Genomic DNA, 56541 nt, shown 5'->3' with positions numbered 1-56541 from the left:
GAGGAGACGGTGGAACTGCTGCTCGCCGATTTCACCGCGGGCAAACTCGGTGCGCCGGAAGGCGACCGCGCCGCGCTGAAGACCCTGCTGTCCCAGCGTCAGGCCGACCTGGTGGACCGAGCGGGCTGGAAGGCGATCGACCAGGCCGAGAAGGCGGCGGGCAAGACCGCGGGCCGGCCCAGGGTCAAATTCACCACCCGGGAAGACCTGCTCAAAGCTGCCCGCGGCTGAGAGCCAGGATGCCGGTCGGATCACTCGAGATCCGACCGGCTCTCCGCGCGTCGCGTCTCGATCAGTCAACTGATCGCGTAGTGCGTCGGTAACCGATCAAGTAGGCCAGAACGGACCGGGACCGAACGCAGAATGTGACTTCCGTATCCCCCGACTGGTACGGCACTTACGCAACATCTGGTTTCGCAAGAACATGGGTAACTCGCCGGGTACGCCCAGAACTCGAGTGGCACCCCACGTGGGACCTGTACGTAGATCTCGCGGCACTCGACTTGTACGGCCTGAATACGCGGAGAGGCGGATCAGCCCGGCAGTGGCATGATGCGGACCACGGTGGTGGTGGTCCCGCCGACCACGAACCATAATCGCAGCACCGGCTGCCCGGTCCGGTCGCCCGGCTCGTACCGGCTGCGCACGGTCACGTGCTGGCGGGCCAGCACCGGAGCGACGTACTCGATCACCGCGCGGTGCGGCCCAGCGAGCAGCTTGGGATATTCGACCAGGAACTGCTCCACCGCCTGCCAGTAGCAGGCGTTGTTGACGTGGTTGTACTGATCGATGTCGGTCGCGCGCACCGGGAATGGCATGTCCGTGTCCGACTCCGGCGGCGTGGCGTCGGTCAGGTACGGCCGCCACCGCAGGCGGTGTTCGGTGGCGGTGCGGGCCAGGTAGGCCAGGCCTTCGTCGCTGATCCGCGAGGGCATGCCGGTGGACTCGCTGATATTGATCCAGAAGCCCTCGGTCTCGATCAGACCACCGTTGCCGCTGGTGATCCGTACGCGCATATTGGTCCACCGAGTGGACATCGCCGAGCACCACCGCAGCAACCGCACCTCGTCCGGCCACAGAATCGGGCGGATGACGTCGATGACCGTCCGGCGGACGATCCAGTTCGGGTCGCTTCGATGGAAGAACGTCTTATGCAGGTTTTCCCAGGCGATATCTTGCAGGTAGCGGGCGATGGCATCGAACCGCAACCGGTCGTAGGGATCCACATCGCCAGCCCGGACGGGCCACGCCGAAGCAAAGCCCATGCCCTCCTGGGGAAGCGGGGCGAGTGGCTGATCGAGTGACACTTGTGCTCCTCGCGCTGCACGGTGTGCCGCGTTTCTTCATGCGGTGCTGTTGTGACGACTTTACGGGGCGTACGTCACACCCTCGCGTCGAGCCGTCTGTACCTCCTTCATAGTCCGCCAGGGGGCACCCGGGCCAGGATCTATGGCAATGGCCCCGCTATCGACCCGATCAATAACCCTGGTACGCGCCTCCCGAGTTCACGGCAGCCACACCGGGCACATTGGCGAGTGACCCGTAGCGGTCGATCGAGTACCGCACTCCGGCGATGATGTTGTCCACCGGGTTCCAGATGTCGTCGTGGCCGGGCGCCTTGTAGGCGTTGAACGTGCTGTCGATGGTCTGCATCAGCCCCTTGGACGGATGCCCGGCGACCCAGTTGCTGTCCCACCGGTTCTCGGCGTACGGGTTACCAGCGGACTCGTGCTGGATGATCAGGGCGATTGCCCGCTCATCGATGTCCTTGGGGTCGTAGCCCATCGCGATGAGCTTCTGCTTGGCCTCCGCGATCCATCGCGCGATATCGCCGCTCGGCAGCGGCCCGGTCGGCGCGGACGGGCCCGGGCCGGTGTGGTGCGGCGTGCCCGACGTGCCGTGCGGCGACCCCGAGTTGCCGTGCTGGCCGGACATCAGCTGATTCGGACGGTTCGACGACTGGTCGGCGACCGGTGGACCCGAAGTACTCGCCGGTGCGGTCGCGGCGGGCGCGGGCACGTTCACGCTGGGTTCGCCCAGCCCGGCGAACGCCGCTTCCAGCTTGCCGACCGCGCCCTCCACCTGTGTTCTCGCCTGCTCGGCCACGTCGTGTGCGGTTTTCAACGCGTTGGTCAGCTCCCAGGTGCGGGAGGCCGCCTGGAGCGCCTCCTGGAAGACCAACCCCTCCACATCGGCCTTGTCGGCGTGCGCGCGGAGGTAGGCGATCCGCCCCTTGGCGTCCACGGCGCCGTTGGCCGCGACCTCGAAGGGCGGCGTCTGGTTGAGCGCGTCGTCGCGCAGACGCAGCACCTTGGCTTTCGCCTCGGTAAGGTTCTGCACCTGGGCGGTGAGGGCGGATTTCAACTCCAGCAGTGCGGCGCTCACCGCGGAGGCGCGGGTCTTCTCGGTATGCATCCTGGTGTTCGCGGCGTCGCCCGCGGAGCCGGACCACTTCTGCGCGTCGGCGAGCGCCCTGGTGTCGTCGATGCCCTTGCCGACCGCGGTGTCCAGGCCTTGGGACATGGTTCCGGCGAGCTCACCCGCCGCCGACAGCTGCTCCGGCTGCCAGTTCACTACGTCGGGGATGGTGAGCGTCATGGCAGTCGCAGTCCGATCGCCCGGAGTTTCGCCGCGAAGTCGTCCTCGGCCAGTTCGTACTTGCCCGCCGCGTCGTGCAGGTTGTCGGCGACCGTGGTGAGGCGTGCGCCGATGCGTTCGAGGCAGCGATGCGCGGCGTCGCTCGCGCGCTGAGCCACCGGACCGAAATCGGTGCCGGGCAGCGCCGCCACGGCGGCGGCGAAACCCTCGCCTCTGCCCAGATCGGTGACGGCCGTGGCCTCGGTGCGCAAAGTCTGGGCGAACGACCGCAGCGCCGCCGGATCGACGTGCATCGTCGTCGCAGGTTGCGACTGGTTTCGCTCGACCATGAATCCCCCTTCCCTCCCGACCGACAGGTCGCGGTCAGCATAACAAAATCGGCTGTTCACGACAGGCGCCCGCGGCAGCGGATTCCACAGCCGCCGCAGCCTCGATCCGGTCCGCCGCAAGGCTTCCGGCGGACGTGGTCCGGCCGCGCCCGTTATGTTGTCGGTGTGGCGTCGGCGCGGACCATGCCGTCGCGAGGACAGAGAGGTCGGCTCATGCGCGCAGCTCAGGTGAGCAAGCTGGAAGGACCGGAAGCGGTCGAGATCGTGGACATCCCGGAGCCCGCGTCCTACCCGGGCGGCGTCGTGATCGACGTGCACGCGGCGGGTGTCGCCTTCCCCGATGTGCTGATGACGCGCGGCCTCTACCAGATGAAGCCGGAATTGCCCTTCGTCGTCGGCGGCGAGGTCTCGGGCATCGTCCGGGAGGCCCCGCAGGACGCGCACGTGCGGGCGGGTGACCGGGTGGTGGCGCTGACCCTGCTCGGCAACGCCATGGCCGAGACCGCCGTCGTGCCCGCGGCGATGGTGTTCCGGCTGCCCGACAACGTCTCGCTGGAGGCGGGCGCCGGCATCCTGTTCAACGACCTGACCGTGCACTTCTGCCTGCGCAACCGGGGCAGGCTGGCCGCGGGTGAGACCGTGCTGGTGCACGGCGCGGCGGGCGGCATCGGCACCTCGACGCTCCGGATGGCCGCGGCGCTCGGCGCGGGCCGGGTGATCGCCGTGGTGAGCACGGAAGCCAAGGCCGAGGTGGCCCGCGCGAACGGCGCCACCGACGTGGTGCTGACCGACGGCTGGCTCGCCGCGGTAAAGGAGCTGACCGGCGGTCGCGGCGTCGACATCGTGCTCGACCCGGTCGGCGGCGAGCGCTTCACCGACAGCATTCGCTCACTCGCCTCGGCGGGACGGTTGCTGGTGGTGGGATTCACCGCCGGTGAGATCCCCACCGTCAAGGTCAACCGGCTGCTGCTGAAGAACGTCGAGGTGGTCGGCGCGGCGTGGGGGGAATGGGTGATGTCGCATCCGGGCTATCTGCAGGAGCAGTGGGCCGAGGTGGAACCGCTGCTGGCATCCGGGAAGATCGCGCCGCCGGAGACGGCGCTCTACCCGCTGGACCAGGCGGCCGAGGCGATCGCCTCGCTGGACAACCGCACCGCCACCGGCAAGGTCGTGGTCACGCTGCGCTGACCCGCACGCCGACCGACCCGCCATGAAGCTGTCCAACCGGGTACTGAACCGGACCCTGCTGGCCCGCCAGCATCTGCTGGAGCGCTCGCGGTTGACCGTGCACGAGATGTGCGACCATCTCGTCGGTCTCCAGGCCCAGGATTCGCCGCCGCCGTTCGTCGCATTGTGGAGTCGCGTCGCGGATTTCGATCCGACGACGGTGTCGGCCGCGCTGGAGGACCGCTCGCTGGTCCGGATCACCCTGATGCGCGGCACGATTCACCTGGTCACTCCCGCCGACGCGCTGCGGATCGCGCCGCACGTCCAGCCGGAGCTCGAAAAGGTGCCGTTCCGTAAGGGTTTCAACTACGGCGCGATGGTGGGTCTGGATCCGGAGGAGGTGCGCGGGCACGGTGAGGCGGCGCTCGGCGACGAACCGATGTCCGCGGCGGACCTGCGCGCCCGCGCCGCCGAGCGGTACCCCGATCGCGACGCGGGCGCGGTGCTGCAGACCTGGCTGTATCAGCTGCCGGTCCTGCAGACTCCGCCCCGCGGGAAATGGAAGGACAGCAGCAGGCCGATCTGGTCGCGGGTCGAACCGTGGCTGGGCGCTCCGCTCGACCCGACGTACCCGCTGGCCGAGCTGCTCTTCCGCTACCTGCGCGCCTTCGGCCCGGCCAGCACGATGGACATGCAGACCTGGTCGAAGTTGCCCGGCATGAAGCACGCGGTCGCCCAACTCGGCGACCGGGTGCGCACCTACACCGACGAGCGCGGCCGCACGCTCTACGACGTCGCCGACGGCGAACTTGCCGATCCGGATCTTCCCGCTCCGGTCCGGTTGCTCGGTTGGTACGACAACGCCCTGCTCTCGCACCAGGACCGGACCAGGATCGTGCCCGACGGCGCGGCCCCTCCGCTACGCGCCTTCGCCGCGCAGGTGTCGCCGATCCTGGTCGACGGGTTTCTCGCGGGGTTGTACAAGGTCTTCGCGAACGCGAAGACGGCCCGGCTCCGGATCAGCCCGATCAGGGCATGGACCAACACCGAGCGCGCGGCCGTGGAAGCCGAGGCACATGCTCTGCTCGCCTTTCTGGAGGCGGGCAAACAGCAGAACGTGGAAATTCTCGACCCGCACGCCGATCTGCGTCCCTGATCGCGTGGCCACAGTGCCTGCGCGGATCGCGAGCGGACGCGGTCACGGCTCGCGCGGCGGACGGTAGGCGGGCGCCTTGGTGGTCCCGGTCGGACTCAGCGTGCGCAGCAGCGGTAGCGCACGGCGCGCCACCACGGTGGACAGCACGATGACGCTGTGCGAACGCACCACCGACGACGTCCGGTCGATGCTCAGCAGTACGGCCTGCAACCCGGCGTGCGAGTCGGCCCCGATCCGGCACAGCACGTCGCCCGAGCCGGTGGTGGCATATGCCTCCAGCACGCCGGGGATGGCGTCGAGTTCGGCGGCCACCGTGTCCAGCGCGCCCTGGGCGATCTCCAGGGTGACGAATGCCTGCACGTCGAATCCCGCCGCGGTGACGTCGATGTGCGGGTCGTAGGAGGCGATCACGCCGGATTCCTCCATGCGGGCGATCCGGGATTGCACGGTCGCGCGGGCGACCTTGGTGCGGCGGGAGAGTTCGAGGATGCCCGCCTTCTGGTACTCGTGCATCGCGGTGAGGATGGCGAGATCGAGTTCGTCGAGTTTCGCCGGTGTGCGCGGCATGACGGCCTCCGTTTCGAGCAGGTCTCCGCCTCTCCGGGTCTTCCGGTCCTGCTTCTGCTATTCAAATTGTCCAGCATCCAGGGCTGTTTCCTAGCCGAATTCGCCACACTGTCCATCGAGAATTCGCGCTGTTGCCTACTGGGCGGGCCCGGCGATTTCCTTGGAACATGACCATCGAGCACCTGCCGAATGCCCGGTCCGGCGCCGTCCCCAGCGACGGCGAGTTGCGCACCCTCGTGGGGCTGGTCGACCACGACGACAGCGGCGATCCCTTCCCGGTCATTGGATGGGACGCCCTGGTCTGGGTGGTGGGCAACGCCACCCAGACCGCGCATTTCCTGGAATCCGCCTTCGGTATGCGGTTGGAGGCGTACTCCGGTCCCGAGACCGGCAACCGTGACCACAAGGCATTCGTCTTGCGCAGCGGCGCGGCCCGTTTCGTGATCACCGGTGCGGTGGACCCGGACAGTCCGCTGGTCGCCCATCACGATCGGCACGGCGACGGCGTGGTCGACATCGCGCTGGAGGTGCCCGACGTGGACCGCTGCGTGGCGTGGGCCCGCGCAAACGGGGCCACCATCCTGGTCGAACCGCACGACGACTCCGACGACTTCGGCACCGTTCGCTCGGCCGCGCTGGCGACCTACGGCGACACCAGGCACACGCTGGTCGACCGCTCCGGCTACCACGGGCCCTACCTGCCCGGTTATGTTCCCCGGCGCTCGCACTACCAGCGGCGCGACGGCGCGCCCACCCGGCTGTTCCAGGCGATCGACCACGTCGTCGGCAACGTGGAACTCGGGCAGATGGACGAGTGGGTCGAGTTCTACCGGCGCGTCATGGGTTTCACGAACATGGCCGAGTTCGTCGGCGACGACATCGCCACCGAGTACTCGGCGCTGATGAGCAAGGTCGTCGCCAACGGAAATCACCGGGTGAAGTTCCCGCTCAACGAACCCGCCCCGAGCAAGAAGCGCTCCCAGATCGATGAGTACCTGGAGTTCTATCGCGGTCCTGGCGTGCAGCACATCGCCCTGGCCACCAGCGACATCCTCGGCTGTGTCGACGCGCTCCGCCGTGAAGGCGTCGAGTTCCTGGAGACACCCGCCGCCTACTACGAGGACCCCGAACTGCGCGCTCGCATCGGCCGTGTCCGCGTCCCGGTCGAGGAACTCCAGCGCCGCGGCATTCTCGTCGACCGGGACGAAGACGGCTATTTGTTGCAGATCTTCACCAGACCGCTCACCGACCGGCCCACCGTCTTCTTCGAACTCATCGAACGCCACGGCTCGCTCGGCTTCGGCAAGGGAAATTTCAAGGCGCTGTTCCAGGCGATTGAGCGGGAGCAGGAAGCCCGAGGCAACCTCTAGGGCCAGCAAACGACCGATGCGGTCGAGCAACCGGCGTATGCATTCGACGATCGTGGCTGCGTTCGGCACCAGCGGCGCGGAGCCACGATGTGTTTACGCCGAAATCAGGCGGGCTGCGCTCATGAGGAGCGCAGTCGTACCGAGGGCTCCCTGCCCGCCGATGGGATCAGGGCTCCCCGGGGACCAGGAGTGCCCACCTCCCATCCGGATATTGCTTGCAATAGAAGCGATCACCGCTGGAATCGGTGTACCCCTTCGCCCGTCCCTCCCTCACGCAGGTTGCCGCGTCGCCGTAGATGCCCTTGATTCCGCCGACCGCAGCCGCCGTTCCGGTCGACCCGGCGACGACCGCGCCTGTCGTCAGTAGCGCGAGCATCGAGTACACGATGAATTTCACGTGAGAACCCCCGTCAATCGGTGTTTGCGCCAGATCTCGCTGGTGCGTGACCCGTTTCTCCGGACCTGCCGGGCGGATTTCATTCGAAGAGAAGACGCCTTTGGCGGTGATAGTGGACGGCACGGTGACCGGCCTGTCCTCATAGAATCCCCCGGCATGATCAGCAGTGGCGAAAGACGTTCTGATTGGACGTATTTCGACAATCGTGAGCCTACCCGGGCCCGGTGGTCGGCGGCAAGAGTGCCCCGCCGGGTCCGTCGGCGCCATGCCTTTGTGACTCCCCCTCGGTAGAGTCTCAGGCATGCGGATCAAGTCGGCGATCGTCACCGCGGTAGCCTTGGTCCTCGCGCTGGCGGGGTGCGGTTCGGACGTGCCGTCCGAGGACTCCGGGCCATCGCGTCCGGTGCCGAAGGTGGTGGGGTTGGGTCCGTTCGTCGGAGAGTGTGGGCATGTGACCGACGACGAGGTGCGCACCATCGGTGGGCTCGGCCAGATCTCGGGCGTGTTCCGAAATGCGGTCGGCTGCAACTGGCAGTCGGCCGGGATCGGTTCGTCCAGCATCACTTTTGCTTCCTACCGGGGCAGTCCGATCGAGCGGGAACGGGCGTGGGTAACCGTCGAAGGCCGCGCACCCGATCCGATCGAAGTGGCCGGTCGGGATGGGTTCGCCGCATTGGATCCAAGCGGACTCGTCTGCGATCTGGCGATACAGCTCGGCGACGACTTCTTCGAGTGGTCGACGTCATTCGGACGCTACTCCGCGGCCTCCGGTAACCCCTGCGACCGGAGCCGTGCTCTGGCCGAGCTGACATTGCAGCGGTTGCAGTAAGGGGCAGGGCATGAATGTCGGACGACGTCTAGGTAGTCGCCTTGCGGCCTTGGCCGTTGCCATCACCGTCGCGTTGACCGTGGGCGGCTGTAGCCAAGTGGTTTCTGGGTCCGCGCATCCCGTGGGCGGAAGCCAGCCTGTCAACACCAGGCTGGACAAGCTACTGCGGGAATGCCAAATCCTGTCCCGGGAGCAGATCGGCAAAGCGGTTGGTGAGGACGTCACGGTCAGCGAGTCGTTCTTCGGCGCGGTGTGCATGTGGGATCTGGTCGGCGCGCCCGGCGGCAACGGCATGGCCACGCTCAACTGGTACGAGAACGGCACGCTGAGCAACGAGAAGCAGACCAACAACAAGCTCGGCTACGTCACCACCAACATCACCGTCCAGAGCGCCCTGGCGCTGCAGATCCGGCGACCGAACGATCCCGACTCCTGCGGTGTGACGGCGAGCGCGCCGGACAACGGCGTGATCGGCTGGTGGATCAACTACCGGCCCGGCTCCGCCCACCCCGATCCCTGCGAGGCCGCCAAGAAGCTGATGGAGATGACCTTGAATCTGGCCAGGTAGAGCGCTGCCACAGTGACCCCGCTTTGACCCTGTGTCCCGGCCACGGGTATCGTGGATCGCTGTGCCCGGAAGCATGCGGGCAAGTTCGTGCGTGACCGTAGGCCAGCGAGAGCGGCTGACGACTCCAGCGTGCCCGGAATCCGGGCTCCGCGCCGCGCGCGACACGCCCGACCTCGGGACGCGAGAAACGTGGCCGGACGTGCGAGTGAAAGCTCGATGACAGCGGAGTGAACGACGGGCCCGAGACGGCAACGCGCCGCCGACGGCCCCGGGAACGCCGCGAACGACAACAGACATGAAGTCCAGACACCGCGTTAACTAATAAGGAAAGCCGGTCTATGCCAACCATCAACCAGCTGGTCCGCAAGGGTCGCCGCGACAAGGTCGCCAAGACGAAGACCGCGGCCCTGAAGGGGAGCCCGCAGCGTCGTGGCGTGTGCACCCGCGTGTACACCACGACCCCGAAGAAGCCGAACTCCGCGCTGCGCAAGGTCGCGCGTGTTCGCCTGACCAGCGCGGTCGAGGTCACGGCCTACATCCCGGGCGAGGGCCACAACCTGCAGGAGCACTCCATGGTGCTCGTCCGCGGCGGTCGTGTGAAGGACCTCCCCGGTGTTCGCTACAAGATCATCCGCGGCTCGCTCGACACCCAGGGTGTGAAGAACCGCAAGCAGGCCCGCAGCCGCTACGGCGCCAAGAAGGAGAAGAGCTGATATGCCACGCAAGGGCCCCGCACCCAAGCGTCCGCTGATCAACGACCCGGTCTACGGTTCGCCGCTGGTTACGCAGCTGGTCAACAAGATCCTGCTGGACGGCAAGAAGTCCACCGCGGAGCGCATCGTCTACGGCGCGCTGGAGCAGGCGCGCGAGAAGACCGGCACCGACCCGGTCGTCACCCTCAAGCGCGCGCTGGACAACGTGAAGCCGTCGCTCGAGGTGAAGCCCCGCCGCGTCGGTGGCGCCACCTACCAGGTTCCGGTCGAGGTCCGTCCGGGCCGCGCCAACACCCTGGCCCTGCGCTGGCTGGTCAACTTCTCCCGCGCGCGCCGGGAGAAGACCATGGTCGAGCGCCTGGCCAACGAACTGCTCGACGCCAGCAACGGCCTCGGCGCCTCGGTCAAGCGCCGCGAGGACACCCACAAGATGGCCGAGTCCAACCGGGCCTTCGCGCACTACCGCTGGTGACGTCTGCCCGGCCCGTCGTCTGGGTCGGGAGGCACAGCCGGAACGCGGCACCGACCGGCCGCTTCCGGCGTTGACATAGTGGCGACCACAGGGTCGTCCCCGATAATCCCAACTAGCTACGAGCGGGGAAGATTTCCGTGGCACAGGACGTGCTCACCGACCTGAACAAGGTCCGCAACATCGGCATCATGGCCCACATCGATGCGGGCAAGACGACCACAACTGAACGCATCCTCTTCTACACCGGCATCACCTACAAGATCGGTGAGGTCCACGACGGCGCCGCCACGATGGACTGGATGGAGCAGGAGCAGGAGCGTGGTATCACCATCACCTCCGCGGCGACCACATGCTTCTGGAAAGAAAACCAGATCAACATCATCGACACCCCCGGGCACGTCGACTTCACCGTGGAGGTGGAGCGGTCGCTGCGCGTGCTCGACGGCGCCGTCGCGGTGTTCGACGGCAAGGAAGGCGTCGAGCCGCAGTCCGAGCAGGTGTGGCGTCAGGCCGACAAGTACGACGTGCCGCGGATCTGTTTCGTCAACAAGATGGACAAGCTCGGTGCGGACTTCTACTTCACCGTGCAGACCATCAAGGACCGCCTCGGCGCCAAGCCGCTGGTCATCCAGCTGCCGATCGGCGCGGAGGACACCTTCGAGGGCATCGTCGACCTGGTCGAGAACAACGCCAAGGTCTGGCGGGGCGAGACCAAGCTCGGTGAGCAGTACGAGGTCGTCGAGATCCCCGAGGATCTGAAGGAGCGGGCCGAGCAGTACCGCCAGGAACTGCTGGAGACCGTCGCCGAGTCCGACGAGGCGCTGCTGGAGAAGTTCTTCGGCGGCGAAGAGCTCACCATCGACGAGATCAAGGGCGCCATCCGCAAGCTGACGGTGACCTCCGAGCTCTACCCGGTGCTGTGCGGCTCGGCGTTCAAGAACAAGGGCGTGCAGCCCATGCTGGACGCGGTCATCGACTACCTGCCCTCGCCGCTGGACGTGGAGGCCACCACCGGCCACGTGCCCGGCAAGGAAGAGGAGCTGCTGACCCGCAAGCCGAGCGCCGACGAGCCGTTCGCCGCCCTGGCGTTCAAGATCGCCGTGCACCCGTTCTTCGGCAAGCTGACCTACGTCCGCGTGTACTCCGGCAAGGTCGACTCCGGCGCCCAGGTCATCAACTCCACCAAGGGCAAGAAGGAGCGTCTGGGCAAGCTGTTCCAGATGCACTCCAACAAGGAGAACCCGGTCGGCGCCGCCTCGGCGGGTCACATCTACGCGGTGATCGGCCTCAAGGACACCACCACCGGTGACACCCTGTGCGATCCGCAGAACCAGATCGTGCTGGAGTCGATGACCTTCCCGGACCCGGTCATCGAGGTCTCCATCGAGCCGAAGACCAAGTCCGACCAGGAGAAGCTGGGCACCGCGATCCAGCGTCTCTCCGAAGAGGACCCGACCTTCTCGGTCAAGCTGGACGCCGAGACCGGCCAGACCGTCATCGGCGGTATGGGCGAGCTGCACCTCGACATCCTGGTCGACCGCATGAAGCGCGAGTTCAAGGTCGAGGCGAACGTCGGCAAGCCGCAGGTGGCCTACCGCGAGACCATCACCAAGCCGGTCGAGAAGCTCGAGTACACCCACAAGAAGCAGACGGGTGGCTCGGGTCAGTTCGCGAAGGTCATCATCGCGCTCGAACCGTTCGTGGGCGAGGACGGCGCACACTACGAGTTCGAGAACAAGGTCACCGGTGGTCGCGTGCCGAAGGAGTACATCCCTTCGGTCGACGCGGGCGCGCAGGACGCCATGCAGTACGGTGTGCTCGCCGGTTACCCGCTGGTCAACCTGAAGGTCACGCTGCTGGACGGCGCCTACCACGACGTCGACTCGTCGGAAATGGCGTTCAAGATCGCCGGCGCGCAGGCTCTGAAGGAAGCGGCCCGCAAGGCCGGTCCGGTGATCCTCGAGCCGATGATGGCGGTCGAGGTCACCACGCCCGAGGACTACATGGGCGACGTGATCGGCGACCTGAACTCCCGCCGTGGTCAGATCCAGGCCATGGAGGAACGCAGTGGTGCCCGTGTCGTCAAGGCGCTGGTTCCGCTCTCGGAGATGTTCGGTTACATCGGTGACCTGCGGTCGAAGACCCAGGGCCGGGCGAACTACTCCATGGTGTTCGACTCGTACGCGGAGGTTCCGGCCAACGTGTCGAAGGAGATCATCGCCAAGGCGACCGGCGAGTAATGGCTCCCGGGCGTTTGTAAACCCTTTCCCCGTGTCCGCGGGGATCGACCCCCGCACTGCTGCAATTGCACGCACCAACAAGTCCAGGAGGACAAAGAAGTGGCGAAGGCGAAGTTCGAGCGGACGAAGCCGCACGTCAACATCGGCACCATCGGTCACGTCGACCACGGCAAGACCACGCTGACCGCAGCGATCACCAAGGTGCTGGCTGACAAGTACCCGGATCTGAACCAGAGCTTTGCGTTCGATCAGATCGACAAGGCGCCGGAGGAGAAGGCTCGTGGTATCACGATCAACATCTCCCACGTCGAGTACCAGACCGAGAAGCGCCACTACGCGCACGTCGACGCGCCGGGTCACGCCGACTACATCAAGAACATGATCACCGGTGCGGCGCAGATGGACGGCGCCATCCTGGTGGTCGCGGCGACCGACGGCCCGATGCCGCAGACTCGTGAGCACGTGCTGCTGGCCCGTCAGGTCGGCGTGCCCTACATCCTGGTCGCGCTGAACAAGGCCGACATGGTCGACGACGAGGAGATCCTCGAGCTCGTCGAGATGGAGGTCCGCGAGCTGCTGGCTTCGCAGGAGTTCGACGAGGAGGCCCCGGTCGTGCGGGTCTCCGGTCTGAAGGCGCTCGAGGGCGACCCGAAGTGGACCGAGTCGGTGCTGGAGCTGATGAACGCGGTCGACGAGTCCATCCCGGACCCGGTTCGTGAGACCGACAAGCCGTTCCTGATGCCGATCGAGGACGTGTTCACCATCACCGGTCGTGGCACCGTCGTCACCGGCCGTGTGGAGCGTGGCGTGATCAACGTCAACGAGGAAGTCGAGATCACCGGCATCCGCCCGGAGACCACCAAGACCACGGTCACCGGTATCGAGATGTTCCGCAAGCTGCTCGACCAGGGTCAGGCCGGTGACAACGTCGGTCTGCTGATCCGTGGTATCAAGCGTGAGGACGTGGAGCGCGGCCAGGTCGTCGTGAAGCCGGGCACCACCACCCCGCACACCGAGTTCGAGGGCCAGGCGTACATCCTGTCGAAGGACGAGGGCGGCCGCCACACCCCGTTCTTCAACAACTACCGTCCGCAGTTCTACTTCCGTACGACTGACGTGACGGGCGTTGTGACCCTGCCCGAGGGCACCGAGATGGTCATGCCCGGTGACAACACCGAGATGTCCGTCAAGCTGATCCAGCCGGTCGCCATGGACGAGGGTCTGCGGTTCGCGATCCGCGAGGGTGGCCGCACCGTCGGCGCCGGTCGCGTCACGAAGATCATCAAGTGATTCCCTGAATCGCTGGGAACGGCGCCGCTCCTTCGGGAGCGGCGCCGTTCGCGTTTCAGGTGCGGTGCCCCTGTCGGGCAGTGGCGGTGAGTCAGCAGCCGTAGGCGCGGCCGACGGCGGATTCGCGCTGGGAGTCCGGGAGTTCGCGCAGGCAGCCGAGTGGGATGACGCCCTCGGAGCTCATCTGCACACCGCTGCGCGCGGTGGGGTTCACGCAGGTGAGGCCCGTCGTGGCGAGGCGGCAGGCGTAGTCGCCGAAGGTGAGAGTGCTGTCGTACGGCAGTGTCTGTCCCTGGCCGTGGATGAAAAGCCCTGGGTCGCCGCGGAATTGGCCGACGGTCAGGCGCTGGTCGGAGTAGGTGACGTACCCGCCGAACCAGTTTCCATACCCTTCGCCGGGCGCGGGGACCGGTTCCTTCAGTTCGACCATGCAATCGAATCCGTCCATGCCGAGCGCGGTCCCGGTGACGCAGCTGATCTTGCCGGTCGGGCTGACGAACGCGATATCCGCTTGCAGATCGGTCACCGGACCGCCATCGAGGCTTGCCGAGTGGTAGTGCCCGAGATCAATGATGGAACCTTGACGGACCCAATCGATCCGATCCCGCAACTCGCTCTCCGAGGACGCCGACGTGCCGGTTTGCGACGAACCCGCCACTGGCTGCGGCTTTCCCGTCGTGGTCTGCGAGCACGCACACAACACCATTGCCACGCCGACCAGCACTGCCCACCGCATATCGGAAACACTAGCCCGTCGCGCGGCAACGGAACTCTCACACCAGGGACGCGGTCCATGACAACGAGATCGCGCGGTGATCGGCACCGAATGCGTCTTCCTCGACCTCATGGCCCTGGATCGCTGGACGAACGAGCTGAGATTGCGTACCGCGATCAGAGTCGAGGCGACTTGACCACCACGCATGGACTGGTCAGAAGTGAGGTGTCAGCTGCCAAACCGGAAGCGAGCAATGCCGCTGCGACGAGATTCAGAACCTGGGTGTCTGCGACGTCCGACCGGATACGGCCGGTGGTGGCGCGGCGCTGGAACTCCTCTGCCGCTGCTCTGGCATCCGAGATGTGCGGGTCGACGGCAGTGCGATCCTTGGATCCGGCGGATACGAAGGCCTCCCAGACCAGCAGATCGAGGGAGCCGCTGAGCAGGCTTGCCGCGTCCACTCCGGCCCGGATCGGGCGGTGCAGCGTCTCAGCGAGCCGGTGCATCACATACGACGCCTGTTGGACGCCGAACGCGAGCGCGATGGTTCCCGCGCCCGCGCACCACGGGCGTCCTGCCTCGCCGACTCGTTGCCGCCCGAGCCCACCCGTCGCGGACGGATTGGGGATGAACAGCGGCGCTTCGAATCCGAGCGCGACCGGGCGGCGTCCGTCGAGGTCGGCCGCGAGCGAGGTAACGAGGTCGTCCAAGTCGCGACCGCCACTCGCTTCGACTCCCGCTATTCGCCACCATCCGACATTCGCGAGTTTCCCGACATCGACAGCGGCGACGACGAGCTGGTTGGGCGACATACCAGCAACATATCCCCGTTCGCCGCGGTGCGGCCCATGCTGTTCCGAGTGATGGCGCTCCGGGCTGCGCCGCTGCTGTGCCCTCAGGGTGGTTCGAGCGCTGTCATCGCGTTCCGGCCTGCACGCGGCCGAGGCATTACAGCCAACCCAGGTCCCGGGCCCGGAGGGCGGCCTGGAAGCGAGTGCGCGCGCCGAGGCGTGCCATGAGATCGGCGATGTGGGCGCGGAACTTGCGCACCGAGATGTTGAGCGACCGGGCCGCGGTCTCGTCGGTGTCGTAGGCGGTGAGCGCGTGCAGGACGTGCTGTTCGATCGGCAAAAGCGGAAGATCGTCGAGATCGCTGGCCCGCGACCACATTCCGTCGAAGAAGTCCGCCAGCACGGCCGCGACGCCCGGTTGTCCGAGCTGCAGCAGCCCGCCCTGCGGCTCGGTGGGGTCGGCTTGGACGAACGCCACCGCTCGGTTGATGACTGTCAGGAGCTTGACCGGTTCGGAGGTCACCCGGTGCAGGTCGCCCAGCGCGTTCCGGCGTCGCGCGTAGGATCGCAGCTCCGGATCCGCTGGAGCGGGTGCGGAGACGATGGTGCGGCTGCGAAGTCCGCTCGCCTGCCAGCGCGGTGTCCGCACCGGGAGAGACAAGACGTCCGGACGGTGCGTGTGTGGCCGTGCGGACACGATCTCGCCGGCTTCGTCGGCGAGGATGGCGCGAATACGTCGAGCGGCTTCCCGCCGGTCCGGAATGTGCTCGATCAGGCGGATCGAGCGGCGACTGCGATGCTCTTCGGACAGCTCCTCGAGGACGTCCCATGCACTGGTGAGTACGGCGAATTCCCGCCGCATTCCGTCGATGCGGTGCCGCACCAGCAGGTCGACCGCGACGGCGGGCGTGACCGCGGTGTGGGAGCCGTTCACCAAGCCCAGCGCGCGCAGCTGCGCGAGTATCTCCGGCAAGTCGGGCAGCGCCAGTTGGTCGGCGGCGGTGGCCGGGTCGACGTGCGGATTGCGGAGCAGATAGCGGTAGACCCGCTCCTGGACGGCGGTCAGACCCAGCCTGGACAAGCTCTTCGTCAGCATCCGATTGCGAAACCCCGCTAGGAAACTCTTGCCATCGCCCGCGGTCCGGGCACGCGCCCTACCCGCGGCGACCGTAGCCCGCGCTCGAGCCACCACTCGGCGATCAGCAGGCAGAGCGTCCAGCCGAGCCAGGTGCCGATTCCGGCGATCGTCTGCGTGAGCAGTTCCTCGTCGCCGTGGAAGGTCGTTTCCAGCTGCGGGTCGAGTATGAGCAGCAGCACCCCGCCGAGCACGCGGTTGAGGATGATCGAAAGGGTGAGTGCGAAGCTGCGGATCATCCAGCGGCGATGCTCGGTGAACCGGCGCTGTCGCGCCATCCGCCAGCCGGTGACCGTGGTGATCAGCCACAGCGTCGCGAGCATGACATTGCTGACGCGGGCGACGGGACCGAACGGACTGGTCGCGCCGATCACCAGCCCCGCGAGCCCGGCGGGGATCACCCCGGCGAAGACGTACCAGCGGCCAAGTCGCCGATGCAGGGCCGGGTGTTTGCGGCGAAACCACGGCCACACCTGGAATCCGCAAATGAGGATGGCGACCGAGCCGCAGACGACGTGGACGACCAGCATCGGGTAGTGCGGCGCGAACCCCGGGTCGGGCACCCGCGACCGCGCGGGATCGAGAGTCAGATACGGCGGCAGCGAGAAGGCGACGAATGCGAAGGTGAGCACCAACAGCGGCCCCGCCCAGGGGCGTTGCCACCATCGCCGCCGTTTCGGTGCGGGTGCGATGGGAGTCGAGTTTCTGGCTGGTACTGCCATGGTGGGACCATCCGGGTTCGAGAGACGAAAGGTACTGCGTATTGCATACGCCTAAGCGTAGGTTATACGCAATAGGGGTGAGGAGTGCATATGGCTGATGAACTTCCGCCGGTGGCGCGGCTGCTGTGGTCGGGAAAGCAACCGTCCGGTCGAGGTCCGCGGCCGGGTCTGAGTCTGGATCGCATCGTTGGCGCGGCCGTGACCATCGCGGACACCGAAGGGATCGGTGTGTTGTCGATGCAGCGGGTCGCGGGCGAATTGGGCGCGGCGACCATGTCGCTGTACCGGCATGTGCCGAGCAAGGACGATCTCGTCGCGTTGATGCTCGATGCGACCATGTCCGAACCGCTGGACCTGCCCAGGAACGACTGGCGGGCAGCGCTCGACCTATGGGCGCGCCGTACTCGGGAGTTGTATCTGAGCCACCCGTGGGTGCTCGCTGTCGGCGCGAGCAATCGCTGGATGGGCCCGAATGAGGCCGCGTGGGGCGATGCCGCGATGTCCGCGCTTCTCGACGCCGGGTTGCCGCAGACCGTCGTGGGCGAGGCCGTCTTGTCGGTCAGCGCTTTCGTCAGCGGCGTCGCGCGCCTGGAGGTCGACCCGACCCTCGGTCGTGGCGCGGCCGGGCATATCGGCCCGGCCCTTGATCCGGAGGTGATTCACCGCTACGGGCAGCCGGAGCGCTATCCGGCCATGCTGGCCATGCTGGCCGCGGGACCGGAGGATCACCGCGACTCGCGATCGGTCGCCGAGGGCGTGTTCGAGTTCGGTCTCGGCAAGCTGCTCGACGGTATCGCCGCCCAACTGGCCACCTGATCAGCGGATGCCCGCAGCCGTCGGTGAGCCAGCCGTCGGTGACCTCGCGCGGGAGTACGGCCTCGATCCCCGGGCGTGAATAATCGGTGAAGTACGCGATCTCCGCGTCGGTGTAGTTCAGAGACCGGAAATAGTCGCGTTCTCGGTGGCATTGGAAGCGAAAGCGCAGGAGCGCAGACCTGGTCCAGGCCGCACCGCATTCGGCCGGTCGCTCCGCCACGAAAATCATTGCGCCAATTCTGGTAATGCTCAGTCGAGTTCATGCCCGCCGTTGCAGGTTCCCGCAGCGCACCGTGCAACCTCAGCCTCGCAGCCGACGCAGGGAGGCGGCTGTGCTGACTTGGTCACGTGCGATGGGGAGTTCTAGCGCCCTGGTTCGCTAGCGCCGGACAGCGGACGGATGTGTGTCGGACGGGTGGAATCGCTCAGTAGTGAGCGCCGAAAGGCCCGAAAGCCGATTATCGGAAGTGTGATGGTCCGAGGCCGCGTTCGCCGAACATAGGAACTCAGGGTCGTGGTGCCTCGCTCGAGGCGATGCGTCGGCACGGCGACGGAGGATCGTCATTGCCACGGCGAGTACGCTGGGTCCAGTCCAGTTTCGAACACTATGTTCGAACATGGGGCACTGAAGGGGAATTCGGTGATGTCGGACGTTGCCTTGTATTACCCACATCTGTGGATACGAGACGAGACTTGGCTGAAGTCGGCGCTGTTGCACTGGCCGCGGATTGCACGCATGGTGCCTCGAGACGGCGACTATGAATACGACGGCTGGGCCAGGGACCCGGAGGTGGTAGGCCCGTGGCGGAGTTGCTTGCCGCGCACAGTCCATTCGACGCTCGAGCGACATCCGGGCATACTCCTGGACATCGCGGTTACGAGTGCCGAGGCAGCAGTGGCCGGCGCCCTTGCTGACGTTGTCGATACATTCGCCGATGAATTGCGGCAAAGGTACGGAATTGCAGGCATTCTCGGCGAGATGCCGCTCTATGGTTACCTGGGCAACATGCGTTCCGCGGGCTATAGCGTTGATGGACTCGAGTGGGTTCACGAACATAAGATGGTCTGGACGCTCAGCCGGAAATTGGTCGAAGCCGAATTGGCGGTGACGCACCACGGGTGGATGGGAATGCACCCCAAGCTTGCGGCCGTGTACATGTGCTCGTTGGCCGAGCGGCTGGCACAACAGAACCGGATGGCCACCATAACCGACGAGCAACATCTGCTTCCTGCATTGAACGACTGGTCGGTCGCTACAATGGCTGCGTTTCTCCTGGACGATATCGGAGACCCATCTGCGCGTACACCCGCCGCAGAGGTGGGCAGGCTTTTCACACTACTGGCCGTCACGACCGTCATCCCGAAAGACCTCGCCAACATCCCGCTCGAACAAATCTTGAAGGTCAGGGAACGCCTGCTGCCCAGGTTACTTGCCTACCGCAAGTACCTGGACACTCTCGCCGACACGTTTGCCGACCTTGCCACGGTCAACGAACCCGCGGCCCTTCAGGCGCACCTGGGCATGCTGGTTCGCAGCGAGATCGAGCCGCTGGTTGCGGAACTCGAATCGAATCTGCGAAGCGTTGGATTCCAACCGATGCGTTCAGTGCTCGGTGTGAAAGCGTTGACTCCATCCGCCCTCATCGCTGCCGCGGTGAATCAGGTCGGCCTTCCGCCTGTCGTTTCAGCAGGGAGTGCGGTGGCGGCATGCTTGGTCGGTGCCACCGCAGACGCCCGGCACAAGTCTCGCGACGCGTCCGACGGGTCGCCGGTCGCCTATCTGGTCAGCCTCAAACGCGACCTCTCATCAAAGGACGTGGTTTCCCGCGCACGCGCTTTTCTCCACCGCCGGTGACCAGCGCCGTCGTTCCCTCCGATAGAACCAGACGTCCGCTCATGCCGGTGGTCGCGCTTTCCGTGCGCCAGATTCGATTGCGGCTCGAGCCGTCGTCACCGCAGCTGCCGACGGCCCGGTGTGTCCGGGGCGTCGTGATGCCCAGCTTGTGTTCAACGATTGCGTTGTGGCACTTGGGCATCCGGGTGTCGATCGGGAGTGCGCAGAGGAGCGCCGACGTGGTGCAGGTGTCTCAGCGCCTCGCGGTAAGAGGAGATCAGCCCGGTTTCGTGGTAGGGCACGCCGATTTCGGTGCAGTAGTCGCGGACGATGACCTGGGCGTGACGCAGGTTCGGCGTCGGCATGCTCGGGAACAAATGATGCTCGATCTGATAGTTGAGCCCGCCGAGGGCAAGGTCGGTCAACGCGCCACCTCGCACGTTGCGGGAGGTCAGCACCTGGCGACGGAGGTAATCGGGGCGTTCATCGCCGGTCAAGGTCGGCATGCCCTTGTGGTTCGGGGCGAAGATGCAGCCCATGTACAGGCCGAAGAGGCCCTGGTGGACAGCAAAGAATGCGAAGGCCTTGTCGGCGGGCAGCACCGCGAACAGTGCGGCGAGGTAGGTGGCGAAGTGGCCGAACAGCAGTGTGCCCTCCAATCCGCGGTGTTTGACCGATCGATTTCTGAGCGCACGTACGCCGGCCACATGGAGGTTCAGGCCCTCCAGTAGCAGGAGGGGGAAGAACAGGAACGTCTGTGCCCTCCCGATGAGACGAGCCAGACCGCGGCTGGACTGTGCCTGCTGTTGTGACCAGACCAGAATGTCGGGCGCGACATCGGGGTCGAGTTCCTCGTGGTTCGGGTTGGCGTGATGCCGGGTGTGCTTGTCCTGCCACCAGCCGTAGCCCAGGCCGATGCCGGCGTTGCCGACGAGTCGTCCCATGAGCTCCGTCGGCTGCCGTAACCGGAAGACTTGGCGGTGCGCGACATCATGCATTACCAGTGCGATTTGAGCGAACGTCACGGCCATGAACCCCGCGACCAGCAGCGTCCACCACGAATCTCCGATGAGGACGAACGCCGCCCAGCCGGCTACGAACGCGACCCCGACGAGGCCGAGCCGGACGGCGTAGTAGACGGGACGCCGGTTCATCAGCCCAGCGTCGGAGATCCGGCGCAACAGACGAGCGTAATCACCGTCGGCGCCGCGCTGCGGTGACCGTGGAGATGACTCGGGGAACAAGGCAGGTGTCGTCATGGAACTTCCTGAGAGCTGAGTCGGAGACGCCACCTCCGTCCGTCGACGACGCCGACCGGTCGATGTCGGAGCGGGCGCCGATTTCGATACCCCGAAGCTATCGGCCGGATTCTCGTTACTCGTAGCCCTTTGGTATGACATCGAATCAAACTGCGGTGTGATATCGGATGCCTACCGCGGACCGAGGCGGCTGACCAGTTATCGGCCAACACATCCGGAGCGCCGGACCGTCCGCTCATGCCGCATAGCGCGCTGATCGAACCGGCCGGCGCGGGCCAGGCGACCTTCAGGTGGCTGAATCCATTCGAGGCCGACCGAACACACCGCTGCATGACGATGACCGTGCAGCGGCCCCTTGCTCGAGAGAACCACGTCCAGGATCCCTGTCGCTGGCTGGCCCGCGACCTGTGGGTTCGTGCTGAAACCTGGGATCGGTAGGTGGCGCGCGCGGCATCTACTTACCGCATGACATCTTCTCAACCTCCTAGCAACCAACCGCAGTCCGCCGGCTCGGACAAAAAGACCAGCGCGATCCTGTCGTACGCACTGGGGTGGCTCACCGGAATCATCTTCCTATTCGTGGGAAAGAACGATCCCGATGTGAAATTCCATGCCTCGCAATCGCTCATCTTCTTCGGAGCGGTCTCGGTGGTCAATATTGTTCTGAGCATCGTCGGCTCGCTCCTCGGCGGCCTGGGGATCATCTTCAGCCTCGCCGGACTCGCAGTCGCGGTCTTCGCAGTCGTCGTCTGGATCATGGCCATGGTCCAGGCGAACAACACCGGCGGTGTCCGCGCGGAGCTTCCCATTGTCGGAAAATTCACTGCCCCATATGCCGATCAGTTGGCCAACTCGATCAAGTAGCGGTTTTCTAAGTCCCCAGCTGGATTTCGTAATCGAGGATGCTGCCGGCGTCCAGATGCGACAGTCCGAAGATCAACGGCCCGAGGCTATCTCGGGCCGTTGGCGTCCGCGCGTAACGTCCGATAGTGCCGATGTGCGGGCACCAGCTCACCTGAGCTCGCACGCCGTCGGCAATCAGCGCATAGTCAGCTCGTGATCGCCTCGTACGCGGCCATCAGCACGCCGAGCGACCGGTCGTAGCCGCGGTTCCAGAGCATCTGGTTCATCACATACGACACCGTCATTCGATGGTCGAAGTCGACGAGCACCAGCGAGCCGCCCCACCCACCCCACGAACACGTGCGGTTCTCCAACCGGTACCCCATACCCCAGCGGATCGGATGGTCAAGGATGCGGTCGGTGCCGCGGAACTGTTCGTCGAAGACGCGCTCGCACCCGTCCGGTGACAGCAGCCGGACCCCGCCGACGGTGCCACCGCACGCCAGCACCGACTGCACAGCGGCGACCGAGCGGGCATTGCCGTGACCGTTCACGGCGGGGATCTCGGCGCGCCGCCAATGCACCGTGTTCGCATCGGACACCCCGACCGGGAATCCCGGCGGTTTGTCCCCTTCGGGCGCGGGGAGCAGCGTTGCGACGCGCCGGTCGTGCTCGGCGGCGAGCCCGATATGGAAGTCGGCGCCCAGCGGCCCCGCTACCTCCTCGGCGAAGAACGTGCCGACGCTGCGCCCGGTCACCCGGGCGATGACCTCACCAACCAGGAACCCGAAGGTGATCGCGTGATATCCGGCCGCGGTGCCCGGCGCCCACCGCGGTGGCTGCGCGGCCAGCCGCGCAGTGACCATCGACCACTCGTACAGGTCAGCGGCCGTCACCGGATCCGCCCAGACCGGCAGGCCCGCCGTATGACCCAGCAGCTGCCGAACCCGCACATCCTGTTTTCCCGCGGCCGCGAACTCCGGCCAGTAGTCCGCGACCGGCGCGTCGAGGTCGAGGTCGCCGCGATCGGCCAGGATCAGTGCACATAGCGCCACCATCGTCTTGGTCGTCGACCACACGGTGACGATGGTGTCCCGCTCCCACGCGACGGTGCCGGCGGCGTCGGCGTATCCGCCCCAGATATCGACCACCGGCGCACCGTCGACGAACACCGCCGCCGCCGCGCCGACAGCATCGGAGTCCAGCGAGGCCGCCAGCGCCTCGGCGACCGCGCCGAATCGGTCATCACACCAGCCGTCGATCTGCGCCACTGGCGTAACCTAGCCGGACCACGAACATCCGAGCCACCCATTTCCGGCCGAATAGGTCGACTGCCGCCGCGGCCCCGCGCTCACGGCCCGGAGTGCCTGTGACGCAACGAACTACGCCGATTTCCAACGAGGTCGCCGACACAGCACCAAGCCGCATGACCGCTTCGCCGTGCCGACAAGGAAAACCGCTGTGCGGAACAGTCTCGCACGCCTAGTGTCGCGCGCATGGCTTGCAGGATCACCGAACTCGTCATCGACTGTGCCGACCCACAACGGCTGGCGGACTTCTGGTGCGAAGTCCTCGGCTACGTCGAACTCGGCTGGGAGGGCGACGACCACCTGGAGATCGGCCCACCCGGAACCGGCTTCGGCGGGCCGCAGCCCACACTGGTGTTCGGTCGCAGCACCGAGCCGAAGCGCGGGAAACTGCCGCTGCACTTCGACGTGAACCCCACCGACCGCGATCAGGACGCGGAACTGGCACGGCTGCTCGCCGCGGGTGCGCGGAAGGTCGACATCGGCCAGACCGGCGCCGCAACGTGGCACGTACTGGCCGACCCGGAGGGGAACGAATTCTGCCTGCTCCGACGCCGGGTCAAGGCAGTGCAGAGCCACCCGAGCACACGGTGATGCCGCTGAGCGCGTGATCGGTGGGAGCAAAGGCGGCAACAGAACCGCGTCTCAGCGCTGCGTCGCTGCCCAGTCGCGGATCGCGGCGACGAACTCCTCGGGCGCGTCGGACTCCACGTAGGTGCCGGCGCCCTCGACGATCACGGTCTCGTGCTCGGGGAAGGTCGCTTCCAGGCGCTCGCGCTCCTGGGGACGGAAGGCGATGTCGGCGTTGCCCCAAACGATCAGTGTCGGCAGGTGGGCGAGGTCGGCAAGGCCTGCCTCGACCTCGGCGAAGAAACCCCGGCTGGCGAGGACCCTGCCGGGGAGTACGGCGGAGGCCTGGCGCCGCTCGGGGGTGTCCAGCGCCCGACGGTAGTGGGTCATCTCGGCTGTGGTCGGTTTCCGCCTTCGGTGTCCTGTGGGGATGAACGCGTTGACGAGGAGGTTGAGCCGTCGGACCAGGAAGCGGCTCGGGAGTCCGCCGATGATGCGAGAGAAGGCCTCGAAGTGGAGAACGCCGTTGACCGGCCAGGCCCAGGTGTTGGCGAGCACCAGTCGATCGAAGACGCCCGGCCGCCGCTGCGCGGTGGCCAGGCCGATCGGACCGCCCCAGTCTTGCCCGACCAGAGTGACCCCACCGAGGCCGAGCACGTCGACGAACCCGGTGACCACGTCTGCGTGCTCCTCGGGCAGGTAGCGGTAGCCGGGCTTCGGCGTCGACAGCCCGAAGCCCGGGTAGTCCAGGGCGATGCACCGGAAGTCGCCGCGCAGCGCGCGGATCACGTCGCGCCAGAGGAACGACCAAGTCGGGTTGCCGTGCAGGAACAGCAGTGTGGGACCGGTCCCCTCGTCGACGTAATGCACGGTGTGCCCGCCGATATCGATGAAGCGGCTCTCGAACGGGAACAGGTCGTTGTCGACCCAGGTGGGCCGCACGCTCTCGGTGGTATCGGCCATGGCGGCCCTCTCGGCTCGATCCTGCGGTATACTTGAGTCTTTCACGCGCACTTGAGAATATCAAGCAGAAGGAAATGATGCGCAGCTACGGCCAGTACTGCGGGCTCGCCCGGTCGCTCGAAGTCGTCGGCGATCGGTGGAACCTGCTCATCGTCCGCCAGCTCCTCATTGCCCCCGCCCGCTACCGGGACCTGATCGACGGCCTCCCCGGCATCGCGACCAACCTGCTCGCCGACCGGCTCCGCGACCTCGAGGCCTCGGGCGTGGTCGAGCGGCGACTGGCCGGCGAGGGCAGCGTAGTGGAGTACGCCCTCACGCCGTGGGGTGCCGAGCTGCGCCAGCCGATCGAGAGCCTGATCCGCTGGTCCACCCCGTTGATGGTCCGCGGCCTCGACGGCGACTCCTTCCGCCCCGAGTGGCTCACCCTCGCCGTCCCCGCCCTGCTCGACACCCGGGTCGATGTCCGCCCCTCGGCGACGGTCGGTCTCGAGATCGGCGGCCCGCCCTTCCAGCTCCGCGCGACGCCCTCCGGCTTCGAGGTCGGCCCACACGACGGTCGAGACCTCGACGCGACCGTCCGCGCCGACCCCGCCTCCGTCCTCGGCCTCGCCGCCGGCGCCTTCACTCTCAGCGACGCCCGCACCCTCGGACTGGTCGAGATCGACGGCGACGAGTCCGTCGTCCGCACCGTCTTCGCCGCCTGACAGGGCCGCTCCGTCAGACGGCGGTGGCAAGCAGCCCGTGGATACCGCGGTGACCGGCCTGTCCTGGCGCGCGGGGGAGTCGATTAGATGCCGGGTGGGATTTCCCGGGTCGAGGTGGCGGCTGAATCCGTCGCGGGTGGCGGTGCGGCAAATATCGCTGTGGTTGCTACGGCGGCGTCTGGCGCGAGCGGGGGAATCAGGTACCGGTTTGCGGCTGCGCCCGGTCACCGCTGTCGCCCAGCCCATGACGTTCCGATCGCATATTCGCGTGAGCAGCGGGTGTGTTGCAGGGCAACCGATGCGATGAATTCGGCCGCGCGCAGCCGGTTGACCATTCGGTCATCGATCTCGATCCGGACACTCGCAGAGACGTATCACTCGGGTCGATACAAGCCAAACCCGTGTTCTGCCAACATTTTTCGCGCGGGAGTGGTGAAATGCTCGTGATCGACGGTGTTGTGGATGAGCGATGTACCCAGCGAGGAGCGTGCGCGTGCCCAGTGAAATCGATTCTGCTGTCTTTCCGCATCTGAAGGCCGACTTGGACCGGGTCCGTGACGTTCTCGGACCCGTCCGGCTCCAGGGCAGGCCGGAGCTGACCGCGCTCACCGACGAGGGCCCGGACACATCTCGTCGCCTGGTGCGTCCGACGTTGACGCTGCTGTCGTACTACCTGCTCACCGATCCCGCAGCACCAGCCGACGACCGCGCGGTGCGCGCCGCCGCCGCCGTCGAGTTGCTGCACCTGGGCTCGCTCTACCACGACGACGTCATCGACCACGCCTACGAGCGTCGAGGCCGTCCCAGCGCCAACGCGGTGTGGGGTTCGCATATGGCTGTGCTGGGTGGGGACTTGGTGACGATGGAGGGCGCGCACCTGCTGGCCGAACTGGGCCAGCGCGAAGTTCTCGCTGGAACCAGCGCAGCCAAGCAGATGTGCGCGGGCGTGGTGATCGAGGCCGCCGACCTGTATGAGGCCCGCGGCGAGCAGGCCTACCTGGACTCGATCGACGGCAAGACCGCCGCGCTGATCTCGCTGGCCTGCAGGCTGGGCGCGATGCAGGCCGGTGCGCCCGACGATCAGCAAGAGGCGCTGGCCCTGTTCGGCCGGCAGTTCGGGCTGGCCTATCAGTTGTATGACGACATCCTCGACTTGACCTCGACGGCCGAAGCGATGGGCAAGCCCGTCAACGCCGATTTGTCCGAAGGGATCTACACGTTGCCCGTGATCCGCGCAGCTGCCCGCGACGGGGACCTTGCCCGTCTGCTGCGCAGAGCGATGACGGCCGAGGAAGCCGCACACGCCCGGGAGCTCGTCATCGCCTCCGGCGCCGTGGACGAAGCACAAGCGATGGCCGATGAATTCCTCGACCAGGCCGCGGGTCAGCTCGCCGCCCTGCCCGTCGACCCGCGCTCCCACCACGCGATGACCGCCTACGCCCGGTCCATACTCGACCGACGAACTCCTGTTCCCGCAGTCTCCCCGCCCTCGCCCCAGGCACCCGTGGCCCACCATGCGGCGTTCCCTCCGCCGGTCATGGAATGGGTGAGGAGTTGGCTGGTGGCTACCGGCCTTGCCGCCTCCGCGGCCGAGCTGGACCACCGCCGGTGGACAGGGGCGTTCGAGCTGGTGGCAGCCGTGGCCCCAGCCTTGGCCCCCACGGACGCGACCCGTGAACAAACGGTCCTCGGTGTGGGCATGCTGGCCCTTCTATGGGACGACCTCTTCGAGGACCCGCGGCTGAGGGACCCGCAAGCCATCACCGCGCTGAGGCGTGGCCTGGTGGCAACACTGCGCCAGGACCCGAAGAAACCGTGGCGGCACGGCGCGCTCGCGACCGCGTGGGCGAGTTTGTGGCCGCGTCTGTGCGAGGGGCGCAGCGCCCGCTGGCAGCAGCGGGTCCTCAACGGCATCGAGGAATGGTTCGAAGCCTGCGAACGCGAAGCGAACCATCGCATCACCGGCTACATCCCTTCCACGGCTGACTATCTGCCGCTGCGGAGAGCGACCAGCGGGTACGACGTCCTCCTCGCCGCCATCGAGATGTACCAGGACCTCGAACTGCCGCCGAAGCTGCGCAGCCATCCTGTGATCCGCCGTCTCGAGGAACTCGCCTTCTTTGTGGCATTCGTAGAGAACGACCTGGTGGGATTCGATCAAGACGAGGCCGACCAGGTCCCCTACAACCTTGTCCGGGCGGTCCGTCACGAGACCGGATGCACCCGAGGCGAAGCCATCGAGCAGGTACAGCGCCAGCTCGCCGAGCGCCGCGCCCAGCTCGACGCGGTGACCCGATACATCCCCGCGCTGCTGCGCATCCTTCCCGGTCTGTCCGGCCAGGGGAAGAAGTACGCGTCGATCTTCGAAACGCTGACGAACGTGGCGTTGTCGGTGCCGCAGAGCGATCGGCACACGCAAACCTCCGCTTCCGAAGGGCCGGAGCCGGACCTGGAACGACTGCGCCGAGAGATCTACTACCCGGCCACCCTTCCGGCGCACACCGCGCCGTAGTCCTGCGTTGGCGGCGAGCGTGTTGTCCCGCACGATTCACCAGATGGTGGTGTCGTGCGGGACACCGGTCAATGCTTCGCAGGCTGTCCGGGCACGCCGATCGGCATCGTGGGGCTGAGAGCCGAACGGGTGCGCAGATGGAAAGTGACCAGCCCGACCAGAACGCTCGCGGTGAACCAGCCCAGTTGCACGGCCAAACCCGTGAACAGTGTGGTGTCGGAGAAACCGGCCGCGGTCGCAGCCTGCATCGCACCGTAGGAGGGCAGCCACCGCACGACATCACTGTCCGCCCCGATACTGGCGACAGGATTCTGCACGACCATGTCGAAGCAGCTGATCATCGCGATCGCGAACATGCCCTCCACCTCCCGGCGCAGCAGCGTGCCGAACACGACACCGAGCGCCCCGTAGGTCATCGCGTCGCAGAACAGCGCCGCGGCCAGCACGATCGGCTGCCGCGGCGACCAAGAAAAGCAGATAGCGATGGTGGCGTAAGCGCTGACCACCATCGAAGCCACCACCAGGCAAGCGACCTTCGCCAGACCCAAAGCGACCCGGGGATACCCGGCCATACACAAACGCCGGTCGAACGCCCCGCTGCTGAACGTCGCCGCGAACATCATGAACCCGATGATCAGACAGGCCGCGGTCAGGGCGCCCGAAATCTGGGCGAGCTCATTGCCGTTGGCCCGCAGGACCACATCGGTGTCTCGAAGCCGGAACGGTACCTGTGTATCGGTGATGATCAGGCCCGCCAGCGTGACAAACACGGGGATGAAGACAGCAACCAACACCATGGCGAACCGGTTACGAGCATGCTCGACCAGACCGTAGCGCGTGGCTGTCACAAACAGCCCTACATTCATCCGATTACTACTCTCTGCCCTGTAGGACACCGTCGCGCAATCGCCACACCTGATCCAGCCGGTCGGTGTCGTAGGCCAGATGCGACACGACCAGAACCGAGCCACCGGTGTCACGGAACTGCGCGACCAAATCCCAGAAACGCAGATACGTTTCCCAGTCGAAGCCTTGATACGGCTCGTCGAGCAGCAGAACCTGCGGGTCGTGCAGCACCGCGAGCGTCAGGTTGAGCTTCTGCCGGGTGCCGCCGCTCAACGTCGCGACCCGCTCATCGGCGTATTCGGAGAAACGCAGAATCTCCATGGTCTCCTCGGCCCGCCGTAGATCCGTAACCGCATAGGCCGCGGCGAAGAAGTCCAGGTGCTGGCGAACCGTGAACGCATCGTTCAAGATGACCTGCTGCGGGCAGTAACCGAACCGCCCACGGTGGCGGACAACTCCCCGGTGCGGACGTAACTCTCCCGAGAGAACCTTCAACAGCGTTGACTTGCCCGTCCCGTTCTCACCGACGACGCCAACCAGCACCCGGGGAGGTAGTGCGAGATCGACGCCATTCAGCACCGACCGCCTGCCGTATGAGTGGTGGACATCCTGCACTTCCATCAACACCCCTTACCCGCCGATGTAGTCGCCCGACCACCGCTGGAATGCTACCCACAAACCGCGAAAAGCCGTGGCAGAACGGCGAATTCACGGACCAATGAACTGCCTCCGCCGGATGCGTACTGCTCGGCCGTCCGAGCCGGTTGATATGGCCAGCCCGCTGACGCTCGGTGACCACCACGCCGCAGTAGGGTATGGCGATCGACAGGGCCTACAGGTCGTTGAGGTCGTTCTTCTGCCACGGCTGTAGCGGGTTGCGCAGGCGCAGGTCACCCAGCGTGCCGCCGAGATCGAGCAGTTCCTGAGCGGCCGCTGTCCAGGGTTTTGCCATGGCGCCGCATACACGTCGCCGAGACCGGCCGGGCCCGCGATCTGGGCCGCGGTCAGGGTGTTCGCAGGAGCGTGGACACGATCTCGGCTGCACCGATGAATTTCGTGTGGATCCGTCGTCGATACCGCTGGATACACCGACAGCGGTGAGCCTGCGCTGGGACCGTTCAGCGCGGGCGGAAACACAGGGAGGCACTGATGAGCGTCGAGGACCCCGCGCGGCGGCAAACGATCCGGACAGTGATCCGGACGGGTGAGCAGGGGGCGCAGTGAGCGGTACCCGGGTGTTGGTGGCGGGGGCGAGCATCGCGGGGCCCGCGCTGGCCCACTGGTTGCGTCGGCGGGGGGCCGAGGTGACCGTGGTGGAGCGGGCTCCCGCGTTGCGTCCGGGTGGGCAGGCGGTGGACGCGCGCGGGGTGGCCAAGGAGGTCATTCGGCGGATGGGGCTGGACGCGGCGGTGCGCGCGGCCTGCACCCAGACCATCGGCGCGTACACCGTGGACGTGGACGGCAACGTGCTGGAGACCTATCGCGCGGACGACGACGGCGGCGACGGATTCATCGCGGAGATCGAGATCCTGCGCGGTGACTTATCGCAGGTGCTTTACGACGACACCCGCGACGGTGTCGAGTACGTCTTCGGCGACCGGATCGCCGAACTCACCCAGGACGCGGACGGGGTCGACGTGGCTTTCGCGGGTGGCGATCGGCGGCGTTTCGAGCTGGTGGTCGGGGCGGACGGGCTGCATTCGGCGCTGCGCACAATGGTTTTCGGGCCGCACGAGCGGTTCGTCCGCCATCTCGGGCACGTGCTGGCCTTTTACAGTGTGCCCAACGAGTTCGGGCTGGATCGCTGGTTGATCGACTACCAGGAGTCCGGGCGCTCCGCGGGCCTGCGGCCGATCCAGGACGCCACCCGGGCGATGGCGATGTTCTCCTTCCCCGCGGTCGACCTCGATGTCGATTACCGCGACGTCGCGGCTCAGAAGCGCCTGCTGCGTGAGCGGATGGCCGGTATGGGGTGGTTGACCCCGCGCATCCTCGCGCACCTGGACGACACCCCGGACTTCTACCTCGACCAGGTCGCCCAGGTGGTGATGGACCGCTGGTCGAGCGGGCGGGTGGGGCTGCTCGGGGATGCGGCGTTCAGCTCCTCGCCGATGTCCGGGCAGGGCACCGGGCTGGCCCTGGTCGGCGCCTACCTGCTGGCCGGTGAACTGGCCGCCGCCGGGTGGGACCCGGAGGCCGGGTTCGCCGCCTACGAGGGGCGGATGCGCTCGTTCGTCGAGGCCAACCAGGAGATCGGCCGATTGCACGCTCGCAGTCGCGACGTCCCCGGGCCGGACGCCGGGCCGGGCCCCGATTTCGACAGCGAATGGTTCACCGAACTGGTCGAGCGTGCGATCAACGGCGTCGAGCTGCCCGACTACGCGGGGGTGCCGGACTCCGGGGTCCCAGCCGGGCCGCCGATCACCTCGTCGGCGTCCCCATAACGTGTCGAGAGGGACGACACTTCGGCAGGCCACCGCCGAACTAGTGGAGCCGCTTGCGCCGCCGGAGTTTTTGCGGTTACGCCCTCCCGCGACGAACCCCCGATTCCATCAGCGGCCCCGTCGCAGAAGGATTCGAAGAACTTCCACTGCGGTTCTTCGGTGTTCACGGTCACGATGGAACACAGCACCGACAGTGGCCACCAACACGGCGGAGGAGGCGGGAACCTCAACCAGAAGGACAACAGACCAGCTGCAATCGCGCTACTCATGGATTAGACACCAGCCACCACGTCGACCTCAGCGATGCGGGCGGAGTGGAAGAGCTATTGCGGGAAAGCCCCGAACCGAGGATCCCGGGTTCTCAAGGCTGCCGCGACCTGGCTTCGATCAATCACTGAGTTCTCCACCAGCCCGATTCGGGGACAACACAATTCGGGTCATGCGTGGTGAGGGCTTGCCGAATAGGTTCGGCTGTCTACCCGATACACGAGGAGTTCGAATGTTCGCAGTACGTGGATTTGCCGCCGCCCTGATCGGTGCCGCAACCCTGACCGGTGCTGGGGCGGCCGCCGCGGCGCCGTTGCCGCTCGAACCGCAGGCGCCCGCACCGGCAGTGTCGGTCGCAGGGAGCTGTGGTGGTATCACCGACCCGTTCGTGGCGCTGGTCTGCGCGATCAGCAGCCTGTCAGGCGGAGGCGGCACGGCCATTCGATGAGCAGCCGTGAAGTCGGCTCAGCCGAATAAGCCGCGCATAGACGGCGACGCCGCAGCCGACGATCTGGACGAACTCTTTGCCAACATGGCCGAGATCAACGCCACATCGCGATCCGGTGAACGTAACCGACGTGCTCGTGAGAACGTCGCCGAAACTGAACGCCAGCGCTACGCCGGTCGACGCGCGCAGGATCCGTTGCACTTGGCCGACGGTGCGGGCCGGGTTCTCCCAGGGAGAACCTGGGACACTGTGCCGAGCGACATCGAGTCCGAACGCAAGGTGGACGGGTGGACGGTACTCAATCGCTGATCACCGAGTGGGAGTCCCGCTTCGACCTGCCATGGGACACCTTCTGGGAGACCCTGAGCGCGCCGTGGCAACGGGCTGTGGCGGGGACCGCGTCAGCGGCCGCACCTGACGCGGCATCGATACTCCGTCGACGACGGCTCACGACCGACTTCGAATGGGTCGGATACCTTCAGCCGATGACCTGTCTACCAGCGGTGCGCGAAGCCCTGCTGTGGGATGAGAACGGCATGGATCTAGGGCCGCTGACACAGACTTACGAGGGCCACATTCGGTCGTGGGATCGACTCCTCCTGGGTGGCCCTGCGTGCGTGGATCTCGGGCAACTGAGTGGAGTTCCGGTGCGCCATCTGGTTCTGTCCGTGGTCGATGTCGCGACGTTCGATGTGCTCAGCGACGTGCCAGGGCTGAAGTCGCTGACTCTCGATCTGTACGGCGAATCTGTTTCGCTGCCACCGCTTCCCGACCTGACCGACCTGACGCTCCACTCGGGTACGCACGTGGATGGCGACACTGTCCGAGTGAACCCAGACCTGCGGATCCTCTCGAGCGATGAGGAGTTCTGTCCGCCGTTCGGGCCTGACGATGTTGCTTGATGATCGATGAAGCCTGCGGGCGAAGGTATTAGTGCGTGCTGGACTTGGTCGTGTCCGCGCCTGGGAACTGTCGCCGTTGACCGGTCCCGCTGTCCGGCGTCGTTGCCGCGGCTCGTCGTCGGCCAGGCGTGAATCACCCTTTGTGGACATATTGGTTCGTGGGGTTCGGTACCGGCCGTGTCGTGGATGGCCAGCACCGATAGCAGAGCTTGTTCGTGCCTGGCCGCTGGCGGATATGAGCCGGAACACGGGTGGGTGGCGCTGCCGTGTCGTCCCTCTGTTCGTAACGACGCACGGTGGGCAATCGATGGTCAAGCGACAGTGAAGCGATGTGGGAGAGGGGATTTCGTATGAGAAGGATGACAATGGTCGCCGCACGGACCGTCGTTGCCGCCGCCGTCGTCTCGGGTTTCGCAACGGTACTCGGCGCCGGGTCCGCCCAAGCCGCGCCGCAGGACTGTACTGTCACACGGAACCTGGTCGGCGCGACGGCGACCTGCCACGACGACGGCCCTGCTGGGCGGGAGTACGCCCTGATCGTAGAGTGTTTCGGCCTGCACGGCGTGCCCAACGCCTTTCCGCTCATGGCCATCGGCCCTTACCAGGGTTCGTGGAGTGGTTCCTTCGGCCCGTCCGGACACGGCACGGCCTCGTGCTTGGGCCCGATGAGTATCGGAACCGCTACTAACGCCTACGTCACCATCTACCGGGACTGAATCACCCCACGCGGCGTCGACCGCGACAGCACGAACTATGCGCGCGTGATCTCTTCTGCTGTACCGGACACAGCAGAGGAAGGCGCCGAACTCGCCCACGGTGGAGGGTTTGGGATATGGAGAGGTCTCCGGTAGTTAGTTGATCGACGAAGATTCAACTGAATACCGGAGACCGCGTGACCACCCTAACGGTGACATCTGTTGTCGCCGAGCTGCCCGCCGGAATCGACCGACACGTCCTGCGCCGTTGCAGCGCTTTCGCGCTGTTCCGGATCGCGTGCCACCAGGTGCGGGGCTTGGGCGTCAGTTCATGCGGAGGTGGGATCGAACTCGGCGGTGACTCGGTCCACGAGTTTCTTGGCTTCGGGGCTGTCGTGGTCGGTGGGCAGCTCCACGGGCTGTCCGTTGATCGGGACGGTTACCGGCCGACGGTTCGCCAGTACCCTTCCGGCACCGTCGCCGGCCGGTAGACCGGCCGAGGCCAGGATGCGGCCCATCGCGGTGTCGGCGCCGACCGGCGGGAGGGCTACGACGCCCTGCGGCCACTGCACGCCTGTGATTTCGAAGAACTCATGGTAGCCGCCTATGTGCTGGTAGCCGACCTGGCTGAAGTACAAATCGTCTGACGTCGAACCTTGCGTTTGATTTATCTCATTGTTGAACGTTCCTTGGAACACTCCGCTGGTGGGGTCGAAGTGTGCATATTGGCCCGACAAGGACGCCTGCGTCTCGAGCAAGTCGAACACAACCTCCATACCACCGGGAGCAGGCTGGTTGTTCTTGGAGTAGAGAGCCTTGGCACCATCGATGTCGGGCGGGTTCCACATGTGCGGGACGACGTCGAGGTCGTTGGCGTAGCGCTTCACTTGTTGCAGGCGTTGGGTGGTGTAGTTGACGAATTCCTTATTGCAGAAACTCGGTCCGGCGGTCGAGAGCACGCTGATCCTGGCTTTCTCGGAATTGTCCCAAAGCCACTGGGTGTCGCGCAGGAACAGGGCCAGCGTGAGTGACAGGGCACCGCCGAGGCTGTGGCCGGTGACGGTCAGGTCGATCGCCTTGTCGCCGAGCATGCTCAGGAACTCGGGCAAGGTGTGACCGGCACCGGGACGGGGGCCCGAGGGTCTGATACCGAGGAGGGTTTTCACCCCGATGGCCGTGCCGATCGTGTGCCAGGCGGCGTTATTCGCGAACCACGGCGTCTGGAGAATGAAGGAGTCCTCGACGAGCCAGTCGAACACCAGTGCGTCGCTGCTGCCGGCCATGGCGATCACGTACCGGGAGCGATCCTCGATGCTTCGCACCATGTACAGGGCGTTCACCGAGTACAAGTCGGTGTCGAACAGTGCGACTCCCGGACCCCAGACGATCTCCCACCCTCCGATGACCTCTCGGTTGGTGTCGAGATACTGCTGGATCTTCTGATAGAGCGTGCCCTCCAGGTCGCTGCCTTCTTTGCTGATGCTGTTGACCAGATTCGCATACTCGCACAGCTGGTATGTGATCTTGTCTTGCAGAGTCGGCTCATTGATCGTCGTGGATCGTGCAGTCATGTACCGCTCCTTACCGTATGAGTTTCATCCGAAACAGAGAGGAGAAAGCGGTGACGCGAATTCACACGCCGCGTCCGCATCGGGGACAGATCATCCCGGACCGGTAGCCGTGGATACGAGTCTAGACGATCCACCACACTGCGGGGCGAATCACCTGCCTGTCCGGGACTGACGTCGTCGCCCGCCGACGGGGGCTCGGTCCGCGCGGTCACCGGAGACGCTGGTAGCCGCCCCTTGGAGCCCGAGCACGAATTGGCGAAACACCATGACTCGGCACGGAGACACCGAGGTCAGTTGCTGCCCCGGATCCTCATCACCCTGCATCGCCGACAGCAGTTCCTCGGCGCGTGCGCCGGTGGAAACCCAGAACGACAACAGTGCGCGGTCCCGGTTCGAGGTCAACGCGGCGAACAACTGGTTGAACTGCTCGTCGGGGATCCGCTGAGCAACTTTCGACCGATAGCGGCCGACCCGCTCACTGCGGTAGGGATCCACAACCCCCCACCGTCGGCTCGATGTCGCCAATGAGCGCGGACGGGCTTGTCCGCCACAGCGGATCATTGCCGTAGGAGCGGATCGTCGACGGCCGCCGATCCATACCCTGCAGTTCGGCAAAGAAGGCCGCCGCCGGTTCGACCACCCCACCGTTGGCATCCGAGTTCAGTCAACATGTGACCCGCGGCGGATTTGGGTAACACCCGCACGGACACCGAACCCCGGTCACGTTGGGAGAGAAGGCCTTCGCACTAAATCTGCGCCTGGGTGAACAGCGGATTCCAGCCCGCGCCTACCGGTGGGCGCGGCTGAGTCTGGGCACCGTACCTCGAGATCGAGGTCGAGTTACGCACCAACAACGGCCTGGCCGAATCACGCTGCGACAGTGGGTTCCCTGGGACGCTGTCCGACCCGACCAGGAAGCTGACGTCGCCTCGGATCTGAGGATTTCGTATCGCCGAATTTTGCCGTCGTGATGTTGGTTGCGCATGGTGTTCAGCTGCCGTAGTGCACAATCGGGCGTATGGCACGGTCTCTGCCCGAGGGCGAATCGCTTCTCGTGCGTACTGACTTCACCGACGACGCGGCGTGGGCCCAAACCCTCGCGGCGGTCATCGCGTCCTACGACGAAGACACGATGACAGAGCTGACACCCGTCGACGACGTGACCTTCGACGGGCTGACCCCCGCCGACCTAGGTGATCTGGTCGATGGCCAGACCTATGTGTTCCTCGCCGACACCACCACGATGACCGATCCTGAGCACCCACTGCTGGCGGTCGATACCAGCGACGAGGATGCCCGAGGGGACGGCGACGCGGTGTTCCGGATCGCGCCGATCGCGATGGCCGAGGTCGAGGTCAACTTCCTCCTCTCCAACATGGACTTCGAGGACTACGCGAGCAGCGTCGACGACGACGGTGTTTTCCGCGGCTTCGATCGGTGAACGCTGTCGGCACTCATGACCGGCCACAGGTCCATCCACTGCCGCGAAGGGATCACGTCCCATAGCTTGCGCAAACACCTTGGTACCGAGGGCATCTCGGCCGGACTCGACGTAACCGCGGTCGCCGACCACCTCGGCAACACCTCCCGCGTACTCCACAAATCGTACGTGCGTCGGCGCCATCGAAGGATAATTCAGTAGAATGCCGCAAAGATGACACGCAGCCCGATGTCAGAATCAACTTGGACGATTTGGGAACGCTATACTTGGGTGGATTCGACGCGCACATACTGGCGAAGGCTGGTCGCATAAAAGGGATTACAGGTAACTCAGTTGCGCGGCTGGCGGCCTTGTTCCAGACTCGGGAGCGACCATTTTGCGGTACAAGCTTCTGAGACGTTGCCACTGCGCGGGCCGAATTTTGGTCCGGAGGTTGGGCTGATGGAGCGTTCGACCAGCCTGGGCGGTCGCGGGTGCGCTCGTTGACGATTGACACGACCTTGACTGGACGACCGGCGCTGGTGGCGTCAACCGGAAAATTGGCTTCTCATGCTCGATTCGGTGCGTCCGCGGTCACCACTGTGACCGTCGAGTCACCGATTCGTATGCGGCGCCTTCTGTCGCACGCGTAGTCCTTCCTCGCGCCACAGGCGTCGGATCTTCTTATGGTTGGTTGTCCCGCCCCCTGGGCGCGGGCGTCGTGGTAGACGCGGCGGAAGCCTTGACGTGAGTGATTGCGCGCCAGGCGCGCAACTGTGCCCGTGACGGCGTACCTGGATGAGGGGCCTGCTGCGCTACCGAAGGGTGGCGCTGGGTACTGCGATGCTGCCCGGCCACCTGGCAGGCGAACCGTTCGCTGACGCCCATGACCCGCATCAGTTGCGCCACTGCTGCCCGGCGGCGTTCCGGGTCCGACAATTCGCCCTCGGTTCGTCTCAGGTCGGAACCTATGGCGGTGCTGCCGAGTCGTGCGGCACTACGCGTAAGACGGTGAAAGGAGTGGTCGAACCCGCCGAAACCGGCGGCGACCGGCCGGAGCCCGCGGTGCGGGTACGCAACTACGACCAGGTGCGGGACTTGGTCGCCGAGCTGGTCGCGAAGTCGAAGGGCCGGATCTCGGCCAAGCGGCTACTCCCCGCCGCGCCAGCGGCCGGTTACGAGGGGTCGCCGCGGATTTCCGGCGGCTGGTGGCCGATCAGACAGCGTTGTGGCGCAAGACAATTATCGGGGCAGGCGTCCGGCAGTGTGGTCGCCGGGCGAGTACCTGGTGATCAATTGGGCCGAGGTCGCGCCCGGATTCCAGCTGTTCTGCGCGGTGCTGGCGTTCTCGCGGCGGCGGTACACCGCGTTGCGCACATCGTTGGTCCCACCTGACCTGCGTAAACGCAGGCCAGGTCGGTGCCCTCGGCAGACACGCACAACATGGGCAACTGGAAAATGCCTGGTCATCGTGGGTGTGTACCCAATCTGAGTACTGCAATGAACGTGCGCGCGGCTCCGCGGGCACGTAGCGACGGAAGTGTCTTGACCAGCCGCCCTATGTGGCATCCCGCCCGGGCTACGATCGAGCCGTGCAGGCCGCCGCGCTCGCCGACGTTGTCCGCGGCTACGAGGACATCAAAGTGGCCAATGTCGAGCTGTACCGAAACGGCTTGCAGGAACTCGACATCAAACCGCCGCGGCTGTAGAACACCCGATATCTGTCGGCAGAGCTTCCTACCTGGGTGCTGCCGAAAGGGCTCATCGTGTACCGGCCAGGTAGCGCTGCAGTGTGGGGCCGAGCCACTCGATGATGGCCTCACGGGAGAGAGCGACCACAGGCGGGAAGCGCAGTACATAGCGACACAGGGCCAGGCCGAGCGCTTGTGAGGCCGCAAGCCCGGCCCGTGTCGGGGCCTCGGCAGGGTCGCCGATGAGCTTGGTGATCATCGGGACGAGCTGAGCGGCGAAGATCTCGCGCATCCGTTCCGCGCTCTCGTCGTTGGTGATCGCAGTCCGCAGCAGGATCCGCAGTGCGTCATCGGGCTCCCACCGGTCGACGATATGTCTGGCCAGGGCTCGGCCCACCTGGTCGGGCGGCAGGGCCGCCAGGTCGGGCAGTTCTAGGTCCAGATGGGCTGCGCTGGCAAACAGCTGCTGTTTGCTGCCGTAGTAGCGCATCACCATGGATGGATCGATGCCCGCGTCGGCGGCTATGGCCCGGATTGTCGTGCGGTCGTAGCCGTCGGCGGCGAACCGTTCCCGGGCAGCATCCAGGATCACCGCCTTGGTCTCTGTCGATGATCTCCTCATGTCAACCACAGTAGGCCAACGCGTGTTTGCACACAACTGTTGACATTGCTGGGGCCCGGGCGCATGCTTATGCCAACAAACGTTGGCCAATAGATGTTGGCCTGGTTCGAGGCAAGGAGCGCTGATCATGCACATCGTGAACGAACACCTCAACCCAAGCACCGCACCACTGGTTGAGCCCAGCGCCACCGGGTATCTGCTGCTCGCGGCCGAGGTCGACCGGCGGCCGATGTTCCTGCCCGCCAGCCGCGTCAAGGCTCGCCTGATCCGCGAGACCAAGGCGGCGGCAGCGGAACTCGAACAGTTCCCGGAGGTAGTGCGCGCCACGGTGTTCCAGGGATTCGCCCACCTGATTTTCGGAGAGGATCACGCTCTTTTGCGCCGTGCTGTCGCGGCGGGCCACCTGCGGCGTGCCCGCTACGACCTTGTGATTCTCGTTGAGGTCATCGACCCGGCGGCGGTCGATGTGCTGCGCCGTCACGCCGCCTACCGGCGACTGTCCGGTCTGGTCGAGGCTGCGGCCCGCCGCACCTTCGAGGTCGCCGCCGACAACCCGCGCAACATGGGCGATGTCAACGCGACACGGCAGGGAGTGTTTCTGTTCAACTTCTTCTACGGCCAGGACGAGAAGGAACTCGTCCCGGTCTGGGAGTACACAGCTGGGTGGTGGGGGGTCAACACGGGTCTGGACAACTCCCGAGTCATGCGGCCACTCGAGGGGGAACCCCGTGACTACGGCATTATCAACCACTGCCGATGGGATCGGCTGCGCGATGTAGCGCCAAAGATGATCTTCCGGCCGTCGTTTCGCCGGTTCGTCCTCGCCAACTTCGCCGCCAACAGCATCTCCGCACAACCTACCCTCTACCGGCTGGCATAAACCCTTGGCCGAAACTGTGGGCCGCCCAGTATCCCTCTCGATCTCGGCGCCGTAGTCGATCACAGCCGGCGATATCGGCATGCTGCGTGCCGAGCCGGGCGTGTTCGAGCTGCTGGCCTCGGATCCGACCGCATCGCGCGCGATCGCCGGGTCGGCCGTCGAAGCGCCGAAAGCATTGGCGGCCCTCAGATCCGCGCGAGCATCCGCCCGCGCCGCGGCGTGGGATCGGGCCGGTCACCGCGCTCCCGATCACGGGATCGATGCCACCCCGCCTCGAAATCAAATCTTGTAATCATTAGATCTTGAGATGACGATAATGGCCGAGCGCGCGCCGCGAGGGGAACTGCGCGTCTACCCCGGCACCCACTTCGCCTTCTACACCGACCTCAGGTTCCGGGACGGTGTGGTCGCCGACCAGATCGACTTCTATCGCGGGACATCCGCGACGGTGTGATCGAATCGGCCGCTCGTCATCAGGGCTAAATCATGCAGAGGCCGGTGACCACCCATGACCGTTTGGCGACAGTCCGGTCTTGCCGAGGGTGCGGTCTCGCGTGTCGACCGGTTTCCTCGACCGGCTGCCGGTGCGGCGGTGACATAGGCCACACCCCGTCACGTCGGCAGATGCTGTCTCGTCCCTTGATCGAAGACACACCCAGAGCCAGGGAGAAGTCATGCGATTCATAGTCTGGCTTCGCCGCCTGGCCCTCGGGCTCGCCGTCGTCTTGGCCACCGTGTTCGCTATCGCCTTGCCGGTCGCGAACGCCTGGGAGCCGCCGAGTTCGGACTTGCCCTCTCGCTATCTGACCCGCGTCGAATCCCGTTACTGTGCCAAGACAGGTCCGCCGTCTCGCATATATTTCACTATCAAAGTAGTAGGTAAGGTGGCACGAATGGCCAGGGGCCTGTACCGGCTGATCGGCCGCATTCAGCAGGTCGCGCATGCGTTCCGTACACGGACCGATCGGCTGCTCATCGATGCTGCGGATGTCACCACCGCACAAGCCGGGGTCCTGGCTGTCATCGCCGACGATCCGGGGTGCTCGCAACGCGATGTCGCCCGGCGACTGCGCCTCGGCGAATCCGCCCTAGTCGCCGCGGTCGGTCGCCTGGCGAGCGCGGGCCTCGTCGAGCGGCATAGCAGCAAACACGATCCGCGTGCGGGGGCGCATTTCCTGACCTCCCGCGGAGTCGACACGGCGGCCCGAGCGCAACAGACATTCCGGGGAATCGACGATCTCCTGGACGCGCTCGGTGAAGACGGCCGCGCCCGGTTCGCCGAACTGCTCGACGCTCTCGATCAGATGGTCTCCTCTCCTGAGCGCCGGGACGATGCACAAGATGCGGACCGTCGAGAATGAACGCGGGATTCATCCGAACCACGCGGCGCCGTTGTGCTCATAACGGCGGGTGGTGGATCGAACCGGACACCATCACGACGGCACCACCTCGGCCAGCGACCGATACGGCCCCCCACCGATACTGTGCGGTGGCGACCGTGCGGGACCTGCCCGCAGTACCGTCCCGTGCACCATATTTCGGACAGCCGTTTCCTCTTGGAGTGACATGCTGTACGGGCGCCGCGCGGAGCTGACCATCTTGGCGAAGCTGCTGGAAGGCCGGTGCGGCGCTCTGATTGTGCGAGGCGAAGCCGGCATCGGGAAGTCGGCGCTGCTGGAAGCTTCCGCCGCACGAGTGCGGGGGCGGGTGCTGCGGGTGACCGGGGTGGAGTCCGAGGCCGATCTGCCGTTCGCGGCTCTGCATCTGCTGCTTCGACCGGTCCTCGATCAGATCGACACGTTGCCGCGGCAGCAGGCCGAGGCGTTGCGCGGTGCGCTCGGTCTTGCCGGCGCCGCCCGGGGAGACCGCTTCCTCATCGGGCTCGCGACGCTCGGCCTGCTGGTGGAGCTGTCGGCGGCAGGCCCGGTGGTCTGCTTGGTCGACGACGCACAGTGGCTGGACGGCGAGTCGGCGGATGCGCTGCTGTTCGCCGCCCGCCGCGTGCAGGTCGAGCCTGTCGTCGTGCTGTTCGCCGCGCGGGAAGACGGGTTGCCCGCACGAGGGTTGCCCGAGCTGCGATTGGGCCGGCTGGATGACAGTGCGGCCCGGATGCTTCTCGCCGAGCATGCGGACGATCTGCCGTCGGCGGTACGCGACCGATTACTGGCCGAGGCCGAGGGCAATCCGCTCGCGCTGATCGAGATCCCCCGCATGCTCACGCCCGGGCAGCGCCGCGGCGCCCTGGGGCCGATGCTGCTCCCAGCAGCCAGGCCGGTGACCGACAGGGTGCTGATCGGCTTCCGTGACCGGATATCGATCCTTTCCCCAGCCACCCGCTTCTGCCTACTGGTCGCGGCCCTCGCCAACCACGACGAGCTACCTGTGCTCGAATACGCGGTCGGCCGGCTCGGCGCCACGCTGGCCGACTTCGCCGAAGCCGAGCGCGCGGGGCTGATCCGGGTGCACCCGGAGGGCATCGAATTCCACCACCCCTTGGTGCGCGCCGCGGTGATCACGGCCTGTGATGTGGCCGCGCGGGTGTCCGCGCACCGGGCGCTGGCCGAGGCATCCGATATCGACCGCCGCGCCTGGCACCTGGCCGCTCTCACGCTGCAACCCGACGAGGAAGTGGCCGCACAGCTAGAGGAACTGGCGCTGCGGGCGCGACAGCGTGGCGGGCAGGCCGCGGTGTCAGCGGCGCTCGCTCGCGCGGCAGAGCTGTCCGCCGCTCCCGGCCAGGCCGTGCGCCGATGGACCGCTGCGGCCGAAGCCGCGATCGAGGCAGGCCTGTGGCAGCGTGCTGGCGACCTGGTGAACTGCGCACGGGACCGGGCCGGGGCAACGCCGCTGAAGGGGCCCGTGCCAGCTGAGCTCGCCTACGTGCGCGCGAGGTTGGCGGTCGAGTCGGGGCGGCCGCTGCAGGGTGTGCGGCTCTTGCTCGAGGGAGTGGAGGCGGCTGACGATCTGCCCACCAAATTGTCGCTGCTCGGCATGGCGGGCTACTACACATGGGCCAGTGCCACGCACCCGGACCAGCCGGGATTGGCCCGCCGTGTCGAGGAATTGTGCCCGGAAGGCGATGGGCTGCCGGCGTTGGTGCGGGCCATCGTCCGCGCGTTCCGCCTGATCCTGGAGGGCGACGACGTAACCACGCTCGCCTACCCGATGCCGGGCAGCGCCGAACATTTGCCGCCCGAGTTGCGATTCCTCATCAGCTTCCAGGGTCTGGCCCGCGCCGACATCGATGGCATGCTCGACGGCGCGACCGGGCTCGTCGAGCAGTGCCGAGCAGAGGGGCGATTGGGGCGTATGCCGCAGGCCATGCTGCTCCTGGCCATCGCCCAACTCCTCGATGGCCAGCATCGGTCCGCGCGCGCGACGGTGACCGCCGGCCTGGCCTTGGCCTCCGACATCGGCCAGCCCATGTGGCGGGGTTACCTGGCGGGTGTGCACGCCTGGCTGTCCGCGGTGGGCGGTGCGGAAGCGGAATGCGAGACTATGGCCGAGCAGGCGATCCGCTATGCCGACCCGCACTGGTGGATGCCGGGGGCCTGCTGGGGCGAAAGCGCACGGGTAATGCTCGACCTCGGGCTCGGCCGCTTCGAAGCGGTGCTCGACCGGATGGATCGGGCGCTGACCGGCCCCACCCGGCATGCCTTCCTGTGGCGGTACTTCTGGCCGGACTACATCGAGGCCGCGGTCCGGGTCGGAAATCCGCAGCATGCCCAGGACCGGCTCCGGCGCTACTCGGAGTGGACGGAGGCCACCGGCCGGACCGTGCGGCTCGCCGTGCTCCATCGACTCCGTGCGCTGGTCGGCTCCGGCGAGGATGCCGAGGGACTGTACGAGCGGGCCCTGGCGCTGCATGCCGAGGGGCGGCAGCCGTTCGAAGAAGCACGCACCCGCCTGGTCTACGGGGAGTGGCTGCGCCGCCACCGTCGTCGCGCCGAAGCGCGTATCCACCTGCAGGCCGCCATGGAGACGTTCGAACGGCTCGGCGCCGCTCCATGGGCCGCCCGCGCCGCCACCGAGCTACGCGCCACCGGTGTGGCCGCCCGCCTGCTCGGCCCCGGCGACCCGCTGGCCGCCCTCACGCCGCAGGAACTTCAAGTGGTACGGCTGGCCGGCACGGGGGCGTCCAACCGGGAGATCGGCGCCCAGCTGTTCTTGAGTCCCCGCACCGTTGCTTCCCACCTGTACAGAGCCTTCCCCAAGCTGGGTATCTCCTCGCGTGCCGAGTTGAGCAAACTCTTGGACTGACCTGAGCACTGGGTATCTCAGCCGGCCGAGGCACGCAGCCGGCTGGGGGTACGCAGGTGAAACCGACCGAGATCGGGCGTGTTCCAGGGTGGGCGTCGCCGATCTGGGGCAGGTCACCGCACCCACACTGGTCGTCTGGGGCGCCCAGGACAGTTGGCTGCCGCCATCCCAGGCCGATGCACTTGCCGCGCGGACCCGAATGCCACGGGCAACCATCCTCGAGGATTGCGGACACACTGTCCATGAGGACTGCCCGGCGCAGACAATCCCGCTGCTGACGTCGTTCCTCCGCTGAGGCACAGAGCGGGCCTGCAGCATTACGCGACCGGCAATGGGCGCCCGTCGAGTCGATCCGCGGCCTCGAGTCGACGGCTTTCCGTGACAAGAAAGTAGATCAGCAGTGCACTCATGATGAAATGACCGCCGGCGGTGTAGAGGCCGGGGAAGTAGCCGCCCTTGATGATCGGGAAGACGAAGTGGGAGATCCCGTTGAGCAGGCCCGCGCCCAAGGCGTACCACCACAGGAAGAAATTGGATACGCGGATTCGGTAGAGCGCGCCCGCCCCGGCGAAGAAGTACAGTGCGCCGAAGCCGAAGACGAACACCAGCAGGAATTCTCGCTCGGGCCAGTCGCGGGGTGAGTCGAACAGCTCGACGATTTCATGGGGGAAGTCGCCGGTGTATTCCTCGGCCATATGGATGAGCTGGAAACCGACCGCGCACAGATACACGGCGATCACCTTCCGCGATTTCACCGGCCGTGTATAGCTGAAGGTGATCCAGCCGCCGTAGGCCAGCACGCTGGCCGTGGTGAGGATGGCTGCACCCTGGATGGGAAGGGTGAGCAGTGCCCAGGCACAGAAGCAGATTGCCAGGATCGCCATGACGACTGCTGAATAGGGTTCGGGTCTTTCGGTCATGAGCGGACCATAAACAGCTCGTGTGGTTGCCCGCCTCCGTCGGATGACTGAATCGGGTCGAGGGCACTTCAGTCATCCGATGGAGGCGGCGGCCGAGTCGCCGGACCTGACGTCGCGACAATGAGGTTGATCGAAGCCGCCGCGGTATTCCTGCTGGTGCTGTGGCCCGCTGCCCCGGCGCAGGCGCACGACATCGAACCCGGGGCGGATCTGCGGGTGACGCAGACCTTCTCGGCCGGCGAGGTCACGCTCGTGGGCCGGGCGCCGCGAGTCCCGTCACGATCGAGGTCGATACCGAAGGCCAGAATAGGCCACGCCATGCCGTCCGTCGCAACCGTGCAGATCGGGTCCGATCGTTTCGTCGCTGTGGAGAACCTGTTGACGATGGACGTATTGTGCGGCAACGCCTTCGGCCTCGGAATCACCCGTTACGAAACTGGGAAACCGGGCCGGAAGATCAGGCTGGGTGGGAATGTCCGCCCGGCGTGGGCGGCGCTGGGAACCGCAGCACGATCGGCTCGACGCGCCAATCGCCTACGTCGGGTGACTGATGCGGTACCTACGTTATTGAGTCAAATGACTGAAGCGGCCGGCCGCGCGATCTCCCTACTGTTTCCAGCCGTGCACAGCGGATCGGAACCCTCGATCGGGTGGCAACGGCTGCCAGTCATCGATTCGGTGTGCGCCGCCGCCCAGTTGGTACAGGCGAACGCCGGCACCATGTGCCGGACTCACGGGTGGGTTGTGTCAACGATTGCCAGCACTGGACCGAGGGAGTAAGTGATGTCGAAGACTGTTCTGGTGACAGGAGCGTCGACCGGAATCGGGCGGGCTGCCGCGCTGCTGCTGGCCCGAAAGGGCTGCACCGTTTACGCAGGGGTGCGTAAAGAGGCCGACGGTGCCGCGCTCGGTCCAGCGGTCACGCCGATCGAGCTGGACGTGACCGATGCCGGCCGGATTGCCGAGGTGGCCGAGGGTCTCGACCGGCTCGACGCGCTGGTCAACAATGCGGGCGTCGGCGTCACGGGGCCCGTGGAGTTCGTTTCCCTGGAGGCGCTGCGCTGGCAGTACGAAGTCAACGTGTTCGGGCAGATAGCCGTCACGCAGGCCATGCTGCCGATGTTGCGCGCCTCGCGTGGCCGCGTGGTCACCGTCGGCTCGGTGGGTAGCTGGATCACCCTGCCGTTCGGCGGGCCGCTGTGTTCCTCCAAACATGCCATCCGCTCGCTCAACGACGCCCTGCGGATGGAAGTCAAGCCGTACGGAGTGGCCGCGGTGCTCATCGAACCCGGCTCCACCCATACCGCCGCCGTCGACAAGCTGGAAGACGAGGTCGAGCCGCGCCTGGCCGCGATCGGTGCCGAGGGCAGACGGTTGTACGGCGAGGCCTACCGGGCCATGACCACCGCTTCGCTGAAGGAGGAGCGCACCGGCTCCAGCCCCGACGTTGTCGCCCGCGCCATCCTGCACGCCGTAACCGCCCGCACACCGCGCGCCCGCTACCCGGTCGGCAGGAAATCCCGGTTGATGAGCACGCTCGGCCGTGTCCTTCCCCAGTACACCCTCGACGCCGTGCGCCTGCGTGCGCTCGGCCTGTCCTGAACGGATTCCGCCATGACCCAGCTCGCCGGAGCCGACGCTCTGACCTCCCTCGATCCTGTTTTCGCCCAGCTCGCCGTCGGTGTGGGCCACAACCTCTGGGGCCTGACGCATTTGACCTCGCGCGAGAAGGTCTTCATCTGCCTGACCGCGGACCTGTGCCACCCGCATCTGGATCTGCCCCTGGCCATGCATGTCCAGATGGCCTCGGCCAACGGGGTCGAACCCGAGGCCATCCGGGAGCTCCTCCGTCATCTGGCTCCGTACGTGGGCTATCCCATTGTGGTCCCCGCTTTTCAGCGTCTGGCCGAACTCGCCCTCCCCGAAGCCGAGGACACCGACCCGGTCGCGCCGGTGCCACCCGACGGCGCGCTGGCCCGTGCGGTCCGCGCTCTGCAGGACGTGGATCCGGGACTGGCCGCTTTCACCGAGGACCAGTTCGCTCAGCGCTGGGCCCGCCCGTATCTCAGCGTCCGGGAACGAGCGCTCGCCTGCTTGGTCGTGGACATCTTCTATCAGACCCTGGGAGCGTCTCTGCGCCTGCATACGGAGCTGGCGCGGGCGGCCGGCGCCACGGAGGACACCTTCCGCGATCTGATCCGCGGCGTGGCCGAGTTCGGGATCGCCCGGGCGTGGGCCGCCGCTGCGGCTCTACTCCCCGGGACAGAACCGGCCGGAGAACAGTAAGCGACCGGAACCACGTGGGCCGCGTTGTGATCTGCCACATGACCCGTCACGCCGGCCCTCGGTCGCTCGGCCAAGGGGTGCCAGGTTCCACTGATCAGCAAGTTGTGCCATGACATCGAAACCGGCATTCAGAAGGTTGGCGGCGATCGCCGCTGTGCTGGTCGGCGTACTCACCGTACTCATCGCTCCCGTGGCGTACGGGCAGCCGCCGACTTCGGCCTACCAGTCGCAGTACTTGTCGCGGGTGGAATCCCACTACGTGGATACCGACCTCGCTCGTTTCCACTACACCCGGACCGGGGCGGGATCTCCCGTCGTGCTCGTCGCGGGCGGTGGGCTGTGGGGGTACTCCTTGCGAGATGCGATTCCGGCGCTGGCTGCCGAGCACACCGTCTACACCGTGGACCTGCCCAGTCAGGGATTCACCGACGTGCACCGCGGCGACTTCGCCTACGATTTGCCCGCGATGTCGCGGGCGCTGGAGACCTTCCTCGACGCTGTCGGCCTGCAGCGTACCGCCCTGGTCGGCCACTCGTGGGGTGGTGCCTGGAGCCTGTACTTCGCCGAGCAGTACCCTGATCGCGTCGACCACCTGGTCCTGCTCGACTCGCCCGGCCTGGACGCCGAAAAGGCCCCTGTCACACCGTTGTTCACCACGCCTGTGGCGGGTGAGCTCACCACCCGGTCGTCCTACGCCGATAACATCCGCGGCACCTTCCAGAACAAGCACCTGGTCACCGAAGAGGTGATCGACGAGCTCTACGCGCCGTTCTCCCGCCCCGCGAACCGCGCCGGATTCCTCTTGCTGTGGCGCAACCTGGACTACCGGCTCACCGACGCCGGCCTGGGCCAGGTCACCGCGCCCACGCTCGTCCTGTGGGGTGGCGCGGACACCTGGCTGCCCGCATCCCAGGCCGACCGCTTGGCAGCGCGCATTTCGGATGCCACGGCCACCGTCCTCCCGAACTGCGGGCACGCCGTCCACGGGGACTGCCCCGCCCAAACCAACCCGCTGATCACCGCATTCCGCGCTGAGTCGCGACGATCGCCGGCTGAGCGGCGGCTCGCGGTGGCAATCCGCCCCGATCTCGGATCTGATGCCAACAAACGTTGACCTCTAGGAGTTGTCATGAACAAGCTGATCGCAGACGTCCTGATCGTCGGAGCCGGCCCAGTCGGCCTCACCGCCGCGGTCGTGCTGGAACAGCTCGGCCACGACGTTGTGATCGTCGACCAGCAGGCCGAGGGCGCCAACACCTCCCGCGCGGCGGTGGTGCATCCGCACACCCTGGAAATACTGGAGCCCTACGGCGTGGTCCCGGCCCTGGTGGCCCGTGGTGTGCACACCCCGACCTTCACGATCCGCGACCGGGACCGGCTGCTGCTGGCGGTGCCGTTCAGCGAATTGCCCACCGCCTACCCGTACACGCTGATGATCTCCCAAGCCGACACCGAGAAATTCCTGCTGGACCGGCTCACCGAACTGGGCGGGAAGGTCACCCGCCCCGCCACGGTCACCGGGATAACGCAGGAACCGGAGTCGGTCACCGCCACCCTCTCGGAGGGCGAGCCGCTGCGTGCGCGCTATCTGCTGGCCGCCGACGGTATGCACAGCCTGGCCCGGGAACAGTCGGGTATCGGGTTCACCGGCGGTACCTACGCCGAATCGTTCACCCTCGCCGACGTCCGCCTGTCCGGCGGAGTACCCACCGACGAGGTCATCCTGTACTTCTCACCGTCCGGGCTCGTGGTGGTAGCGCCGCTGCCAGACGACAGATTCCGGATCGTGGCGACGGTGGACGAGGCACCGCACGACCCGGATATCGCGTTCGTGCAGGGCTTGCTCGACGAACGCGGACCGCAGACCCACCCGGTCGTGGTCGAAGAAGTGGTGTGGGGATCGCGTTTCCGCGTCCATCACCGCATCGCCGACACCTTCCGCCACGGCCGGGTCCTGCTCGCCGGCGATGCGGGCCACGTGCACTCACCGGCAGGCGGGCAGGGAATGAACCTCGGTATCGAGGACGCCGTCACGGCCGGCACCACGCTGTCCCGTGTCCTGGCCGGTGAACCGGAAAGCCAGCTCGACGAATACGCCGACGCCCGGCGCCGCACCGCCGCAGCGGTGGTGTCCATCGCGAGCCGGCTCACCGACTTGGCCACCGCGTCGGCGCGTGTGCGGCCGATGCGCAATACCGCTATGGCACTGGCGGGTAAGGCCGCGCCCGTGCGGAACCGGCTGGCCTGGCGCCTGTCCGGGCTCGACCGCCGCTGAGCATCCCCGCCCCGTTAGTGAACGGAGATCCCGCCGTGCAGATCGTCAACGACCACTTGGCCGTCAAAGTACGCCTGACCACACCCACCGACAACGGATTCCTACTGCTGGCCGCCGAAACAGGGGCCTGGGCCGGACCGTTCCCGCTACCCGCACGATCACGACGCCACATCGCGGCCCGGCTCGGCACGCTCTGCGCGCGGCTGGGCAACCGAGACGATGTCCTGGAGGCGACAGCTTTCCGGGCGGCGTTACGGCCCCCCGGCGAGGGCGGCGCACTGCTGCGCCGGGCCGGAGTTCGTGCCGCCCGCTACGACATCGTCGTACTCGTCCGCACCCGCACTGTCGCCGACCTCGACGCGGTCCGCGCCGACCCGGCCTGGCCGGAACTGGTGGCGCTGCTGACCGATAACGCCCGGCATGTGCACCGGATCGCCGCGGGCAGCCCGGCCCGGATTGCCGATGTAGACCACGATCCGAGTAATTGGTTCCTTTTCAATTACTTCCACTGCAAAAACCGCGACACCGTCTACGACGTCTGGGAATACACCGCAGGGTGGTTCCAGCGCAAAACCGCACTGCCCGACTCCGCTCCGATGCGCCCGCTGCCCGGCGAACCCAACGACTACACCCTCGTCAACCACGCTTCCTGGCCCACACTGCGCGCTTTCCTGCCCAGCCTGCTGCTGCGGCCGAGCTTCCGCACCTTCGTGCTGGCCAACTTCGCCGCCAACGATATCGCCGCTCAGCCGATCATCTACCGGCTGATCAGCGCGACAGCCACCACTGTGCACACGAGGAGTCGAGGTGTTCGCGATACGGCAGTATGAGTTCGGTGCGCCGGAACGGCTGGTGTACGAGCCGGTCCCCGACCCGGTACCGGGCGCGCGGCAGGTGCTGATCGAGGTCCACGCGGCCGGGGTGCATCTGATCGATACGATGCTACGCGCCGGAGGCGCTCGCGGTCCGTTACCGCCGCCTTTCTGGGCCGCTTGTCATCGTGCGATCTCGACCGTCCTTGGCGCGCATGCCGTCGGTGGCGCCGGGCCTCCTTCTATCGCCACGTCCTGACCGGTGAATTCAGGCTCAGCGGACGAGCCACGCCCGGTCGGCGGTGGGCAGCCAGGCATCGTCGGGAATCGTCGTCGACCCGCGGCGAGTGAGCCGGTTGACGATCGAGTCGGGGACGCGTCGCCGCCACATGGCCGCCCAGGCGAACATCGGCGTCGGCGCGACGATCGGGACGACGCGCAGGCGGTGAACGCCCGGCGGCGGCATGTGCAGCCCGTAGAACGTCGCGGTGGTGGGATCGCCGGCGGTCTGGTCGAGGAAATGATCGAAGCCCAGGTTCGAGCCGGCCCGATCAACCATGATGCCGAAGGTGGCCGTCAACTCGTCGACGAGGTTCACCCAGTCCGGCGGGGCGTCGTGCATGGGGAAGCGCAGCGCGATGTGCGCCAGGTCCGCCATGGTGACTTGGGAGCATGCCGAGAGCGGGTGTCCGGCGCTGAGCAGCAGGCCGACGGGTTCCAGCAGTACGCACCGGCGCCGGATTTCGGCGGGCCACGGCACGGCCGATGCCCGGCCGAAGGCGACGTCCACGTCGCCGGAACGCAAGGCGTCGACCGCCGTGCTGCGGGCACCGCGGGCTGTGATCTGCAGGCTCAGATTCGGGTCCTGGTCGACCACGCGCCGGACCAGGCCGGCGGCGGCGGTGTGCGCGTCCATCACGTCCACGCGCACCGGACCACCGATCCCGGCAGCGGACGCGGCGGCATCAACGGCATCGACCACATCTCGGGCGTACGGCAGGAACCGTTCGCCGGTGGCGGTCAACCGCACCGTCCGCCTGGTTCGTTCCAGCACCCGCGCGCCGAGGATCTGCTCCAGCCGCGCGATCCGTTTCGACAGCGCCTGCTGCGTGACGAACAGCCGGTCGGCGGCCCGGCCGAAATGGCCTTCCTCGGCTGTCGCCACGAGCGCCCGAAGCAGGGCGGTGTCCAGATCCACGCGGCCACCCTCGCGTGACAACCAACGGTTGTCAAACCGGCCGGAACAGTTGTTGGACCGGTACCGGCCCGGTCGGTTCACTAGACCCATGATCTGCGTTCTCGTCTTTCTGGCCGAATGGGCTGCGCTCGGTGTCCGCCATCACCGGGCCCGCTCCCACCGTTCCCGGACGGTGCGCCGATGAGCACCGGTGGAAACGGAATCGCCCTTCTGGAACCGGTCCTCCTGGGCGGGACCACGCAGTGGCTGCTCATCCGGGGGCGAGATCGCAGTAACCCGGTCCTCCTCTTCCTGCATGGCGGCCCGGGCAGCCCCTACATGGGCTTCGCGCGCTGCTTCCAGAAGGAGCTGGAGAAGCACTTCGTGGTGGTTCAGTGGGACCAGCGGGGCAGCGGCAAGTCGTTCCCCGGGACGGCGAGTGAGTCCATCACCGTCGCACAGTTCGAAGCGGACACCCACGAACTGGTGCTGTTGCTGCGCAGGCGGTTCGGGGTGGGGAAGATCTACCTGGCGGGACACTCGTGGGGCGCCTACCTCGGGCTGACCGAGGCGAGACGACACCCGGAGAACCTGCACGCGTACATCGGCGTGGGCCAGCTGATCGACCTGCTCCGGCAGGAAACTCTCTCGCACCGCCGCCTGCTCGACGAGGCCGCGCGGCGCAACCAGCCCGCCGTCCTCGCGGCACTGGAGCGCATCGGCTACCCGCCCTACCCGCAGCCCGCACACGACCTGGGCGTCAAATACTCCTGGATGTGGAAGTTCGGCCACATGCTCAGCGGACGGCGCGGACCCGGCCGCCTCGTGCGGGGCATGCTGCTGTCCCGGACGTACTCGCTGCGAGACATGGCCAGCTTCTTGAAAGGCGCGTCGTTCACCCTCCACAGCTTGGCCCGCAACGAGGGCGAGAGCTTCTGGAAGCTGGCCGCACCCGATTCGGCCCCGGCGTTCGAGGTGCCCGTCTTCTTCATCATGGGCACACACGACCGTGTCACCCCGCTGCCGCTCGTGACCGAGTACGCCGGCAAGGTCACAGCTCCGATGAAGGATGTGTACACGCTGGACGGAGCGGGCCACTTCGCGTTCCTGGAGAACCCGAAGGAGTTCACGCGGACGATCCTCCGCATCCTCGCACGAACCTCGAGCTGGCAGACCGGCGGCGACGTAAACGACCATGGCCGCTGGCGACGGTGCAGACCTGCATCATCCATTTGATCCGCAACACCTTCCGGCTGGCCGGACGCCAGCACTGGGACGCGTTGAAACGGGACGTGAAACCGATCTATACCGCGGTAAACGCCGAGGCTGCCCGCGCCGCGTTGGATGAACTGACCGAGAAGTGGGGAACGAAATACGTTGTAGGTCTGTTCCGCTTGTTCGGCGACCGCGCGTTCCTGGTCGCGGGCGGTCTTGTCGTTGTAGGAGTATCCGGGTCCGCGGTGCGGTCCGCGCCGTGGGGGTGCGCCAGCGGTGAGCTCGAGTTTGCGGCGCTTGTGCGCGACCAGACTGGGCCGGGCGAAGGCATAGTCCTGACCGTTGGTGACCAGATGCCAGGCCAGCGCGGTCATCTTCCGGGCCGCGGCCACAACAGCGATCTGGAACCCGCGGCGGGTGCGTATGCGCTGATAGAACGCCCGCAGCGGCCCGGGCGATCGCACCGCCGACCATGCGGCCTCCACTAGGACGCCGCGGGTCTGCGCGCGTCCGGTTTTAGCGATCCGCCCGTATATCGGTGCGCTGTTTCCGGACTGACGCACCCGCGGATGCAGCCCGAAGTAGGCGACCAGCTTGTCGGCGGAGGAGAACCGGGAGAAGTCACCCACCGCGGCGACGATCGATACCGCGGCGATCGCGTCGACACCGGGCATGGTCATCAGCCGGCGCACGATCGGATCGTCCAGCGCTTCGCCGGCCAGCTGCTGATCAAGGAGCTTCAGTTCCTGGCCGTAGAAATCCAACTGCCGCAACAACGCTTGAACTGAGGTCTGTTCGTCGGCGGGCAGCGCCTGCCGACGAAGCCAATGCCGGCCGCTGCCACCGAACATGTCCGAAACCGGGCACTTGGGGACCAGGTTCCGGTTCAAGATGCCGTGGATCTGGTTCTTCAGTCGTACCCGCTGCCTGACCAGATGCGCCCGGCGAGCGACCTGCCGTCGCAGCATCGGTGTCCGGTCATCCGGCAACCACACCGACGGCAAGAAATCCGCCGCCAATAGTTGCGCCAGGATCCGGGCATCGACCTTGTCGGTCTTGACCTTCGCTTCGGCGATCGCGCGGGTCTTGGCCGGATTCGACACCACAACCCGCCGCGCCCTCGGCGTCAGCAGAATTGCGATCGCGTCGCTGTTTCCTGTTGCTTCCAAAGCCACTTCGTCGTCCGGCAGCAGCGTGTCTGCCCAGGCATGCAGTTCCTTCGGCGACAGCCCGACCCGGCCTTCATCACGGACCAGCCCGTCTTCGACCACCGCAAGCTGGGCGAACTCCCGATGCACGTCCATGCCGATACATCTGCCCACTCGGTTCTCCTTCCACGTCTCACGTCAACCGGTACGGGGAACCAATGGGCGGAACGACAACTACGGATACGCGCTCTCAGCGCGACCGGGCGAGTCGCAGGGGCGGCCAATTACTAACACGGGCTCGCAGCCCACCGAGTAGAACGGCCTGCCCTTGCTGGTTCCCCAGCGCCCCTCTCCCGGACGGTCGCACCGTACTCGGCAGGCCGGGGACCGGCCAACCGGAAGCGGGAGAAGCAACGGCGCCAAGGAATTTCATACCGGTTACCAACATGATCGAATCGCTCAACGCCCGCTACCGGCGCGCGATCAAGGCCCGAGGGCATTTCCCCACCGAGCAACTTGCCAGCGCCGCTACGCTGGTGTTCTCCCTGCGGGAGCTGCCTGAGGAGTTGAAGACGATCGGGACCCTGCTGGTGCTGGACGCGACGTGGCGGCGGGTGTCGAGCCCGGCCGACCGGCGGCCCCGCATGATTACCGTGGACGAGGCGTGGCTGCTCATGAGCCAGCCCGCCGGAGCTCAATTCCTGTTCCGGGCCGCGAAAAGTTTCCGCAAACACTGGGCCGGACTCACCGTCGCCACCCAGGACTGCGCCGACGTGCTCTCCACCGAACTGGGGCGTGCGATCGTGTCCAACGCCGCCACCCAGGTCCTGCTGCGTCAGGCACCTCAAGCCATCGACGAGGTCGCCGCCGCGTTCCGGCTCTCCGAGGGCGAACAGTAGTTCCTGCTCTCCGCCGGGCGCGGCAGCGGCCTGCTCGCTGTCGGGGGCACCGACCGCGCTGTGTTCGGGTCGCTGGCCTCACCCACCGAACACGCGCTGATCACCACCGACCCCAGCGAACTCGCCACCAGCGACAGCGTCGACACCGACATCGATCTCGACCGGGTCCGGCCACTGGCACCGCTCACCGAACCCGACCCCGGCGACACCGCCACGGCAACCGCAGGTCTCGGCGATGACGATGCCGACGACGACGCCGGGGAAGAGGTGGTTGTGGACGGGTGGGTGGCGTGAGCGCGGATTCGGGCGTTCCCGTTCCACTTACCGTCGTCTCCGCGCGTCGCGGGCGGTGCCCGCGATTCGCCGCACACGACCTAGGGGCGGCCGGTGGCGTGCCGGGTGATTCCGGCCCCCGATCCGGCCGCTGGGCGCGATGGCGGGGCGTGGCGGGGCCGTGGGCCGGTTCCGGTCGGTGCGGCGTCAGAAACATTGGGCGAGAAGCCAGTTGACGACTCGACACCTACGGAGCGTTGATAGACCCCCGCAACCCCGACCGATCAGCACACCCGGACACAGCAACCACCCATACCGGTGACCGTGCCACCCGCAGTGGGTGTGGTGGCGCACAGTCGGTAATGAAAGAAGAGGTGTTCATGGACAGCGAATCCTCAGGCAGGCACACGGTTACGCCGCTACACCGCCCCCATGGGCCGCGCCGGTCGCGCCGACCCGCAGGCGGGCCGGTACCGGCAGGGGTCGATACACACGCGGGCGGGCTGACCGCGTCGTTCCGCATCCGCTACGTCCACGGCCCTGACGCAGACCGGATCGCGGCCAACCAGGCGAAAGCGTTGGCCGCCCTGCTGCGTTGGCTGGCCACCCAAGACCGAACGCAGACGACCGTTCCCGCACCGGCGGTAGTCGACCTCGACGTCCTGGATGGGGATGTCGATGAAGGGAAAGCGGCGTGAACATGCCCGAATACACAGGCCCCGGCGGCGCGAGCCTCGTGAACGCGGGTGTGCCCGGATTGGTCGGTTCTCCCGGACCGGACGTGCTGGGGATCGGTGGTTCCGCGCCGGTACCGGTGGCGGTGTTCCTGCGGACCTCGACCCGGGACTTGCAGGACCCGACGTTGTCGCTGCCGCGCCAGTTGGACAACTGCCGCAAGGTATTACCGTCCGGGTTCGTGATCGTGGCGTTGTTCTACGATGTGGAGTCCTCCCGCAAAGACCTCGAACTGCGCGGTCGCGGCAACGCGCACGAGGCGTTCGACATCCCGATTCCCCGCGACGGGGGATTGGCCGACCTGCTGGCCGAAGCACGCCACCCCAATCGCAGGTTCGAGGCGGTGGTGGTGGAGGAGATCGAACGCGCCGCGCGGTGGACCCATCAGTCCACTCAGCTCGAACACGAGTTGGAAACCGTTGGCGTGCCGCTGTACGCCGCCGATGAGGGGCCGATCTCGCTGTCGGAAAAACGCGCCACCCAGATCCTGGTGCGGCGCATGAAACAAGGTGTGGCCGAATGGTTCCTGCGCCACACTCTCGAACAGTCCTGGGAGGGCTACCGCGAACACGCCAAACAAGGCTGGAACATCGGCAAACCGCTCTACGGCTACCTCAACGAGCGGGTCCCGCACCCGGTCGCGGCCAAACGAGAAGAGGGACGCACCAAATCCCGACTCGTCGTGGACCTCGAACGCGCACCGGCGGTCGTGCGGATCTTCCAAATGCGACACGACGAACACCTCGCCTACGAAGTGATCGCGGCGCGGTTGAACGTCGACCTCGACCGCTACCCGCCCCCGCAACCGAACCGGCCCGAGCGAGCCCGGGGATGCTGGACGCGATCGTCGGTGCGCGAGATCCTGATCAACCCCAAATACACCGGCTA

58 protein-coding genes and 4 pseudogenes (1 of these 62 only partly in view) are annotated in these 56541 nt (G+C 66.5%); 42 read left to right on the top strand and 20 right to left on the bottom strand.

Annotated elements, in window-relative coordinates; all coding sequences use genetic code 11:
• Positions 1–231, top strand: the end of a protein-coding gene (locus tag ON34_RS24830; RefSeq protein WP_040783703.1) for an FAD-dependent oxidoreductase. Its footprint begins 1440 nt before the window's first position; 231 of the gene's 1671 nt are visible here — the last part of the coding sequence; the start codon falls outside the window, past its left edge; it ends in the stop codon at positions 229–231.
• Positions 232–533: 302 nt separating this feature from the next.
• On the opposite strand, the gene ON34_RS24825 is transcribed toward ON34_RS24830, so the two are convergent.
• The 3 genes from ON34_RS24825 to ON34_RS24815 form a co-directional block, all read right to left on the bottom strand.
• On the bottom strand, positions 534–1307 hold the full coding sequence (locus ON34_RS24825) for an acyl-[acyl-carrier-protein] thioesterase (RefSeq protein WP_040783700.1): 774 nt from the start codon (positions 1305–1307) through the stop codon (positions 534–536).
• A 169-nt stretch (positions 1308–1476) separates the two neighbouring features.
• Positions 1477–2598 carry a transglycosylase SLT domain-containing protein gene (locus ON34_RS24820; protein WP_040783699.1) on the bottom strand — a complete coding sequence of 374 codons (1122 nt, stop codon included), beginning with the start codon at positions 2596–2598 and terminating at the stop codon, positions 1477–1479.
• Positions 2595–2927: a type VII secretion target gene (locus tag ON34_RS24815; protein ID WP_040783697.1), complete on the bottom strand. Its 333-nt coding sequence runs from the start codon at positions 2925–2927 to the stop codon at positions 2595–2597. Before ON34_RS24815 ends, ON34_RS24820 begins: the two co-directional genes overlap by 4 nt.
• A 213-nt stretch (positions 2928–3140) precedes the next feature.
• On the opposite strand from ON34_RS24815, the gene ON34_RS24810 reads away from it, so the two are divergent.
• Positions 3141–4115, top strand: coding sequence for an NADPH:quinone oxidoreductase family protein (locus tag ON34_RS24810; protein ID WP_040783695.1), 975 nt, complete (start codon positions 3141–3143; stop codon positions 4113–4115).
• A 22-nt stretch (positions 4116–4137) separates the two neighbouring features.
• The gene (locus ON34_RS24805) at positions 4138–5250 is read left to right on the top strand and encodes a winged helix DNA-binding domain-containing protein (RefSeq protein WP_040783693.1); all 1113 of its coding nucleotides are present in this window, start codon (positions 4138–4140) and stop codon (positions 5248–5250) included.
• Positions 5251–5292: 42 nt separating this feature from the next.
• Here ON34_RS24805 and ON34_RS24800 read toward each other — a convergent pair whose 3' ends face one another.
• Positions 5293–5817 carry an Lrp/AsnC family transcriptional regulator gene (locus ON34_RS24800; protein WP_040783691.1) on the bottom strand — a complete coding sequence of 175 codons (525 nt, stop codon included), beginning with the start codon at positions 5815–5817 and terminating at the stop codon, positions 5293–5295.
• A gap of 167 nt (positions 5818–5984) precedes the next feature.
• On the opposite strand from ON34_RS24800, the gene hppD reads away from it, so the two are divergent.
• Positions 5985–7187, top strand: a complete 1203-nt coding sequence (gene hppD / locus ON34_RS24795) for a 4-hydroxyphenylpyruvate dioxygenase (protein ID WP_040783685.1) — start codon at positions 5985–5987, stop codon at positions 7185–7187.
• Between the two features lie 166 nt (positions 7188–7353).
• On the opposite strand, the gene ON34_RS24790 is transcribed toward hppD, so the two are convergent.
• On the bottom strand, positions 7354–7584 hold the full coding sequence (locus ON34_RS24790; protein WP_040783682.1) for a hypothetical protein: 231 nt from the start codon (positions 7582–7584) through the stop codon (positions 7354–7356).
• 301 nt (positions 7585–7885) lie between these two features.
• On the opposite strand from ON34_RS24790, the gene ON34_RS24785 reads away from it, so the two are divergent.
• The 6 genes from ON34_RS24785 to tuf all read left to right on the top strand — a co-directional run bounded on the left by ON34_RS24785 (position 7886) and on the right by tuf (position 13696).
• On the top strand, positions 7886–8413 hold the full coding sequence (locus tag ON34_RS24785) for a DUF3558 domain-containing protein (RefSeq protein ID WP_040783679.1): 528 nt from the start codon (positions 7886–7888) through the stop codon (positions 8411–8413).
• Positions 8414–8423: 10 nt separating this feature from the next.
• A complete protein-coding gene (locus tag ON34_RS24780; protein ID WP_051023069.1) occupies positions 8424–8981 on the top strand; it encodes a DUF3558 domain-containing protein in 558 nt (185 codons plus the stop codon).
• A 338-nt stretch (positions 8982–9319) separates the two neighbouring features.
• Complete coding sequence (gene rpsL / locus ON34_RS24775) at positions 9320–9694, top strand: 30S ribosomal protein S12 (RefSeq protein WP_014353064.1); 375 nt, start codon at positions 9320–9322, stop codon at positions 9692–9694.
• 1 nt (position 9695) lies between these two features.
• Entirely contained in the window at positions 9696–10166 is a 471-nt protein-coding gene (gene rpsG / locus ON34_RS24770; protein ID WP_014353063.1) for a 30S ribosomal protein S7, read from the top strand.
• A gap of 137 nt (positions 10167–10303) precedes the next feature.
• Positions 10304–12406: an elongation factor G gene (fusA, locus tag ON34_RS24765; protein WP_040783671.1), complete on the top strand. Its 2103-nt coding sequence runs from the start codon at positions 10304–10306 to the stop codon at positions 12404–12406.
• A gap of 99 nt (positions 12407–12505) precedes the next feature.
• The gene (gene tuf, locus ON34_RS24760; protein ID WP_040783668.1) at positions 12506–13696 is read left to right on the top strand and encodes an elongation factor Tu; all 1191 of its coding nucleotides are present in this window, start codon (positions 12506–12508) and stop codon (positions 13694–13696) included.
• Between the two features lie 91 nt (positions 13697–13787).
• Here tuf and ON34_RS24755 read toward each other — a convergent pair whose 3' ends face one another.
• From ON34_RS24755 to ON34_RS24740, 4 genes are all read right to left on the bottom strand, one after another.
• The gene (locus tag ON34_RS24755) at positions 13788–14432 is read right to left on the bottom strand and encodes a hypothetical protein (protein WP_063821738.1); all 645 of its coding nucleotides are present in this window, start codon (positions 14430–14432) and stop codon (positions 13788–13790) included.
• A 155-nt stretch (positions 14433–14587) separates the two neighbouring features.
• Positions 14588–15223 (bottom strand): hypothetical protein, encoded by a 636-nt coding sequence (locus tag ON34_RS24750; protein ID WP_040783664.1) that lies wholly within the window; start codon positions 15221–15223, stop codon positions 14588–14590.
• 136 nt (positions 15224–15359) lie between these two features.
• Positions 15360–16298, bottom strand: a complete 939-nt coding sequence (locus tag ON34_RS24745) for a response regulator transcription factor (protein WP_040783660.1) — start codon at positions 16296–16298, stop codon at positions 15360–15362.
• Between the two features lie 17 nt (positions 16299–16315).
• The gene (locus ON34_RS24740) at positions 16316–17059 is read right to left on the bottom strand and encodes a DUF2306 domain-containing protein (protein ID WP_051023067.1); all 744 of its coding nucleotides are present in this window, start codon (positions 17057–17059) and stop codon (positions 16316–16318) included.
• A 90-nt stretch (positions 17060–17149) separates the two neighbouring features.
• On the opposite strand from ON34_RS24740, the gene ON34_RS24735 reads away from it, so the two are divergent.
• Positions 17150–17875 (top strand): TetR/AcrR family transcriptional regulator, encoded by a 726-nt coding sequence (locus ON34_RS24735; protein ID WP_040783657.1) that lies wholly within the window; start codon positions 17150–17152, stop codon positions 17873–17875.
• Positions 17876–18518: 643 nt separating this feature from the next.
• Positions 18519–19730 carry a DUF6236 family protein gene (locus tag ON34_RS24730; protein ID WP_157172424.1) on the top strand — a complete coding sequence of 404 codons (1212 nt, stop codon included), beginning with the start codon at positions 18519–18521 and terminating at the stop codon, positions 19728–19730.
• Between the two features lie 152 nt (positions 19731–19882).
• Here the strand turns inward: ON34_RS24730 and ON34_RS24725 are convergent, their stop codons facing one another.
• The gene (locus ON34_RS24725; RefSeq protein WP_051023066.1) at positions 19883–20968 is read right to left on the bottom strand and encodes a fatty acid desaturase family protein; all 1086 of its coding nucleotides are present in this window, start codon (positions 20966–20968) and stop codon (positions 19883–19885) included.
• A 465-nt stretch (positions 20969–21433) separates the two neighbouring features.
• Between ON34_RS24725 and ON34_RS24715 the strand changes: the two genes are divergently transcribed.
• On the top strand, positions 21434–21832 hold the full coding sequence (locus ON34_RS24715; protein WP_040783651.1) for a DUF4870 domain-containing protein: 399 nt from the start codon (positions 21434–21436) through the stop codon (positions 21830–21832).
• Positions 21833–22017: 185 nt separating this feature from the next.
• Here ON34_RS24715 and ON34_RS24710 read toward each other — a convergent pair whose 3' ends face one another.
• Positions 22018–23082 carry an EstA family serine hydrolase gene (locus ON34_RS24710; RefSeq protein WP_040783648.1) on the bottom strand — a complete coding sequence of 355 codons (1065 nt, stop codon included), beginning with the start codon at positions 23080–23082 and terminating at the stop codon, positions 22018–22020.
• Between the two features lie 225 nt (positions 23083–23307).
• On the opposite strand from ON34_RS24710, the gene ON34_RS24705 reads away from it, so the two are divergent.
• Positions 23308–23712, top strand: a complete 405-nt coding sequence (locus ON34_RS24705; protein WP_040783646.1) for a VOC family protein — start codon at positions 23308–23310, stop codon at positions 23710–23712.
• A gap of 51 nt (positions 23713–23763) precedes the next feature.
• Here the strand turns inward: ON34_RS24705 and ON34_RS24700 are convergent, their stop codons facing one another.
• Positions 23764–24651 (bottom strand): alpha/beta fold hydrolase, encoded by an 888-nt coding sequence (locus tag ON34_RS24700; protein ID WP_040783643.1) that lies wholly within the window; start codon positions 24649–24651, stop codon positions 23764–23766.
• A gap of 77 nt (positions 24652–24728) precedes the next feature.
• Between ON34_RS24700 and ON34_RS24695 the strand changes: the two genes are divergently transcribed.
• Together ON34_RS24695 and ON34_RS24690 are read left to right on the top strand one after the other, a co-directional pair.
• The gene (locus tag ON34_RS24695; RefSeq protein ID WP_040783774.1) at positions 24729–25355 is read left to right on the top strand and encodes a winged helix-turn-helix transcriptional regulator; all 627 of its coding nucleotides are present in this window, start codon (positions 24729–24731) and stop codon (positions 25353–25355) included.
• A 493-nt stretch (positions 25356–25848) separates the two neighbouring features.
• The gene (locus ON34_RS24690; RefSeq protein WP_040783771.1) at positions 25849–27867 is read left to right on the top strand and encodes a polyprenyl synthetase family protein; all 2019 of its coding nucleotides are present in this window, start codon (positions 25849–25851) and stop codon (positions 27865–27867) included.
• 68 nt (positions 27868–27935) lie between these two features.
• Here the strand turns inward: ON34_RS24690 and ON34_RS24685 are convergent, their stop codons facing one another.
• Both ON34_RS24685 and ON34_RS24680 read right to left on the bottom strand, forming a co-directional pair.
• The gene (locus ON34_RS24685; RefSeq protein WP_157172423.1) at positions 27936–28838 is read right to left on the bottom strand and encodes an ABC transporter permease; all 903 of its coding nucleotides are present in this window, start codon (positions 28836–28838) and stop codon (positions 27936–27938) included.
• Entirely contained in the window at positions 28741–29334 is a 594-nt protein-coding gene (locus ON34_RS24680) for an ATP-binding cassette domain-containing protein (protein ID WP_040783639.1), read from the bottom strand. Before ON34_RS24680 ends, ON34_RS24685 begins: the two co-directional genes overlap by 98 nt.
• A gap of 599 nt (positions 29335–29933) precedes the next feature.
• Here ON34_RS24680 and ON34_RS24675 point away from each other — a divergent pair.
• The 5 genes from ON34_RS24675 (at position 29934) to ON34_RS24655 (ending at position 33490) form a co-directional block, all read left to right on the top strand.
• Positions 29934–31157 (top strand): FAD-dependent monooxygenase, encoded by a 1224-nt coding sequence (locus tag ON34_RS24675; protein WP_040783638.1) that lies wholly within the window; start codon positions 29934–29936, stop codon positions 31155–31157.
• A 499-nt stretch (positions 31158–31656) separates the two neighbouring features.
• A complete protein-coding gene (locus tag ON34_RS24670) occupies positions 31657–31872 on the top strand; it encodes a hypothetical protein (protein ID WP_040783635.1) in 216 nt (71 codons plus the stop codon).
• A gap of 6 nt (positions 31873–31878) precedes the next feature.
• Complete coding sequence (locus ON34_RS24665; RefSeq protein ID WP_040783633.1) at positions 31879–32181, top strand: hypothetical protein; 303 nt, start codon at positions 31879–31881, stop codon at positions 32179–32181.
• A gap of 194 nt (positions 32182–32375) precedes the next feature.
• Positions 32376–32774 carry a hypothetical protein gene (locus ON34_RS36330; RefSeq protein WP_157172422.1) on the top strand — a complete coding sequence of 133 codons (399 nt, stop codon included), beginning with the start codon at positions 32376–32378 and terminating at the stop codon, positions 32772–32774.
• A 350-nt stretch (positions 32775–33124) separates the two neighbouring features.
• A complete protein-coding gene (locus tag ON34_RS24655; protein ID WP_040783766.1) occupies positions 33125–33490 on the top strand; it encodes a hypothetical protein in 366 nt (121 codons plus the stop codon).
• A 308-nt stretch (positions 33491–33798) separates the two neighbouring features.
• Here the strand turns inward: ON34_RS24655 and ON34_RS33815 are convergent, their stop codons facing one another.
• Positions 33799–35040, bottom strand: a complete 1242-nt coding sequence (locus ON34_RS33815; RefSeq protein ID WP_051023064.1) for a lipase family protein — start codon at positions 35038–35040, stop codon at positions 33799–33801.
• Positions 35041–35190: 150 nt separating this feature from the next.
• Positions 35191–35535 (bottom strand): hypothetical protein, encoded by a 345-nt coding sequence (locus tag ON34_RS37810; RefSeq protein WP_040783627.1) that lies wholly within the window; start codon positions 35533–35535, stop codon positions 35191–35193.
• Between the two features lie 523 nt (positions 35536–36058).
• On the opposite strand from ON34_RS37810, the gene ON34_RS24640 reads away from it, so the two are divergent.
• The 3 genes and pseudogenes from ON34_RS24640 to ON34_RS36325 form a co-directional block, all read left to right on the top strand.
• Positions 36059–36481 (top strand): DUF6924 domain-containing protein, encoded by a 423-nt coding sequence (locus ON34_RS24640; protein ID WP_040783624.1) that lies wholly within the window; start codon positions 36059–36061, stop codon positions 36479–36481.
• Between the two features lie 161 nt (positions 36482–36642).
• On the top strand, positions 36643–36876 hold the full coding sequence (locus tag ON34_RS38635; protein ID WP_083889739.1) for a sterol carrier protein domain-containing protein: 234 nt from the start codon (positions 36643–36645) through the stop codon (positions 36874–36876).
• 484 nt (positions 36877–37360) lie between these two features.
• Positions 37361–37823, top strand: a pseudogene (locus ON34_RS36325) (IS21 family transposase); the annotation flags it as partial.
• Between the two features lie 398 nt (positions 37824–38221).
• Here ON34_RS36325 and ON34_RS24635 read toward each other — a convergent pair.
• Positions 38222–38773 (bottom strand): TetR/AcrR family transcriptional regulator, encoded by a 552-nt coding sequence (locus ON34_RS24635; protein ID WP_040783622.1) that lies wholly within the window; start codon positions 38771–38773, stop codon positions 38222–38224.
• Positions 38774–38900: 127 nt separating this feature from the next.
• Here ON34_RS24635 and ON34_RS24630 point away from each other — a divergent pair, with 127 nt between their 5' ends.
• From ON34_RS24630 to ON34_RS38630, 5 genes are all read left to right on the top strand, one after another.
• Positions 38901–39653, top strand: coding sequence for a hypothetical protein (locus ON34_RS24630; RefSeq protein WP_040783619.1), 753 nt, complete (start codon positions 38901–38903; stop codon positions 39651–39653).
• 307 nt (positions 39654–39960) lie between these two features.
• Positions 39961–40107: a hypothetical protein gene (locus ON34_RS36320; protein WP_157172419.1), complete on the top strand. Its 147-nt coding sequence runs from the start codon at positions 39961–39963 to the stop codon at positions 40105–40107.
• Between the two features lie 439 nt (positions 40108–40546).
• Positions 40547–41014 (top strand): MarR family winged helix-turn-helix transcriptional regulator, encoded by a 468-nt coding sequence (locus ON34_RS33810; protein ID WP_157172418.1) that lies wholly within the window; start codon positions 40547–40549, stop codon positions 41012–41014.
• 205 nt (positions 41015–41219) lie between these two features.
• The gene (locus ON34_RS24615) at positions 41220–43913 is read left to right on the top strand and encodes a helix-turn-helix transcriptional regulator (protein ID WP_040783614.1); all 2694 of its coding nucleotides are present in this window, start codon (positions 41220–41222) and stop codon (positions 43911–43913) included.
• 1 nt (position 43914) lies between these two features.
• A complete protein-coding gene (locus tag ON34_RS38630) occupies positions 43915–44208 on the top strand; it encodes an alpha/beta fold hydrolase (protein ID WP_083889737.1) in 294 nt (97 codons plus the stop codon).
• A 22-nt stretch (positions 44209–44230) separates the two neighbouring features.
• On the opposite strand, the gene ON34_RS24605 is transcribed toward ON34_RS38630, so the two are convergent.
• The gene (locus ON34_RS24605; protein WP_157172417.1) at positions 44231–44833 is read right to left on the bottom strand and encodes an HXXEE domain-containing protein; all 603 of its coding nucleotides are present in this window, start codon (positions 44831–44833) and stop codon (positions 44231–44233) included.
• Between the two features lie 120 nt (positions 44834–44953).
• Between ON34_RS24605 and ON34_RS24600 the strand changes: the two genes are divergently transcribed.
• The 6 genes from ON34_RS24600 to ON34_RS24575 all read left to right on the top strand — a co-directional run bounded on the left by ON34_RS24600 (position 44954) and on the right by ON34_RS24575 (position 50224).
• On the top strand, positions 44954–45613 hold the full coding sequence (locus ON34_RS24600; protein WP_040783607.1) for a hypothetical protein: 660 nt from the start codon (positions 44954–44956) through the stop codon (positions 45611–45613).
• 3 nt (positions 45614–45616) lie between these two features.
• Positions 45617–46435 (top strand): SDR family oxidoreductase, encoded by an 819-nt coding sequence (locus ON34_RS24595; protein ID WP_040783758.1) that lies wholly within the window; start codon positions 45617–45619, stop codon positions 46433–46435.
• Between the two features lie 12 nt (positions 46436–46447).
• Positions 46448–47119, top strand: a complete 672-nt coding sequence (locus ON34_RS24590; RefSeq protein WP_040783605.1) for a carboxymuconolactone decarboxylase family protein — start codon at positions 46448–46450, stop codon at positions 47117–47119.
• Positions 47120–47228: 109 nt separating this feature from the next.
• The gene (locus tag ON34_RS24585; protein ID WP_083889735.1) at positions 47229–48233 is read left to right on the top strand and encodes an alpha/beta fold hydrolase; all 1005 of its coding nucleotides are present in this window, start codon (positions 47229–47231) and stop codon (positions 48231–48233) included.
• A 15-nt stretch (positions 48234–48248) separates the two neighbouring features.
• On the top strand, positions 48249–49394 hold the full coding sequence (locus ON34_RS24580) for an FAD-dependent oxidoreductase (protein ID WP_040783599.1): 1146 nt from the start codon (positions 48249–48251) through the stop codon (positions 49392–49394).
• Positions 49395–49429: 35 nt separating this feature from the next.
• Entirely contained in the window at positions 49430–50224 is a 795-nt protein-coding gene (locus tag ON34_RS24575; protein WP_051023073.1) for a hypothetical protein, read from the top strand.
• A 256-nt stretch (positions 50225–50480) separates the two neighbouring features.
• Here ON34_RS24575 and ON34_RS24565 read toward each other — a convergent pair whose 3' ends face one another.
• On the bottom strand, positions 50481–51404 hold the full coding sequence (locus ON34_RS24565; RefSeq protein ID WP_051023062.1) for a LysR family transcriptional regulator: 924 nt from the start codon (positions 51402–51404) through the stop codon (positions 50481–50483).
• Between the two features lie 117 nt (positions 51405–51521).
• Here ON34_RS24565 and ON34_RS38625 point away from each other — a divergent pair, with 117 nt between their 5' ends.
• Together ON34_RS38625 and ON34_RS34965 are read left to right on the top strand one after the other, a co-directional pair.
• Entirely contained in the window at positions 51522–52619 is a 1098-nt protein-coding gene (locus ON34_RS38625; protein WP_083889744.1) for an alpha/beta fold hydrolase, read from the top strand.
• Positions 52580–52759, top strand: a pseudogene (locus ON34_RS34965) (transposase); the annotation flags it as partial. The gene ON34_RS38625 and the pseudogene ON34_RS34965, both read left to right, overlap by 40 nt.
• A gap of 3 nt (positions 52760–52762) precedes the next feature.
• On the opposite strand, the pseudogene ON34_RS24555 reads toward ON34_RS34965, so the two are convergent.
• Positions 52763–53902, bottom strand: a pseudogene (locus ON34_RS24555) (IS110 family RNA-guided transposase); the annotation flags it as partial.
• Between the two features lie 266 nt (positions 53903–54168).
• On the opposite strand from ON34_RS24555, the pseudogene ON34_RS36315 reads away from it, so the two are divergent.
• The 5 genes and pseudogenes from ON34_RS36315 to ON34_RS24535 all read left to right on the top strand — a co-directional run.
• Positions 54169–54267 (top strand): annotated as a pseudogene (locus ON34_RS36315) (transposase); the annotation flags it as partial.
• A gap of 15 nt (positions 54268–54282) precedes the next feature.
• Positions 54283–54645, top strand: coding sequence for a TraG/VirB4 family ATPase (locus tag ON34_RS37800; RefSeq protein WP_245548181.1), 363 nt, complete (start codon positions 54283–54285; stop codon positions 54643–54645).
• 60 nt (positions 54646–54705) lie between these two features.
• On the top strand, positions 54706–54939 hold the full coding sequence (locus tag ON34_RS37225; protein ID WP_040783591.1) for a hypothetical protein: 234 nt from the start codon (positions 54706–54708) through the stop codon (positions 54937–54939).
• Between the two features lie 359 nt (positions 54940–55298).
• Positions 55299–55616, top strand: coding sequence for a hypothetical protein (locus tag ON34_RS24540; RefSeq protein ID WP_157172415.1), 318 nt, complete (start codon positions 55299–55301; stop codon positions 55614–55616).
• Positions 55617–55618: 2 nt separating this feature from the next.
• Positions 55619–56541: recombinase family protein (locus ON34_RS24535; protein WP_169333897.1), on the top strand; the 923-nt coding region annotated here is incomplete at its 3' end.

The sequence above is a fragment of the Nocardia pneumoniae NBRC 100136 genome (genome assembly GCF_000308755.1).
GTDB classification, from domain to species: Bacteria; Actinomycetota; Actinomycetes; order Mycobacteriales; family Mycobacteriaceae; genus Nocardia; species Nocardia pneumoniae.
Note: the sequence above shows the minus strand (reverse complement) of the source record. Positions and strands in the feature narration are given on the sequence as shown.

Excerpts from the sequence above, each read along its gene's own strand:
- ON34_RS36320 (WP_157172419.1), top strand. The coding sequence starts at position 39,961 with ATGACGATAATGGCCGAGCGCGCGCCGCGAGGGGAACTGCGCGTCTAC.
- ON34_RS33815 (WP_051023064.1), bottom strand. The coding sequence starts at position 35,040 with ATGACTGCACGATCCACGACGATCAATGAGCCGACTCTGCAAGACAAG.
- rpsL (WP_014353064.1), top strand. The coding sequence starts at position 9,320 with ATGCCAACCATCAACCAGCTGGTCCGCAAGGGTCGCCGCGACAAGGTC.
- ON34_RS24590 (WP_040783605.1), top strand. The coding sequence starts at position 46,448 with ATGACCCAGCTCGCCGGAGCCGACGCTCTGACCTCCCTCGATCCTGTT.
- rpsG (WP_014353063.1), top strand. The coding sequence starts at position 9,696 with ATGCCACGCAAGGGCCCCGCACCCAAGCGTCCGCTGATCAACGACCCG.
- ON34_RS24605 (WP_157172417.1), bottom strand. The coding sequence starts at position 44,833 with ATGACCGAAAGACCCGAACCCTATTCAGCAGTCGTCATGGCGATCCTG.
- ON34_RS24750 (WP_040783664.1), bottom strand. The coding sequence starts at position 15,223 with ATGTCGCCCAACCAGCTCGTCGTCGCCGCTGTCGATGTCGGGAAACTC.
- ON34_RS24785 (WP_040783679.1), top strand. The coding sequence starts at position 7,886 with ATGCGGATCAAGTCGGCGATCGTCACCGCGGTAGCCTTGGTCCTCGCG.
- ON34_RS24700 (WP_040783643.1), bottom strand. The coding sequence starts at position 24,651 with ATGGCCGATACCACCGAGAGCGTGCGGCCCACCTGGGTCGACAACGAC.
- ON34_RS24805 (WP_040783693.1), top strand. The coding sequence starts at position 4,138 with ATGAAGCTGTCCAACCGGGTACTGAACCGGACCCTGCTGGCCCGCCAG.
- ON34_RS24630 (WP_040783619.1), top strand. The coding sequence starts at position 38,901 with ATGCACATCGTGAACGAACACCTCAACCCAAGCACCGCACCACTGGTT.
- ON34_RS24730 (WP_157172424.1), top strand. The coding sequence starts at position 18,519 with ATGTCGGACGTTGCCTTGTATTACCCACATCTGTGGATACGAGACGAG.
- ON34_RS24600 (WP_040783607.1), top strand. The coding sequence starts at position 44,954 with ATGAGGTTGATCGAAGCCGCCGCGGTATTCCTGCTGGTGCTGTGGCCC.
- ON34_RS24810 (WP_040783695.1), top strand. The coding sequence starts at position 3,141 with ATGCGCGCAGCTCAGGTGAGCAAGCTGGAAGGACCGGAAGCGGTCGAG.
- ON34_RS24820 (WP_040783699.1), bottom strand. The coding sequence starts at position 2,598 with ATGACGCTCACCATCCCCGACGTAGTGAACTGGCAGCCGGAGCAGCTG.
- ON34_RS24640 (WP_040783624.1), top strand. The coding sequence starts at position 36,059 with ATGGCACGGTCTCTGCCCGAGGGCGAATCGCTTCTCGTGCGTACTGAC.
- ON34_RS24740 (WP_051023067.1), bottom strand. The coding sequence starts at position 17,059 with ATGGCAGTACCAGCCAGAAACTCGACTCCCATCGCACCCGCACCGAAA.
- ON34_RS24815 (WP_040783697.1), bottom strand. The coding sequence starts at position 2,927 with ATGGTCGAGCGAAACCAGTCGCAACCTGCGACGACGATGCACGTCGAT.
- ON34_RS24635 (WP_040783622.1), bottom strand. The coding sequence starts at position 38,773 with ATGAGGAGATCATCGACAGAGACCAAGGCGGTGATCCTGGATGCTGCC.
- ON34_RS24585 (WP_083889735.1), top strand. The coding sequence starts at position 47,229 with ATGACATCGAAACCGGCATTCAGAAGGTTGGCGGCGATCGCCGCTGTG.
- ON34_RS24755 (WP_063821738.1), bottom strand. The coding sequence starts at position 14,432 with ATGCGGTGGGCAGTGCTGGTCGGCGTGGCAATGGTGTTGTGTGCGTGC.
- hppD (WP_040783685.1), top strand. The coding sequence starts at position 5,985 with ATGACCATCGAGCACCTGCCGAATGCCCGGTCCGGCGCCGTCCCCAGC.
- ON34_RS24595 (WP_040783758.1), top strand. The coding sequence starts at position 45,617 with ATGTCGAAGACTGTTCTGGTGACAGGAGCGTCGACCGGAATCGGGCGG.
- ON34_RS24735 (WP_040783657.1), top strand. The coding sequence starts at position 17,150 with ATGGCTGATGAACTTCCGCCGGTGGCGCGGCTGCTGTGGTCGGGAAAG.
- ON34_RS24615 (WP_040783614.1), top strand. The coding sequence starts at position 41,220 with ATGCTGTACGGGCGCCGCGCGGAGCTGACCATCTTGGCGAAGCTGCTG.
- ON34_RS24705 (WP_040783646.1), top strand. The coding sequence starts at position 23,308 with ATGGCTTGCAGGATCACCGAACTCGTCATCGACTGTGCCGACCCACAA.
- ON34_RS24800 (WP_040783691.1), bottom strand. The coding sequence starts at position 5,817 with ATGCCGCGCACACCGGCGAAACTCGACGAACTCGATCTCGCCATCCTC.
- ON34_RS24540 (WP_157172415.1), top strand. The coding sequence starts at position 55,299 with ATGGACAGCGAATCCTCAGGCAGGCACACGGTTACGCCGCTACACCGC.
- ON34_RS24745 (WP_040783660.1), bottom strand. The coding sequence starts at position 16,298 with ATGCTGACGAAGAGCTTGTCCAGGCTGGGTCTGACCGCCGTCCAGGAG.
- ON34_RS24695 (WP_040783774.1), top strand. The coding sequence starts at position 24,729 with ATGCGCAGCTACGGCCAGTACTGCGGGCTCGCCCGGTCGCTCGAAGTC.
- ON34_RS24780 (WP_051023069.1), top strand. The coding sequence starts at position 8,424 with ATGAATGTCGGACGACGTCTAGGTAGTCGCCTTGCGGCCTTGGCCGTT.
- ON34_RS33810 (WP_157172418.1), top strand. The coding sequence starts at position 40,547 with ATGGCCAGGGGCCTGTACCGGCTGATCGGCCGCATTCAGCAGGTCGCG.
- ON34_RS24670 (WP_040783635.1), top strand. The coding sequence starts at position 31,657 with ATGTTCGCAGTACGTGGATTTGCCGCCGCCCTGATCGGTGCCGCAACC.
- ON34_RS24580 (WP_040783599.1), top strand. The coding sequence starts at position 48,249 with ATGAACAAGCTGATCGCAGACGTCCTGATCGTCGGAGCCGGCCCAGTC.
- ON34_RS24680 (WP_040783639.1), bottom strand. The coding sequence starts at position 29,334 with ATGGAAGTGCAGGATGTCCACCACTCATACGGCAGGCGGTCGGTGCTG.
- ON34_RS24725 (WP_051023066.1), bottom strand. The coding sequence starts at position 20,968 with ATGACGACACCTGCCTTGTTCCCCGAGTCATCTCCACGGTCACCGCAG.
- ON34_RS24655 (WP_040783766.1), top strand. The coding sequence starts at position 33,125 with ATGAGAAGGATGACAATGGTCGCCGCACGGACCGTCGTTGCCGCCGCC.
- ON34_RS24715 (WP_040783651.1), top strand. The coding sequence starts at position 21,434 with ATGACATCTTCTCAACCTCCTAGCAACCAACCGCAGTCCGCCGGCTCG.
- ON34_RS38625 (WP_083889744.1), top strand. The coding sequence starts at position 51,522 with ATGGGCTGCGCTCGGTGTCCGCCATCACCGGGCCCGCTCCCACCGTTC.